The organism is Microbacterium terrisoli (genome assembly GCF_030866805.1).
Lineage (GTDB): Bacteria > Actinomycetota > Actinomycetes > Actinomycetales > Microbacteriaceae > Microbacterium > Microbacterium terrisoli.
Genome location: NZ_CP133019.1, coordinates 2,627,329 through 2,683,597, shown reverse-complemented (window position 1 = coordinate 2,683,597; position 56,269 = coordinate 2,627,329). Strand labels below are relative to the sequence as shown.

52 protein-coding genes, 1 tRNA gene and 1 other RNA gene (1 of these 54 cut by a window edge) are annotated in these 56,269 nt (G+C 69.1%); 29 read left to right on the top strand and 25 right to left on the bottom strand.

Annotation, left to right across the window (positions count from 1 at the left end):
- Positions 1-51 precede the first annotated feature (51 nt).
- The 6 genes from QU603_RS12100 to QU603_RS12075 are packed head-to-tail and all read right to left on the bottom strand — an operon-like array spanning position 52 to position 4,120.
- Positions 52-285: a MoaD/ThiS family protein gene (locus tag QU603_RS12100; RefSeq protein ID WP_308491635.1), complete on the bottom strand. Its 234-nt coding sequence runs from the start codon at positions 283-285 to the stop codon at positions 52-54.
- Positions 282-569 carry a DUF6457 domain-containing protein gene (locus tag QU603_RS12095; RefSeq protein ID WP_308491634.1) on the bottom strand — a complete coding sequence of 96 codons (288 nt, stop codon included), beginning with the start codon at positions 567-569 and terminating at the stop codon, positions 282-284. Before QU603_RS12095 ends, QU603_RS12100 begins: the two co-directional genes overlap by 4 nt.
- Positions 566-1,303 carry a molybdenum cofactor guanylyltransferase gene (mobA, locus tag QU603_RS12090; protein WP_308491633.1) on the bottom strand — a complete coding sequence of 246 codons (738 nt, stop codon included), beginning with the start codon at positions 1,301-1,303 and terminating at the stop codon, positions 566-568. Before mobA ends, QU603_RS12095 begins: the two co-directional genes overlap by 4 nt.
- Complete coding sequence (gene moaC, locus QU603_RS12085) at positions 1,300-1,785, bottom strand: cyclic pyranopterin monophosphate synthase MoaC (RefSeq protein ID WP_308491632.1); 486 nt, start codon at positions 1,783-1,785, stop codon at positions 1,300-1,302. The genes mobA and moaC overlap by 4 nt, the downstream gene beginning before the upstream one ends.
- Positions 1,782-2,978 carry a molybdopterin molybdotransferase MoeA gene (locus QU603_RS12080; RefSeq protein WP_308491631.1) on the bottom strand — a complete coding sequence of 399 codons (1,197 nt, stop codon included), beginning with the start codon at positions 2,976-2,978 and terminating at the stop codon, positions 1,782-1,784. The genes moaC and QU603_RS12080 overlap by 4 nt, the downstream gene beginning before the upstream one ends.
- The gene (locus QU603_RS12075; RefSeq protein WP_308491630.1) at positions 2,975-4,120 is read right to left on the bottom strand and encodes a ThiF family adenylyltransferase; all 1,146 of its coding nucleotides are present in this window, start codon (positions 4,118-4,120) and stop codon (positions 2,975-2,977) included. The genes QU603_RS12080 and QU603_RS12075 overlap by 4 nt, the downstream gene beginning before the upstream one ends.
- Before the next feature lie 133 nt (positions 4,121-4,253).
- Here QU603_RS12075 and QU603_RS12070 point away from each other — a divergent pair, with 133 nt between their 5' ends.
- From QU603_RS12070 to QU603_RS12040, 7 genes are all read left to right on the top strand, one after another.
- On the top strand, positions 4,254-4,649 hold the full coding sequence (locus tag QU603_RS12070; RefSeq protein ID WP_308491629.1) for a TOBE domain-containing protein: 396 nt from the start codon (positions 4,254-4,256) through the stop codon (positions 4,647-4,649).
- Positions 4,650-4,671: 22 nt separating this feature from the next.
- Positions 4,672-5,451: a molybdate ABC transporter substrate-binding protein gene (modA, locus tag QU603_RS12065; protein WP_308491628.1), complete on the top strand. Its 780-nt coding sequence runs from the start codon at positions 4,672-4,674 to the stop codon at positions 5,449-5,451.
- A 32-nt stretch (positions 5,452-5,483) separates the two neighbouring features.
- Entirely contained in the window at positions 5,484-6,257 is a 774-nt protein-coding gene (locus tag QU603_RS12060; RefSeq protein WP_308494011.1) for an ABC transporter permease, read from the top strand.
- Positions 6,254-7,150: an ABC transporter ATP-binding protein gene (locus tag QU603_RS12055; protein WP_308491627.1), complete on the top strand. Its 897-nt coding sequence runs from the start codon at positions 6,254-6,256 to the stop codon at positions 7,148-7,150. Before QU603_RS12060 ends, QU603_RS12055 begins: the two co-directional genes overlap by 4 nt.
- Before the next feature lie 64 nt (positions 7,151-7,214).
- Positions 7,215-8,147, top strand: coding sequence for a formate dehydrogenase accessory sulfurtransferase FdhD (gene fdhD / locus QU603_RS12050; RefSeq protein WP_308491626.1), 933 nt, complete (start codon positions 7,215-7,217; stop codon positions 8,145-8,147).
- A gap of 129 nt (positions 8,148-8,276) precedes the next feature.
- Entirely contained in the window at positions 8,277-10,631 is a 2,355-nt protein-coding gene (locus QU603_RS12045) for an FdhF/YdeP family oxidoreductase (protein WP_308491625.1), read from the top strand.
- 103 nt (positions 10,632-10,734) lie between these two features.
- The gene (locus tag QU603_RS12040) at positions 10,735-12,060 is read left to right on the top strand and encodes an L-lactate MFS transporter (RefSeq protein ID WP_308491624.1); all 1,326 of its coding nucleotides are present in this window, start codon (positions 10,735-10,737) and stop codon (positions 12,058-12,060) included.
- A gap of 73 nt (positions 12,061-12,133) precedes the next feature.
- On the opposite strand, the gene narI is transcribed toward QU603_RS12040, so the two are convergent.
- Genes narI through QU603_RS12020 form a run of 4 tightly spaced genes read right to left on the bottom strand, consistent with a single transcriptional unit; the run spans position 12,134 to position 18,997 of the window.
- Complete coding sequence (gene narI / locus QU603_RS12035; protein ID WP_308491623.1) at positions 12,134-12,895, bottom strand: respiratory nitrate reductase subunit gamma; 762 nt, start codon at positions 12,893-12,895, stop codon at positions 12,134-12,136.
- Positions 12,892-13,611 (bottom strand): nitrate reductase molybdenum cofactor assembly chaperone, encoded by a 720-nt coding sequence (gene narJ, locus QU603_RS12030; RefSeq protein ID WP_308491622.1) that lies wholly within the window; start codon positions 13,609-13,611, stop codon positions 12,892-12,894. Before narJ ends, narI begins: the two co-directional genes overlap by 4 nt.
- Complete coding sequence (gene narH, locus QU603_RS12025) at positions 13,611-15,251, bottom strand: nitrate reductase subunit beta (RefSeq protein WP_308491621.1); 1,641 nt, start codon at positions 15,249-15,251, stop codon at positions 13,611-13,613. The genes narJ and narH overlap by 1 nt, the downstream gene beginning before the upstream one ends.
- The gene (locus QU603_RS12020; RefSeq protein WP_308491620.1) at positions 15,248-18,997 is read right to left on the bottom strand and encodes a nitrate reductase subunit alpha; all 3,750 of its coding nucleotides are present in this window, start codon (positions 18,995-18,997) and stop codon (positions 15,248-15,250) included. The genes narH and QU603_RS12020 overlap by 4 nt, the downstream gene beginning before the upstream one ends.
- Positions 18,998-19,197: 200 nt before the next feature.
- Here QU603_RS12020 and QU603_RS12015 point away from each other — a divergent pair, with 200 nt between their 5' ends.
- Genes QU603_RS12015 through QU603_RS12005 form a run of 3 tightly spaced genes read left to right on the top strand, consistent with a single transcriptional unit; the run spans position 19,198 to position 22,167 of the window.
- Positions 19,198-20,427, top strand: coding sequence for an MFS transporter (locus tag QU603_RS12015; RefSeq protein ID WP_308491619.1), 1,230 nt, complete (start codon positions 19,198-19,200; stop codon positions 20,425-20,427).
- Positions 20,424-21,521, top strand: coding sequence for a GTP 3',8-cyclase MoaA (gene moaA / locus QU603_RS12010; protein WP_308491618.1), 1,098 nt, complete (start codon positions 20,424-20,426; stop codon positions 21,519-21,521). The genes QU603_RS12015 and moaA overlap by 4 nt, the downstream gene beginning before the upstream one ends.
- Before the next feature lie 37 nt (positions 21,522-21,558).
- Positions 21,559-22,167 (top strand): GNAT family N-acetyltransferase, encoded by a 609-nt coding sequence (locus QU603_RS12005; RefSeq protein WP_308491617.1) that lies wholly within the window; start codon positions 21,559-21,561, stop codon positions 22,165-22,167.
- On the opposite strand, the gene QU603_RS12000 is transcribed toward QU603_RS12005, so the two are convergent.
- From QU603_RS12000 to QU603_RS11985, 4 genes are all read right to left on the bottom strand, one after another.
- Entirely contained in the window at positions 22,157-22,708 is a 552-nt protein-coding gene (locus QU603_RS12000) for a GNAT family N-acetyltransferase (RefSeq protein WP_308491616.1), read from the bottom strand. The two genes, QU603_RS12005 and QU603_RS12000, sit on opposite strands and share 11 nt — an antisense overlap.
- A 25-nt stretch (positions 22,709-22,733) precedes the next feature.
- Positions 22,734-23,339, bottom strand: a complete 606-nt coding sequence (locus QU603_RS11995) for a helix-turn-helix transcriptional regulator (RefSeq protein ID WP_308491615.1) — start codon at positions 23,337-23,339, stop codon at positions 22,734-22,736.
- Between the two features lie 44 nt (positions 23,340-23,383).
- Positions 23,384-25,000, bottom strand: coding sequence for an HAD family acid phosphatase (locus QU603_RS11990; RefSeq protein ID WP_308491614.1), 1,617 nt, complete (start codon positions 24,998-25,000; stop codon positions 23,384-23,386).
- 123 nt (positions 25,001-25,123) lie between these two features.
- Positions 25,124-26,218 (bottom strand): 3-deoxy-7-phosphoheptulonate synthase, encoded by a 1,095-nt coding sequence (locus tag QU603_RS11985; protein ID WP_308491613.1) that lies wholly within the window; start codon positions 26,216-26,218, stop codon positions 25,124-25,126.
- 398 nt (positions 26,219-26,616) lie between these two features.
- Between QU603_RS11985 and QU603_RS11980 the strand changes: the two genes are divergently transcribed.
- Both QU603_RS11980 and QU603_RS11975 read left to right on the top strand, forming a co-directional pair.
- The gene (locus QU603_RS11980) at positions 26,617-27,396 is read left to right on the top strand and encodes an ABC transporter ATP-binding protein (RefSeq protein WP_308491612.1); all 780 of its coding nucleotides are present in this window, start codon (positions 26,617-26,619) and stop codon (positions 27,394-27,396) included.
- Positions 27,393-29,894, top strand: a complete 2,502-nt coding sequence (locus QU603_RS11975) for an FtsX-like permease family protein (RefSeq protein ID WP_308491611.1) — start codon at positions 27,393-27,395, stop codon at positions 29,892-29,894. Before QU603_RS11980 ends, QU603_RS11975 begins: the two co-directional genes overlap by 4 nt.
- Before the next feature lie 14 nt (positions 29,895-29,908).
- Here QU603_RS11975 and QU603_RS11970 read toward each other — a convergent pair whose 3' ends face one another.
- The gene (locus QU603_RS11970) at positions 29,909-30,940 is read right to left on the bottom strand and encodes an LLM class flavin-dependent oxidoreductase (protein WP_308491610.1); all 1,032 of its coding nucleotides are present in this window, start codon (positions 30,938-30,940) and stop codon (positions 29,909-29,911) included.
- Between the two features lie 78 nt (positions 30,941-31,018).
- Between QU603_RS11970 and QU603_RS11965 the strand changes: the two genes are divergently transcribed.
- Positions 31,019-31,738, top strand: a complete 720-nt coding sequence (locus QU603_RS11965; RefSeq protein WP_308491609.1) for a DUF1361 domain-containing protein — start codon at positions 31,019-31,021, stop codon at positions 31,736-31,738.
- On the opposite strand, the gene QU603_RS11960 is transcribed toward QU603_RS11965, so the two are convergent.
- Positions 31,714-32,097: a DUF3054 domain-containing protein gene (locus QU603_RS11960; protein ID WP_308491608.1), complete on the bottom strand. Its 384-nt coding sequence runs from the start codon at positions 32,095-32,097 to the stop codon at positions 31,714-31,716. The two genes, QU603_RS11965 and QU603_RS11960, sit on opposite strands and share 25 nt — an antisense overlap.
- 149 nt (positions 32,098-32,246) lie before the next feature.
- On the opposite strand from QU603_RS11960, the gene QU603_RS11955 reads away from it, so the two are divergent.
- From QU603_RS11955 to gnd, 5 genes are read left to right on the top strand one after another with little or no spacing between them, the layout of a single operon-like run.
- The gene (locus QU603_RS11955; RefSeq protein ID WP_308491607.1) at positions 32,247-33,722 is read left to right on the top strand and encodes a glyceraldehyde-3-phosphate dehydrogenase; all 1,476 of its coding nucleotides are present in this window, start codon (positions 32,247-32,249) and stop codon (positions 33,720-33,722) included.
- Positions 33,723-33,775: 53 nt separating this feature from the next.
- The gene (gene msrA, locus QU603_RS11950) at positions 33,776-34,330 is read left to right on the top strand and encodes a peptide-methionine (S)-S-oxide reductase MsrA (protein ID WP_308491606.1); all 555 of its coding nucleotides are present in this window, start codon (positions 33,776-33,778) and stop codon (positions 34,328-34,330) included.
- Positions 34,327-34,854, top strand: coding sequence for a GNAT family N-acetyltransferase (locus QU603_RS11945; RefSeq protein WP_308491605.1), 528 nt, complete (start codon positions 34,327-34,329; stop codon positions 34,852-34,854). Before msrA ends, QU603_RS11945 begins: the two co-directional genes overlap by 4 nt.
- A 56-nt stretch (positions 34,855-34,910) precedes the next feature.
- Positions 34,911-35,993 (top strand): DNA glycosylase AlkZ-like family protein, encoded by a 1,083-nt coding sequence (locus QU603_RS11940; protein WP_308491604.1) that lies wholly within the window; start codon positions 34,911-34,913, stop codon positions 35,991-35,993.
- Positions 35,994-36,043: 50 nt separating this feature from the next.
- Complete coding sequence (gene gnd / locus QU603_RS11935; protein ID WP_308491603.1) at positions 36,044-37,102, top strand: phosphogluconate dehydrogenase (NAD(+)-dependent, decarboxylating); 1,059 nt, start codon at positions 36,044-36,046, stop codon at positions 37,100-37,102.
- Between the two features lie 9 nt (positions 37,103-37,111).
- Here gnd and QU603_RS11930 read toward each other — a convergent pair whose 3' ends face one another.
- Positions 37,112-37,915: an isocitrate lyase/PEP mutase family protein gene (locus QU603_RS11930; RefSeq protein WP_308491602.1), complete on the bottom strand. Its 804-nt coding sequence runs from the start codon at positions 37,913-37,915 to the stop codon at positions 37,112-37,114.
- Positions 37,916-37,995: 80 nt separating this feature from the next.
- On the opposite strand from QU603_RS11930, the gene QU603_RS11925 reads away from it, so the two are divergent.
- Entirely contained in the window at positions 37,996-38,640 is a 645-nt protein-coding gene (locus QU603_RS11925) for an NAD(P)H-binding protein (RefSeq protein WP_308491601.1), read from the top strand.
- A 20-nt stretch (positions 38,641-38,660) separates the two neighbouring features.
- On the opposite strand, the gene QU603_RS11920 is transcribed toward QU603_RS11925, so the two are convergent.
- On the bottom strand, positions 38,661-38,795 hold the full coding sequence (locus QU603_RS11920) for a hypothetical protein (protein WP_308491600.1): 135 nt from the start codon (positions 38,793-38,795) through the stop codon (positions 38,661-38,663).
- Between QU603_RS11920 and QU603_RS11915 the strand changes: the two genes are divergently transcribed.
- Positions 38,794-39,144: a metallopeptidase family protein gene (locus tag QU603_RS11915; RefSeq protein WP_308491599.1), complete on the top strand. Its 351-nt coding sequence runs from the start codon at positions 38,794-38,796 to the stop codon at positions 39,142-39,144. The genes QU603_RS11920 and QU603_RS11915 overlap by 2 nt on opposite strands.
- Before the next feature lie 19 nt (positions 39,145-39,163).
- On the opposite strand, the gene arfB is transcribed toward QU603_RS11915, so the two are convergent.
- Entirely contained in the window at positions 39,164-39,601 is a 438-nt protein-coding gene (arfB, locus tag QU603_RS11910) for an alternative ribosome rescue aminoacyl-tRNA hydrolase ArfB (RefSeq protein ID WP_308491598.1), read from the bottom strand.
- Positions 39,602-39,773: 172 nt separating this feature from the next.
- On the opposite strand from arfB, the gene QU603_RS11905 reads away from it, so the two are divergent.
- Genes QU603_RS11905 through QU603_RS16440 form a run of 4 tightly spaced genes read left to right on the top strand, consistent with a single transcriptional unit; the run spans position 39,774 to position 43,038 of the window.
- Positions 39,774-40,793 (top strand): SDR family oxidoreductase, encoded by a 1,020-nt coding sequence (locus tag QU603_RS11905; RefSeq protein ID WP_308491597.1) that lies wholly within the window; start codon positions 39,774-39,776, stop codon positions 40,791-40,793.
- A complete protein-coding gene (locus tag QU603_RS11900; protein ID WP_308491596.1) occupies positions 40,793-41,116 on the top strand; it encodes a hypothetical protein in 324 nt (107 codons plus the stop codon). Before QU603_RS11905 ends, QU603_RS11900 begins: the two co-directional genes overlap by 1 nt.
- Positions 41,117-41,165: 49 nt before the next feature.
- Entirely contained in the window at positions 41,166-42,578 is a 1,413-nt protein-coding gene (locus tag QU603_RS11895; RefSeq protein ID WP_308491595.1) for an MFS transporter, read from the top strand.
- Between the two features lie 19 nt (positions 42,579-42,597).
- Positions 42,598-43,038, top strand: a complete 441-nt coding sequence (locus QU603_RS16440) for a universal stress protein (protein WP_369698780.1) — start codon at positions 42,598-42,600, stop codon at positions 43,036-43,038.
- Positions 43,039-43,291: 253 nt separating this feature from the next.
- Here the strand turns inward: QU603_RS16440 and QU603_RS11890 are convergent, their stop codons facing one another.
- The 5 genes from QU603_RS11890 to QU603_RS11870 all read right to left on the bottom strand — a co-directional run bounded on the left by QU603_RS11890 (position 43,292) and on the right by QU603_RS11870 (position 50,128).
- Positions 43,292-43,948 (bottom strand): hypothetical protein, encoded by a 657-nt coding sequence (locus QU603_RS11890; RefSeq protein ID WP_308491594.1) that lies wholly within the window; start codon positions 43,946-43,948, stop codon positions 43,292-43,294.
- 1,571 nt (positions 43,949-45,519) lie between these two features.
- Positions 45,520-45,607, bottom strand: a tRNA-Ser gene (locus QU603_RS11885).
- 28 nt (positions 45,608-45,635) lie between these two features.
- On the bottom strand, positions 45,636-47,918 hold the full coding sequence (locus QU603_RS11880) for a transglutaminase TgpA family protein (RefSeq protein WP_308491593.1): 2,283 nt from the start codon (positions 47,916-47,918) through the stop codon (positions 45,636-45,638).
- Positions 47,905-49,164 carry a DUF58 domain-containing protein gene (locus QU603_RS11875; RefSeq protein ID WP_308491592.1) on the bottom strand — a complete coding sequence of 420 codons (1,260 nt, stop codon included), beginning with the start codon at positions 49,162-49,164 and terminating at the stop codon, positions 47,905-47,907. The genes QU603_RS11880 and QU603_RS11875 overlap by 14 nt, the downstream gene beginning before the upstream one ends.
- Position 49,165: 1 nt before the next feature.
- Positions 49,166-50,128 (bottom strand): AAA family ATPase, encoded by a 963-nt coding sequence (locus QU603_RS11870; RefSeq protein WP_308494010.1) that lies wholly within the window; start codon positions 50,126-50,128, stop codon positions 49,166-49,168.
- Positions 50,129-50,260: 132 nt separating this feature from the next.
- On the opposite strand from QU603_RS11870, the gene ffs reads away from it, so the two are divergent.
- Positions 50,261-50,357: signal recognition particle sRNA small type (gene ffs / locus QU603_RS11865), an RNA gene on the top strand.
- 41 nt (positions 50,358-50,398) lie between these two features.
- Here the strand turns inward: ffs and QU603_RS11860 are convergent.
- Positions 50,399-50,884, bottom strand: a complete 486-nt coding sequence (locus tag QU603_RS11860; RefSeq protein WP_308491591.1) for an ATP-dependent zinc protease family protein — start codon at positions 50,882-50,884, stop codon at positions 50,399-50,401.
- A gap of 25 nt (positions 50,885-50,909) precedes the next feature.
- Here QU603_RS11860 and QU603_RS11855 point away from each other — a divergent pair, with 25 nt between their 5' ends.
- From QU603_RS11855 to QU603_RS11840, 4 genes are all read left to right on the top strand, one after another.
- Positions 50,910-52,100: a RimK family alpha-L-glutamate ligase gene (locus QU603_RS11855; protein ID WP_308491590.1), complete on the top strand. Its 1,191-nt coding sequence runs from the start codon at positions 50,910-50,912 to the stop codon at positions 52,098-52,100.
- Between the two features lie 17 nt (positions 52,101-52,117).
- Complete coding sequence (gene pta, locus QU603_RS11850) at positions 52,118-54,256, top strand: phosphate acetyltransferase (RefSeq protein WP_308491589.1); 2,139 nt, start codon at positions 52,118-52,120, stop codon at positions 54,254-54,256.
- The gene (locus tag QU603_RS11845; RefSeq protein WP_308491588.1) at positions 54,253-55,485 is read left to right on the top strand and encodes an acetate/propionate family kinase; all 1,233 of its coding nucleotides are present in this window, start codon (positions 54,253-54,255) and stop codon (positions 55,483-55,485) included. The genes pta and QU603_RS11845 overlap by 4 nt, the downstream gene beginning before the upstream one ends.
- 62 nt (positions 55,486-55,547) lie before the next feature.
- A protein-coding gene (locus QU603_RS11840; protein WP_308491587.1) for an HAD family hydrolase crosses the window boundary here: on the top strand, positions 55,548-56,269 show its 5' portion. 13 nt of this gene lie beyond the right edge of the window; only the first 722 of its 735 coding nucleotides appear in the window; the start codon lies at positions 55,548-55,550; the stop codon falls past the right edge of the window.

Genomic DNA, 56,269 nt, shown 5'->3' with positions numbered 1-56,269 from the left:
CGGTGATGTGGTTCAGCGCCGGTGATGTGACTCAGCCGCCTGTGCTGTGGTTCAGCCGCCTGCGAAGGGCGGCAGCACGTCGACGACAGCGTCGTCGGTCAGCGGCTGGTCGTCGTCGGTGCGGGCACCGTCCACCAGCACCGAGCAGCGGGGCAGGATTGCCGCCAGCGCCGGGTGATCGGTGGTCAGGGTCGCCCGCAGCGCCGCCAGATCGGCGGCGTCGACGCGCAGCTCGGGGGCGCCGGCGGCCTCCTCGGCCGCTGCGAACAGGCGTACGAGGGTCACTGCGACTCCCCGGAACCTGCCGCCGACGCGTCATAGGTCGAAGCGAGCTGGGATACCGCAGCCACGGCCTCGCGCACCTGTTCGGGAGATCCGCCGGCGCGACCGGCGACCAGGCCCGCCACGAAGGCGCTGAACGGCGCGGCCGGACGTGCCACGCCGTTCGCGACATCCTTGGCCAGATTCAGGATCAGTCCGATCGGGACATCCTGCTCGCTCAGACCGAAGTGCTCGCGCAGGGCGTCTGCCCAGCGGTCCAGGGCTTCGGGGGGCAGGTGCTCGCTCATGGGGTCTCCTTCGTGAATCTCTCGTAATCCTCCCACGTGTCGATGTCGTCGGCTCCGCCGGCGCGGTCGGGGAGGGCGGCGATGGCGAGGTCGGCCAGCAGCGCACGCATCGACCGGTCGCGGCCGGCGTCGGGAAGGGATGCCGCGGCCCGCCGCAGCGCGCGGGTGCGGTAGAGCCCGGTGAGCCATTGCGGGCGGCTGGACGCGTCTGCCAGGCATGCCCCGTCGGTGTCGGAGGGCAGGAGCAGGATGTCGGCCATGAGCTGCTGGACGGCGACGTCGACACGGGGGAGGTCGCATGCCAGGACGAGCGTCCACTCGGGGTCGGGGTCGGAGTCTGTGTCGCTGTCAGTGTCGGTGGCGCCGTGGCTCTGCGACGTCGCGAGGGCCGCCACGATTGCGGCGGCAGGGCCCGTGAACGGAGGATCCTCGCGCAGCCATCGCACGGCCTGAGCGGAGTCGGGCTGGGCAGGCGCGGCCTGGGCGGGGCCGGGCCGGGCGGAGCCGGGCTGGGCGGAGCCGGGCTGAGCCGGCGGGGGACCGACCACAGTGATCGGGTCGGCGCCGACGGCGCGCACCGCCGTGATCGCACGGTCGCGCAGGCTGACGCCGTCGATGCTCAGGCCGGGCTTGTCGACGCCGCCCATGCGCGAGGCCCGCCCGCCGGCGAGCAGGATCGCAGCGAGCGTGCCGCGGGTCATGTCTGCCGTCGAGCTGCCGCCGCCGCGACTCATCGCGCGTCGCGCTCGTTCGCGCGGTGCCACGAGCCCGACTTGCCGCCGGTCTTGGCGATGAGGCGGATGTGGCCGAAGAACGTGCTCTTGTCCATGCCCTTGACCATGTCGACCACGGCGAGGGCGGTGACCGAGACCGCGGTCAGCGCCTCCATCTCCACTCCGGTGCGGTCGGCGGTGCGCACGGTGGCTTCGATCTCGACGCCGTCGTCGACGATCTGCAGATCGACGGTCGCCCCGTGCACGCCGATCACGTGCGCGAGCGGCAGCAGCTCGGCGGTGCGCTTGGCACCGGCGATGCCGGCCACGCGCGCGACGGCCAGCACGTCACCCTTGGGGACGGTGCCGTCGCGCAGGGCGGCGACGACCTCGGGTGCGCAGTGCACGAATCCCCGCGCGGTGGCCGAGCGCACGGTCGGCTGCTTCTCGGTGACGTCGACCATGCGGGCGTGGCCCGCGGCATCCAAGTGGGTGAAACTCATGGCACCAGCATGACATCCACGACATCGCCGACTGCGACGCTGTCGACGTCGGTGGGGACGATGGCATAGGCCTGGGCGCGGCCGAGGCTCGCCGCCAGGTGCGATCCGCCCGAGGAGGCCGGACGCACTCCCTCGCGGTCGATGACGACGGGCCGGTACTGTCGGCGTCCCGCCGGCGTGCGCCACGCCTCGGTCACGCGCATCGGCAGCACGAGCCGGTCCTGCCCTCGCGCACCCTGCATCGCCAGCAGCGCGGGGCGCACGAACACCTCGAACGACACCGCGACGCTGACCGGGTTGCCCGGCAGGCCGAACAGCAGCGGCGTACCGTCGCCGAAGCCCTGCGGCTTGCCCGGCTGCATCGCCACCTGCTCGAACGACATCGGCATCACATTGCGGACCACTTCGTAGGCGCCGGCGCTGACCCCGCCCGAGGTGATCACGACGTCGGCACCCATTGCCGTGGCATCCTTCAGCACCTGACGCAGAGAATCGCCGGCGTCGTCGACCCGCGAGCGCAGCACCACCTGGGCGCCGTTCTCGCGGCACAGCCCCTCCAGCAGCGTGCTGTTGGACTCGGGGATCTGGCCACGGCGCAGCGGTTCGCCGGGGGCTGCCAGCTCGTCACCGGTCGAGACGACGGCCACCCGCGGCATCCGCGACACCGTGACCTCGTAGACGCCGGCCGCAGCCGCCGCGGCCAGCTGCCGTGCGCCGAGCATCTCGCCCGCCTCGAGGATCACATCGCCCACGCGGTGCTCCTCGGCCTGCGGGCGGATGTGGGCACCGCGCGCGTGCGGCGCCACGCGCACCTCGGCGACCGTCAGCGAATCGGAAAGGCCGCCGGCGGTGTCTTCGAAGGGGACGATCGTGTCGGCATCGGCGGGCACCGGCGCCCCGGTCATGATGCGCGCCGCCTCGCCGGGCTTCAGCGCCGGGTCGTCGGCGGTGCCGGCGGGAAGATCGGCCACGACCCGCAGCGCGACCGGCGCGTCGGCGCCGGCCGTCTGGACATCGGCGAAGCGGACGGCGAATCCGTCCATGGCGGAGTTGTCGAACAGTGGCAGGTCCACCGCCGAGCGCACGCTCTCGCTCAGCACGCGTCCGAGCGCGTCGGCCAGCGGCACCCTCGCCGTCTCGAGGGGACGTACTGCCGCGAGGATCTGCGCGAGGTGCTCTTCGACGGTGATCATGCGTGCTGCTCCTGTCTCTGGCGCTGCGTGTCTGCGCTGCGCCCGTCTGCCGCGTGCGCGTCGGCCCCGGGATCGGCAGAGTGGCGCCGGGCCCATCCGTCCATCCCGCCGCGCAGCACGGTGACCTCGGCGCCGGCCTCGCGCAGGGCGGCCGCTGCCACCCGGGCACGTGCGCCCACCTGGCACACCACCACGACCGGGCGGCCGTCGAACGTGTCCACCAGCTCGTCGGCTTCGGTCACCGCGATCTTCAGCGGTACGTGCACGATCCCCGGCAGTGCGTCGCGGGCCACCTCGTCTGCCTCGCGCACGTCGAGCACGATCGCATCGCCGGGTTCGTCGACCTCGGCGATCGCGTCGCGGTCAGGCGCGGCATCCGTCGCCTGCGAGGCCCGCAGCGGCACTTCACGCTGGGTGCCGGCCAGCGCGTCCAGCAGCGCGACGCGGCCGAGCAGCGGGCGCCCGATGCCCGTGATCAGCTTGATCGCCTCGGAGGCCATGAGCGCTCCGACCTGCATGCACAGTGGGCCGAGCACTCCGACCGCCGAGCAGGCGGGGGCTTCGCTGCCGGCCGGATAGAGATCGTGCAGACGCACCGCCGCGTGGCCCGCGGGCGGCTCGGACCAGAAGACGGTGACCTGGCCTGCGAACTCCTGCACGGTGCCCCACACCAGCGGCACGCCGAGCTTCTCGCACGCCGCCGCCACGATCTCACGACTGTCGAACGCGTCGGTGCCGTCGAGCACGAGGTCGGCGCCGGTGAGCAGGTCGGCCGCGTTCTGCGGGGTCAGGCGCACGCGCTTGGGGTGCACGCGGGTCATCGACAGCTCGGATGCCACGCGCACGGCGCTGTCGACCTTCGGCGCGCCCACGTCCTGCCGGCGGTGCATGATCTGGCGCTGCAGGTTCGACAGGTCGACGTCGTCGTCGTCGAAGATCACCAGGTCGCCGATGCCGGCGGCGGCGAGGGCGAGCACAGCGGGGGAGCCCAGCCCGCCGGCACCGATCACGGCCACGCGCGCCGCGGCGATGCGGCGCTGGCCTTCGGTGCCCAGGCCGGCCAATCGTTGGTGCCGGGCGGTGCGCAGATTCTCGGCGTCGCCGAGCGCGGCGACCGGTTCGACCAGCGGAGGTAGGGACATGGTTTCAGCGTAGCCATGCCCGATGCGATCGGGTCGGGCTGCGGCCGCTCGGTCTGCCGCGGTGCGCGGGCATGACGTGGATGCGGAGGGAATGACCGAAGTGCATCCGCAGATGCGGTGATAGTCTGACCACATGACCGCAAGCTACAAGATCGCACAGGCTGCGCGGTTGCTCGGGGTCAGCGATGACACCGTCCGACGCTGGATCGATCACGGCACGCTGCCGGTCACCGAGGCCAGTCCGGCCGAGATCCCGGGCGATGCCCTGGCGCGGCGTGCGGTCGAACTCGCCGGTGCCGACCACGATCCGACCGACGTGCTCTCCAGCGCCCGCAATCGGTTCACAGGCCTGGTCACCAACGTCATCGCCGACGGCGTGATGGCCCAGGTCGACATCCAGGCCGGGCCGCACCGCGTGGTCTCGCTCATGTCGGCCGAAGCAGTGCGCGACCTGGGCCTGGAAGTCGGGTCGCTGGCGGTCGCCGTGGTCAAGTCCACCACCGTCATCGTCGAGACTCCGCGCGGCTGAGGCCACCGGCGAAAGGACCCACATGCGCCGACTGTGCCTGCTGACGGCGGCCGCGGCATCCCTCGCCCTCGTGCTGACCGGATGCTCCGGGGCGGCTTCGGCAGGGTCGCCGGCGGGTGCCGTGACGAGCATCAGCGGTGATGTGTCCGTGTCGGCCGCCGCCTCGCTGCAGGATTCCTTCGACAAGGCCATCGGCGAGTTCGAGAGCGTGCACCCCGGCGTGCACGTCACGGCGAGCTACGACGGGTCGAGCACTCTGGCCACGCAGATCCTGGGCGGCGCGAGAGTCGACGTCTTCGCCTCGGCCGACCAGAAGAACATGGCGCAGGTGACCGATGCCGGCCTGGCCGCAGACCCGGTGGTCTTCGCCCGCAACACTCTGGTGATCGCCGTCCCGCGAGGCAACCCGGCCGGAGTCACCACGCTGGCCGGCCTCGCGAACCCGAAGCTGAAGGTCGTGCTGTGCGCGCCCGCCGTGCCGTGCGGCGCCGCCTCGCAGACGCTGCTGCACAACGCCGGGGTGACGGTGACCGCCGCAAGCGAAGAGCAGAACGTGACAGCCGTGCTCACCAAGGTGCGCACCGGCGAGGCAGACGCCGGCCTGGTCTACAAGACCGATGCCGAGACGACCGACCAGGTGGAGGCGATAGTGCCCGAGGGGGCGGGCAAGGTCGTCAACTCCTATCCGATCGTCGTGCTCAAGGATGCACCGCACACCGCCGCGGCCCGCGCGTTCGTCGAGTTCATCACCGGCGCGCAGGGCCAGGCGATCCTCGCCTCGTTCGGCTTCGAGAAGCCGTGAGCCGTCGCGCGGGGTACGCACCGCCGGTGCTGATGGTGCCGGCGTTGATCGGGGTGGCCTTCCTCGTGCTGCCGCTGGCGGCCCTGGTCGGCCGCGTCGAGTGGTCGTCGCTGTGGGACGAGATCACCTCCCCTGCGGCGGTGGATGCTCTGCGCCTCTCGCTGATCACGGGCCTTGTGGCAACGGCCCTGTGCCTGGTGTTCGGCGTCCCCCTCGCGCTGTTCATCGCCCGGGCCTCGGCGCGCACCGCGGCGGTGCTGCGGGCGATCGTGACGGTGCCGCTCGTGCTCCCGCCCATGGTGGGCGGGCTGGCACTGCTGTTCCTGTTCGGACGCAATGGGTGGTTGGGCGGCACGGGTCTGCAGGTGCCGTTCACGACGGCTGCGGTGGTGCTGGCGCAGACCTTCGTCGCATTGCCGTTCCTGGTTCTGGCCCTCGAGGGTGCCCTGCGCACATCGGGCGTCGGCTATGAGCAGGCGGCGGCGGGCCTGGGCGCCGGTCGCTGGACGACGCTGTGGCGGGTCACCCTGCCCCTGGCGGGGCCCGGCCTGCTCTCGGGGGTCATCCTGTGCTTCGCCCGTGCGATCGGAGAGTTCGGCGCGACGGCGCTGTTCGCCGGCAACGCGCCGGGGGTCACCCAGACGATGCCGCTGGCAATCTACACGGCCTTCAACGGCGCGGGCGTGACCCAGGGCGCCGCAGTGGCCCTGTCGCTGCTGCTGCTGGTGACGGCCGTGGCGGTGCTGCTGCTGGTGCGCGCGTGGCGGCCGGCCGGTGCGCCGCCGACGGCGGAGGGCGTGCGATGACCTCGACAGGGCTCGATGTCGCCGTCCGCGTGGCGCGTGGCGGCTACCTGCTCGACGTGCAGCTGCAGGTGGCCCGCGGCGACGTCGTGGCCGTGATGGGACCGTCGGGGGCGGGCAAGTCCACGCTGTTCGCCGCGATCGCCGGCTTCGCGCCGCTGACGGAGGGCCACGTGGGTCTGAACGGCAGAACGCTGGATGCCGCGGCCGGCCACGCGGTGCCGCCCCATCGGCGGGGAGTCGTGCTGCTGGGGCAGGAGCCGCGTCTGTTCCCGCATCTGTCGGCCCGTGAGAACGTGGCTTTCGGCCCCCGCGCGCGCAGAGTGCACCGGCGTCAGGCGCGGATGGACGCCGACGCCTGGCTGGAGCGCGTCGGACTGGCAGGAGCCGGGGACAGGCGCCCGGCGCAGCTGTCGGGCGGACAGCAGCAGCGGGTGGCGCTGGCGCGGGCCCTGGCCACCTCCCCGCTGCTGTTGCTGCTGGATGAGCCGCTGACCTCGCTGGATCCGGAGACGGCGGCCGGAATCCGCGCCGTGCTGAACGACCAGCTGGCGCAGACCGGGACGACGACGCTGGTGGCGACGCACGATGCGGGGGATGCGGCATCCCTCGCCGACCGCCTCGTGGTGATCGAAGACGGTCGCATCACCCAACAGGGGCGGCCGCGCGAGGTGTGGGATGCCCCGGCCACGGCCTTCGTGCGCGTGCTGGCCGGAGCCCGGCCCGAACCGGTGCGCAGCGGGTGGGAGGCGCGCATCGTGGACGCCCGCACCGACGGCGACGGGGTCATCGCCCGCGTGCTGACCGCCGACGGCGACGAACTCGTGCTGCGTCTGCCCGCGGAGGCGGATCCGATCGTCGGGGCCGTGATCGCGGTGCGCTCGCCGGGCGTGTGACCGGCCCCTCCACCCCGCAACGCGAGTAGCGTAGAGAGGCAACGTTGCGAATCGGGAGGTCGAAGTGGGCAGGATCACCACCCGCCAGAAAGTCGTGCGCATCACTGCGGCCGACGGTCAGGACGTCGAGTTCGTCCGACGCTTCGACACACTCGCGGCTGAAGAGCCGCTGGAGATCCGGGTCGGCGGTGCGCCGCTCACGGTCACGATGCGCACCCCCGGACACGACGTGGAGCTCGCCGCTGGATTCCTGGTCTCTGAGGGCGTCATCACCGGCAGCGATCAGTTCGCCTCGGCGATCCACTGCGGCGGTCCCGGCACCGGCGGAACGATCCGCGAGACCGGGACCGGCGGCGTTCCGCTGGGCATCTACGCGCTCGGCGCGTCGGCTGCCGACGGCGGCAACACCTACAACGTGCTTGATGTCACGCTGGCGCCGGGAACACCGCTGCCCGACCCCGCGCGGGCGCGGCACTCGTACACGACCAGCGCCTGCGGCGTGTGCGGTGCGGCATCCATCGAGCAGGTGGCCACGACATCGGCGTTCGACGTGTCGGGTGATCCGCTGCAGGTCGAGCCGTCGTTGCTGGCCGCGCTGCCGGGCGCACTGCGCGACCGGCAGGAGGTGTTCGAGAAGACCGGCGGCCTGCATGCTGCGGCGCTGTGCGACGCGGCAACGGGTGAACTGCTGGTCGTGCGTGAAGACGTGGGCCGGCACAATGCGGTCGACAAGGTCGTGGGCTGGGCGGTGCTCAACGGCCGTCTGCCCCTGACCGGCATCGTGCTGCAGGTGTCGGGGCGGGCGAGCTTCGAGCTGGTGCAGAAGGCGGTGATGGCCGGGATTCCGATGCTGTCGGCCGTGTCGGCGCCGTCGTCGCTGGCCGTGGAGATGGCGGAGAAGACGGGGCTCACGCTGGTGGGATTTGTGCGGGGTGCGTCGATGAACGTCTACTCCCGACCGGATCGGATTCGGACGGATGTCCTCGAACCCGTGTGAATGCGCACGCGTTTCTGCGCGTCGACCTTGCAAGCCTGTGCGTTCGCTGATAAGCCTAGGGATGAGGGCAACGTCGGCTGCTCGACGGCGTCGTCCTCCGAGTGAGCGAGCAAAGGAGCGTGCTTCACGATGACGGGTAAGGCGCCGGTTCAAGACATCGACGAGGATGCCACGGCCATGGAGGTCGGCGAGCCCAAGCATTGGGCTGCAGGTGTCCCGGGCGTGTTGCATTCGATGGTCCCGGCCATCAAGGACATGGGTCTGAGCCGCGCGCTCACGCTCGTGACCGACATGAATCAAAAAGACGGCTTCGACTGCATGAGCTGTGCGTGGGCCGATCCCGAGGAGCGCAAGACCTTCGAGTTCTGCGAGAACGGTGCGAAGGCCGTCACCTGGGAGGCGACGCCCGTCACGATCCCGACCTCGTTCTGGGCCGAGAACTCGATCACGAGTCTTGAAGGCAAGTCGGAGTACTGGCTGGGCATGCAGGGCCGGCTCATCGAGCCCGTCTACAAGCCGAAGGGCAGCGACAACTACGAGCCCATCACGTGGGATGCCGCGTTCGCGCTGATCGCCGAGCGGTTGAAGGCCATGGACTCGCCGAACGAGGCGACCTTCTACACCAGCGGACGCACGGCCAACGAGACCGCCTTCGCCTACCAGCTGCTGGCGCGGACGTTCGGCACCAACAACCTGCCCGACTGCTCGAACATGTGCCACGAGTCCACAGGCAAGGCCTTGGGCGAGGTGATCGGCATCGGCAAGAACACGATCGCGTACAAGGACTTCGAGAAGGCCGATCTGATCATCATCATGGGTCAGAACCCCGGCACGAACCATCCGCGCATGCTGACCGCCCTCGAAGAGGCCAAGCAGGCCGGCGCGGAGATCGTCGCGGTCAACCCGCTGATGGAGGCGGGCCTGGTCCGGTACAAGAACCCGCAGACCGTGCGCGGCATCCTCGGCAAGGGCACGGGCCTGGCCGACCAGTATCTGCAGATCCGCGCCGGTGGCGACGGATGGCTGATGAAGGCCATCTCGCAGAAGGTGTTCCAGGCCGAGGACGCGCGGCCCGGCACCGTGCTGGACCATGCCTTCCTCGACGAGCACTGCTCGGGCCTGGACGAGTTCCGCGAGCACGTCAAGGATCTCGACCACGAGATGGTGCTGCGCGCCACCGGGCTGACGCAGGCTCAGATCGACGAGCTGGCCGAACGGTATCTGCGCGCCGACAAGGTCATCATCACGTGGGCGATGGGGCTGACCCAGCATCGGGATGCCGTGCGCATCCTGAAGGAGGTCATCAACCTGCTGCTGCTGCGCGGCAACATCGGCAAGCCCGGTGCCGGAGCCTCGCCGATCCGCGGGCACAGCAACGTGCAGGGCGACCGCACGATGGGCATCTGGGAGCAGATGCCGGAGAAGTTCCTCGCCGCGCTCGACAAGGAGTTCGGCACCACCGTTCCCCGCGCGCACGGCTACGACGTCGTCCAGTCGGTCGAGGCGATGCTGGCCGGCAAGACCAAGGTGTGGATCTCGATGGGCGGCAACCTCGTGTCGGCCGTCTCCGACACGCACGCCGCCGAGGAGGGGTTCCGCAAGGTCGGCCTGAATGTGCAGATCTCGACCAAGCTCAACCGCAATCACCTGACCGTCGGAGACGAGGCGCTCATCCTGCCCGTGCTCGGGCGCACGGAGATCGACATGCAGGCCGCCGGCCCGCAGATGCTGTCGGTCGAGGACTCGGTCTGCGCGATCCACTCGACGCGCGGCAAGGTCAAGCCGATCTCGCCGCTGCTGCGCAGCGAGATGTCGGTCGTGGTCGGCATCGCGCGTGCGCTGCTGGGCGATGACGGTCCGGTCGACTGGGCATCGTTCGAGCGGGACTACGACGTCGTGCGCGACCACATCGAGCACGTCATCCCCGGATTCGACGACTTCAACAAGCGACTGCACGCCGACAACGGGTTCATCCTGCCGCACGGGCCGCGCGACTCGCGCACGTTCCCGACGGCGACGGGCAAGGCGATGATCACGGTCAACGACCTCGAGTACCTCGACTGCCCTCCGGGACGTTTGCTGCTGCAGTCGATGCGCGCGCACGACCAGTTCAACACGACGATCTACAGTCTCGACGACCGCTACCGCGGCATCAAGAAGAGTCGTCGTGTGATCTTCGTGCACCCTGACGACCTCGCGGACCTCGGTTTCGCCGACGGCGCGATCGTCGACGTGCACAGCGAATACACCGACGGGGTGGATCGCGCGGTGCACGGCTTCAAGGTCGTGGCCTTCCCGACCTCGCGAGGTTGTGCGGCGACGTACTTCCCCGAAGGCAACCCGCTCGTACCGCTGGGTCTGACGGCGCTGGGCAGCAACACCCCGGCATCGAAGGGGGTCGTCATCAGGCTGGAGCCGGCGGCGACCGCCGGCGGCGCGGATGCGGCGGGAGCACCCGGGACACTGGCGACAGCGGGCCGCTGACGATGCGGCCCTGAGACGGCCGCGGACAGCGCACGGGACCACCTCGTGCGCCTTGTCCGCGCGCCCGCACGACGATCGTGCGACACAGAGAGGATGGACAATGATGTCTTCAGCCACAACAGCAGGTGGTACGACCCGAAAACCGACCGCAGGCCGATGGTGGATCGTCATCGCCGCCCTGCTGCTGCAGTTCGCGATCGGCGCCGTGTACGCGTGGAGCGTCTTCGGCAAGGCGCTGGCGGATCCGGGCGCGATGAACCTCACCACCTCGGAGGCGTCGCTGACGTTCACCGTGACGATCGGCATGATCTTCATCGGCAGCTACATCGGCGGCAAGGTGCAGGACCGCACCGGACCCCGCCCCGTGGCCCTGACCGGCGGCATCATCTACGGCCTCGGCTGCATACTCGCATCGTTCGCGGTCTCGCATGACTCCAGCCAGCTGTGGCTGCTCGTGCTCGGATATGGCGTGATCAGCGGCTTCGGCCTGGGATATGCCTACATCGTGCCGATCGCGATGCTGCAGAAGTGGTTCCCCGACAAGCGTGGCCTGATCACCGGTCTCGCCGTGGCAGGCTTCGGCTTCGGCGCGGTGGTCACCGCTCCCGTGGCGCAGTGGCTGATCGCGATGACGCCGACCGAGCCGAACCGGGCATTCCTGCCGTTGGGCATCGGATACCTGGTGCTGGCCATCGTCGGCGCGGCGTTCTTCCGCAACCCTCCGGCCGGCTACACGGTGCCGGGCTGGACGCCGGCGGTGGGCGGTCGCACGCATGACGCGTACAAGCAGTTCACCGAGAAGGAGGCGCTGCGCACACCGCAGTGGTACCTGCTGACGGCGATCCTGACGCTGAACGTGACGGTGGGCATCGCCCTGATCGCGCAGGCGGCGGCCAGCGCGAAGGACATCGCCGGCTACACGGTGGCCGGGGCTGCGGCCCTGGTCGGTGTGCTGGCGCTGTTCAACGGCGGCGGCCGGATCTTCTGGGCGTGGATTTCGGGGTTCACCGGCCGCATGTGGGCGTTCGCGCTCATGCTCGGCCTGCAGGGCATCTGCCTGCTGCTGATCCCGCACGCCACGAACGCCGTGCTGTTCTTCGTGCTGGCGGCGGTGGTCTACCTCTGCTACGGCGGCGGCTTCGGCACCATGCCTGCCACGGCCGGTGACTTCTTCGGAGTCAAGCACGCCGGCGCCATCTACGGCCTGATGATCATCGGCTGGAGCCTGGGTGGCATCATCGGCCCGCCGATCATCGCTGCCCTCATCGGCGACGGCGAGGTGAAGAACTACACGCTCGGCTACACCGTGATCGGCATCATCGCACTGGTGTCGCTGATCATTCCGGCGATCACCCGGATGCCCAGGCCCGAGAAAGCGGCTTCGCCGGTCGTCGAGGCTCTGCCGGACGTCGTGGGCGAAACCGAATAGCCCACAGCAACACAGCAACACGGAGAGGCGGCACCCGGACTGGCCGGATGCCGCCTCTCTTGTGCGCTGCCGGCTACGGGCGGCGCAGCCGCTGTGGGTCGGGGGCCGAGACCGGGTCCCAACCACGGCGGGTGGCGCGGGCGCCGCTGCGGTGCTCGTCGCGCGAGCGGTACACGATGTACGGGCGGAAAAGGTACTGCACCGGCGCCGAGAACACGTGCACGAGCCGCGTGAAGGGCCACAGGATGAACAGCAGCGTGGCCGTCAGCGCGTGCAGCTGGAACATCAGCGGAGCCCCGGTCATGAGGTCGGGCCGCGGCTGCAGGAGCAGGATGCTGCGCACCCAGGGTCCGATCGTCGCACGGTACTCGTATCCGGGGCCGAACAGCTGGTAGATGAAGGTGGCCAGCGTGCCGAACACGAGCGTGAGCCCGAGGAAGACGTACATGACCTTGTCCATCGGCGTGGTCGCCAGGAACACCGGGCCCACGGTGCGGCGTCGATAGATCAGGATCGCAAGGCCGGCCAGCGTCAGGATGGCCGCGGCGGTGCCCAGCACCGTCGCACCGATGTGGTACATGTGCTCGTCGATGCCGATCGCATAGAGCCACTCGCGGGGGACGAGCAGACCCACGGCGTGCCCGACCAGGACGCACAGGATGCCGAAGTGGAACATCGGCGATCCCCAGCGCAGCAGGCGGTTCTCGTACGTCTGACTGGACCTGGTCGTCCAGCCGAACTTGTCGTAGCGGTACCGCCAGATGTGCCCGACGACGAACACCGCGATGCCCGCGTACGGCAAGGCGACCCACAGGAGCATGGACAGGGTGTTCATCGGTCCTCCCTCGCATTCGGTGCGTGTGGCGAGTACGGGGGCAGATTGCCGAGGAAGCTCAGCCCCACCGTCTCGGTGGGCGGCCCTTCACTGATCAGGTCGAGGTAGCGCTCACGCGTGGCCTCGTCGATCGGGGGCAGCGACAGCGTGACCGCACGGGTCACGTCCGCCCACGGGCTGTCCATGCCCTCCAGCGCCGCCCGCAGCACCTCGATGCCTTCGCGGTGGCTCGACAGCAGGGCCCCGGCGATCTCGGATTCGCTCATGGCCGAGAACTCCAGCACCGCCGGCAGATAGTCGGGCAGCTCGGCGGCGTCGAACTCCCACCCGGCCGCACGGTATGCCTCCAGGATCGTCACCAGCGCCGTGCCGCGCTTGCGCGTGTCGCCGGTCGCGAAATACGTCAGATACAGGCTGCACTTGCGCTTCAGATCGAACGTCGTGACATACAGCCGCTCCCAGTCGCCCGCACCGGCCCGGATCGCGGCATCCATGAACTGCTCCAACGGCGCGCGCAGCTTCTCCGGCAGCGGCGCGATCAGAGTTCGCACCGTCGCAAGCTTGGCGAACCACGCATCGTCGGGATAGTCCAGCAGCACCGCCGCGGCCATGTGCACGCGCTGTCGCTGCTGGCGGCTCAGGGTCAGCGCGTCCAGCTGCGGCGGCAGCTTGCGCCGCGGTGTGGCGCGCGCGCGTGATCGGGTGGCGAAGGCCATCAGGAGTCCTTGTCCTTGGGGGGGAACAGACCCTCGGGCTGGCCGTTGCCGTCCCAGTTGAGCAGGTTCACCCGTCCGGGGGTCGTCGGCCGGTCGGCGGTCTGCCGGGCCGACAGCGAGTGGAAGTTCTCCACCGCGACCGGCACGGAGTGTCCGCTGGACGAGCCGAACGGGCCGGCACCGCCCATACCCGGGCCGCCATCGTAATCCAGCGAGCAGGCGAGCTCTTCGAGCTCACGGGCCTGCTCGGCGTGGGCGGCGGGGATGACGTAGCGGTCGTTGTACTTCGCGATCGCCAGCAGGCGGTACATCTGTTCGATCTCGGTTCCGGTCATCCCCACCGAGGCGGCGATCGACTCGTCGCGCTCGCCGTCGATGTTGATGCCGCGCATGTACGAGCGCATCGCGGCCAGCTTGCGCAGCGACGAGTCGACGGGCGCCACGTCGCCGGCGGTGAACAGCTCGGCCAGATACGAGATCGGGATTCTCAGCTTGTCGATCGCGGCGAACAGGGTGCGTGCGTCCTCGCCGTCGCTGCCCGACGAGGTGATGACATCCACCACCGGCGACAGCGGGGGGATGTACCAGACCATCGGCATCGTGCGGTACTCGGGGTGCAGCGGCAGGGCCACCTTGTACTGCGAGATGAGCTTGTGGATCGGGCTGTTCTGCGCCGCTTCGATCCAGTCTTCGGGGATGCCGTCGCGGCGGGCGGCCTCGATCACCTCGGGATCGAACGGGTCGAGGATGACGCTGCGCTGCGCGTCCAGCAGTTCGTGCTCGTCCTCGACGCTCGCGGCCTCGGCCACCCGGTCCACGTCGTAGAGCACCAGGCCCAGGTAGCGCAGGCGCCCCACGCAGGTCTCCGAGCACACGGTGGGCAGGCCCACCTCGATGCGCGGGTAGCACAGCGTGCACTTCTCGGCCTTGCCCGTCTTGTGGTTGAAGTACACCTTCTTATAAGGGCAGCCCGAGACGCACATGCGCCAGCCGCGGCACTTGTCCTGGTCGACCAGCACGATGCCGTCTTCGGCGCGCTTGTACATCGCACCGGAGGGGCAGGATGCCACGCACGACGGGTTGAGGCAGTGCTCGCAGATGCGCGGCAGATAGAACATGAACGCCTGCTCGAAGTCGGCGTGCACCTGCTCGCTCATCTTGCGCAGGATCGGATCGTCCTGCATCGTCTCGGCCGAGCCGCCGAGATCGTCGTCCCAGTTGGCTGACCATGAGATCTTCATGTCTTTGCCGGTCAGCAGGCTCTTGGGCCGGGCGACCGGCGTATGCGAGCCCGCCGGCGAGTTCAGCAGCATGTCGTAGTCGTACGTCCACGGTTCGTAGTAGTCGTGGATCTCGGGCAGGTTCGGGTTCGAGAAGATGTGCGCGAGCTTGTTCAGCCGGCCGCCGCTGCGCAGCTTGAGGCGTCCGCGCTTGGTGCGCACCCAGCCGCCGCCCCACTTCTCCTGATCCTCGTACATGCGCGGGTAGCCGACGCCCGGGCGGGTCTCGACGTTGTTGAACCACACGTACTCCACGCCGGTGCGGTTCGTCCACGCCTGCTTGCACGTGACCGAACAGGTGTGACATCCGATGCACTTGTCGAGGTTCATCACCATCGACATCTGCGCCATGACCTTCATCGGTACTGCACCTCCTGGCTGCGCCGGCGGATCGTGGTGACCTCATCGCGCTGGTTGCCGGTGGGGCCGAGATAATTGAACGCCCACGCCAGCTGCGCGTAGCCGCCGATGAGGTGGCTGGGCTTGAGCAGGATGCGGGTCAGTGAGTTGTGGATGCCGCCGCGTTTGCCGCTGGTCTCGGTCAGCGGCACATCGACCGTGCGATCCTTCGCGTGGTACATGTACACGGTTCCCTCCGGCATGCGGTGCGACACGATCGCTCGGGCCACCACGACGCCGTTGCGGTTGTACGCCTCGATCCACTCGTTGTCGCGCACGCCGATCTTGCCGGCGTCTTCGATGCTCATCCAGATCGTGGGGCCGCCGCGGCTCAGCGACAGCATGAACAGGTTGTCTTGGTATTCGGAGTGGATCGACCACTTCGAGTGCGGGGTCAGGTAGCGCACCGACACCTCGGTCTGACCGTCGGCGCCCGGGCCGGCGATGCGGTCCACGGTGCCGATCTTTGCGTCGCCGAACAGCCGATGCATGTCCAGCGGCGGTCGGTAGACGGGCATGTTCTCGCCGAGCTCTTCCATCCAGTCGTGGTCGAGGAAGAAGTGCTGCCGCCCGGTGAGGGTGTGCCACGGCTTGAGCTGCTCGACGTTGACGGCGAAGGCGGTGTAGCGCCGCCCGCCGTGCTCGGACCCCGACCACTCCGGAGAGGTGATGACGCTGCGCGGCTGGATCTGCACGTCGCTGAACGTGATGTGCGAGCCCGCGTGCTCCTCGGCCAGGAACGCCATCTTCTGCCCGGTCTTGACCTCGAGCTGCTGGAAGCCCTGCACGGCCAGGCGCCCGTTCGTGGTTCCCGAGAACGCCAGCACCATCTCGCATGCGCGCTTGTCGGAGTCCAGACGCACGCGTCCGGCCGTCGGCCCGGCCTCCACGACCCCGTTGAGCTGTTTGAGGGTCTCGATCTCGCGGTCGGGTCGGTAGGTGATGCCCTTCGTGGTCATGCCGAGCTTCTCGGTCAGCGGGCCGAGCGACTTCCACTGCTCGGCCAGAGCCGGATAGTCGCGCTCGACGACGATGAGCTTGGGCATCGTCACTCCGGGCTTGAGCGGCAGGTCCTTCACCGCGCCGTGAGGGGTGGCCAGGGCGTCGGGCGTGTCGTGCTGCAGCGGGGCGGCCACGATGTCGCGCCGCACACCCAGGTGCGTGCGGGCCATCTCGCTGAAGCGCTCGGCGAGCACCTTGAACGTCTCGAAGTCCGTGCGTGTCTGCCACGGCGGGTCGATCGCCGGGGTGAAGGAATGCACGAAGGGATGCATGTCGGTCGAAGACAGATCGTACTTCTCGTACCACGTGGCCGTGGGCAGCACGATGTCGCTGAACAGCGTCGTCGAGGTCATGCGGAAATCGCTCGTGACCAGCAGATCGAGCTTGCCGATCGGGGCATCCTCGCGCCAGCGGATGTCGCGGGGCCGCGACCCCTCGCCGGCCTCGCCCACGCGGATCGAGGAATCAGTGCCCAGTAGATGCTTGAGGAAGTACTCGTTGCCCTTGCCCGATGAGCCGAGCACGTTCGCGCGCCACATCGTGATCACGCGCGGGAAGTTCTCGGGAGCGTCGGGGTCTTCGCACGCGTAGTGCAGCGAGCCGTCGTTGAGACTGTCGACGATGTGCTGCGCGGGCTCCTTGCCCAGTGCCTCTGCTTCGTCGCACAGGTCCAGCGGGTTGCGCGAGAAGGTCGGGTAGCTCGGCATCCATCCGCGCTTGACGGATTCGACCAGGCAGTCAGCGGTGGTGCGCCCGTCGAACGTGCCGCGTGACAGCGCCGAGGACAGCTGGTTGGCCGGCAGCCCGTCGTAGCGCCACTGGTCGGTGGCCAGGTACCAGAACGCCGTGCCGATGGCCTGCCGGGGCGGGCGCACCCAGTCGGCGGCGCCGGCGTACTGGTTGTATCCGGTCAGCGGGCGCACCTTCTCCTGCCCGACGTAGTGCGCCCAGCCACCGCCGTTCACCCCCTGGCAGCCGGTCATCATCGTCAGCGCCAGGAAGGTGCGGTAGATCGTGTCGGAGTGGAACCAGTGGTTCGTGCCGGCACCCATCAGGATCATCGATCGTCCGCCGCTGCGGTCGGCGTTGTCGGCGAACTCGCGGCCGAGGCGCGTGGCCTGCTCGGCCGGGACCGAGGTGATCTCCTCCTGCCATGCGGGTGTGCCCGGCGTCGAGGCATCCTCGTAGCCGGTGGGCCATTCACCGGGCAGACCTGCGCGGCCGACGCCGTAGCGAGCGAGCATCAGGTCGAACACGGTGGTCACGGTGCGGCCGGCGACTTCCCGCACGGGCACCCCGCGGGCGACTGCTCCCGCACCGCCGGCGTGCTCGTGGCCCGCTTCGGGGGCGACGTCGAAGCGCGGGAGCATGATCTCGGCGCTCGCGCCGTCCCAGTCGGCGAGGTCGGCGATCGACAGCGGAGGAACGACGTCTCCGAGGTCGAGGTTCCACCTGCCTTCGTCTTCGGGTGAGAAGCGGTGCCCGAGCGACCCGTTGGGCACCACGACACTCCCGTCGGCGTCCAGGACGACCGGTTTGAACTCCCCGTGCACTGTGGGAGTCTGCGCGGGGAGGTCGAGGTCGGAGGCGGTGACGAACTTGCCCGGCACGAGCCGGTCGCCGTTGCGTTCGAGGGTGACCAGGTAGGGCGAATCGGTGTAGCGGCGCATGTAATCCTCGAAGCGCGCGGTGCGCTTGTGCACGAAGTGCTCGGTGAGGATGACGTGGCCCATCGCGATCGCCAGGGCAGCGTCGGTGCCCGGGTGCGGCGAGGCCCACTCGTCGGCGAACTTGGTGTTGTCGGTGTAGTCGGGCGAGACCACGATGACCTTCTGGCCGCGGTAGCGGGCTTCGGTCATGAAATGCGCGTCGGGTGTGCGGGTGACCGGCACGTTCGAACCCCACATGATGAGGTAGCCGGCGTTCCACCAGTCGGCAGACTCGGGCACGTCGGTCTGATCGCCGAAGACCTGGGGGCTGGCCACCGGCAGGTCGGCGTACCAGTCGTAGAACGAGAGCATCGTCCCGCCCAGCAGGTTCATGAACCGCGACCCCGACCCGTGCGAGATCATCGACATCGCCGGGATGGGCGAGAAGCCGGCCACGCGGTCGGGCCCGTACTTCTTCACCGTGTACACGTGCGCGGCGGCGGTGATCTCCATCGCCTCGTCCCAGGTGGCGCGCACGAGCCCGCCCTTGCCGCGCGAGCTCTTGTAGGCCTCGGATGCCTCGGGGTTCTCGGCGATGGCCGTCCATGCCTCGACCGGGTCGGGGAACTGCTGCTTGGCCTGGCGGTAGAGCTGCAGGAGCGTGTCGCGGATATACGGATAGCGCACACGCGTGGGCGAGTAGGTGTACCAGCTGAACGCGGCGCCGCGGGGACAGCCTCGCGGCTCGTACTCGGGGGAGTCGGGGCCTACCGACGGGTAGTCGGTCTGCTGGGTCTCCCACGTGATGATGCCGTCTTTGACGTACACCTTCCACGAGCACGATCCCGTGCAGTTCACGCCGTGCGTGGAGCGCACCACCTTGTCGTGCGACCAGCGATCGCGGTAGAACACGTCGCCGTCGCGCCCGCCCTCGAGGAACAGGGTGCGCAGGTCGGACGAGACCTCGCCCGGCCGGATGAACTTGCTCAGCTCCAGCAGTGTGTCGGCGAGCGGCCCGTCGGTGGCGGGTGTCGCCGTGCGGATGTCGGGGGTCATACCTTCTCCTCCACCTCACGGATACCCCTCAGTATGGGACGCCTGCGCGGGGGATGCCAGCACTGCGGCCGTGTTTATTCCCGTGGTAATTCCCCCCGGCGTCGAAAGCGACAGGCAGCGGCATCCGAATAAAAACGGTGCGGGTCGATGACAAGGCACGGGCGCGTGGCTACTGTGGGCGCAATACGACAGGAGTCGCCATGGCCCCCACGCAGGTATCCACGCAGACCACCGCGAACACAGCCCAGCTCAACGGCGGTTTCGGACAGGTGGTCCTGGCCACACTCGCCTCGACAGTGGGCTTCTGGGCGTGGATGATCATCGCACCGCTGCAGAATCTGTACAGCCAGCAGATGGGGCTGAACCAGGGTGAGGTCTCGCTTCTGCTGGCCATGCCCGTGCTGGTCGGGGCGCTCGGCCGCATCGTCGTCGGGGCGCTGACCGACCGCCTGGGTGGGCGCAAGGTGTTCGCCTTCGTGCTGCTGGCGGGGGTGCCGCCGCTGCTGCTGGTCGCGCTGGCCGGGTCCATCCACAGCTACCCGCTGCTGCTGGTGGCGGCGTTCCTGCTCGGCATCCCGGGCACCATCTTCGCCGCCGGCATCCCGTTCGCCAGCGCCTGGTTCGCCCCCGCCCGCCGCGGCTTCGCCAACGGCGTGTTCGGTATGGGCATGATCGGCACCGCCGTGGCCGCATTCTTCACCCCCCGCCTGCTGCGCTGGATCGGCTACTGGCCGACACACCTGCTGGTGGCGGTCCTGATGGTGGCCATGGCGGTGCTGGTCTGGGTGGTCATGCGCGATTCGCCGGTGTGGACGCCCAGCCGTCAGCCGCTCATCCCGAAGGTGCTCGGAGCGCTCAAGCTCCCGGTCACGTGGCAGATGGCGTTCTTGTATGCGATCGTGTTCGGCGGGTTCGTGGCGTTCTCGACCTATCTTCCGAAGTATCTGATGACGATCTATCCGAGCGAGGTCGACCCGGTGGGTGCGGGCACACGCACTGCCATGTTCGCCGTGGCCGCGGTCATCGCCCGCCCCATCGGTGGTGTGCTCGCCGACAAGCTCGGACCGAAGCTGGTCTCGCTGGTCTCGCTCGCAGGCATCGTCGCGACGGCCTACATCGTCGGGCAGCAGCCGCCCGAGGGGATCGTCACCGGTGCCGTGTTCCTGTTCATGGCCGCCGCGATGGGTCTGGGAATGGGCGGGGTGTTCGCGTGGGTCGGCCCGTCCACGCCCCCCGACAAGGTCGGGGCGGTCACCGGCGTGGTGGCGGCGGCGGGAGGCCTCGGCGGCTATTTCCCGCCGCTGGTGATGGGTCTCACGTACCACACCGAGACCAACTCGTATTGGCTCGGACTGTGGCTGCTGGTGATCGTGGGGGCCGTCGCCCTGGTGGTGGCGGGCATGTTGCGCGATGCTCGCGCCCGGAAATGACCCCACGACCCCGCACGTTGGCTACCGTGGGGGGTATGGCGGCGGAACTTCTTCCCACGATTCGTGATACGCGCGGACGCGCACTGCACGATCTGCGAATCTCGGTGACCGATCGATGCAACTTCCGATGCGTGTACTGCATGCCGAAAGAGATCTTCGGCCGCGACTATGCGTTCCTGCCCAAAAACCTGCTGCTCTCATTCGAAGAGATCGCGCGGGTGGCGCGGGCCGGCATCTCCCTGGGGGTGCGCAAGCTGCGCCTCACCGGCGGTGAACCGCTGCTGCGCCGGGACCTCGAAGACCTCGTGCGCATGCTGGCTGCCCTGCCCACCCCCGACGGCTCACCGTTGGACATCGCGGTGACCACCAACGGCTCGGCGCTCGCGCACAAGGCGGCGGCGCTGCGCGAGGCGGGCCTGAACCGGGTCACCGTCTCGCTGGATTCCTTCGATGACGCCACGTTCCGCGCGATGAACGACGTGGACTTCCCCGTCGACCGGGTGCTGGAGGGCATCCGTGTCGCGCGCGAGGTCGGCTTCCCCGTCAAGGTCAACACCGTGCTCAAGCGCGGCCTGAACGACCACGACATCATTCCGATCGCCGAGCACTTCCGCGGGACGGGTGTGACGGTGCGCTTCATCGAGTTCATGGATGTCGGTACCACGAACGGATGGAATCTCGCCGAGGTCGTCCCCTCTGCCGAAGTGGTTGAGCAGATCTCGGCGGTCTATCCGCTCGAGCCGGTGCCCCCGGCCTACCCGGGTGAGACCGCGACGCGGTGGAGGTATCTCGACGGGGCCGGCGAGATCGGCGCCATCTCGAGCGTGACCTCGCCGTTCTGCGGCTCGTGCACGCGCGCGCGCATCTCCGCCGACGGCAAGCTGTTCACGTGCCTGTTCGCCTCGCGCGGGCACGATCTGCGCACCCTCCTGCGCTCCCACGCCGATGACGGCGGCCAGGATGCCGTCGTGCGCGATGCACTGGCGGGGCTGTGGGCCGTGCGCGACGATCACTATTCCGAGCTGCGCTCGCAGGCCACCGCGTCGCAGGCAGGTCCGCGCGAGCGCATCGAGATGTCGTACATCGGCGGCTGAGCCGGCGCATCCGGCGCCGCCTCGATAGGCTCGCACGATGAGCTTCGTCCGCCCATTCCGTCCCGGAGACGAGCCTGCCCTCGGTGAGATCTGCGTGCGCACCGCCGACGCCGGCGATGATGCGAGCGGCCTGCTCGCCGACGATGCGATCTGGCCGGCGATCTTCGTGTGGCCCTACGTCGCGCACGACCCCGACACCGCGTTCGTGGTCGAGGCCGACGACGGTCGTGTCGTCGGGTACATCGTCGCAACCGTGGACACCGATGCGTTCGGCCAATGGTTCCGCACCCGGTGGTGGCCGCCGTATGCGAGCCGCTGGCCGTTGTCGGCGACCACCCCCGCGCGCGACGCCGACCTGCTCGGCTACGCCGCCGCCCGCGGCAGCGCGCCCGATCGGCTGCAGGCTCAGGGGTACTCCGCGCACCTGCACATCGATCTGCTGCCCGAACTGCAAGGACAGGGCTGGGGCCGGCGACTGATCGGAACGCTCGTCGAACACCTGCGCGGGCGCGGGGTCACCGGCATCCAGCTCACCGCGTCCGCCGACAACCACGGCGCCGCCGCGTTCTACCCGCGTGTGGGATTCGACCCTCTGGCCTCCGACGACGGCGGGCGCTCGTTCGGCCTGCGCCTGGTCAGCGGCTGACGATCTCGGCCAGATCGCGCACTCGCCGCCGCTCGCGCAGGGGAGCAGCGCCCGTCGAGCCGACGATCCGCCGGTCGTCTTTCACGAAGCCGTCTTCACGCCAGCCGTGCCGCTCGTAGAACTCCGCCGCGCGGGCGTTGCCATCGAGCACCCACAGCGATGCCTGCGCGAAGCGGGCCCGTCGCAGCGCCTGCTCGGCGGCGGCCATCAGCGCGTGTCCGACGCCCGCCGACCAGTGGGTGGGCAGCGCGTACAGCGCGTACAGCTCCCCGCGGTGCGGTCCGTCGTCGTCGCGGCACGGGCCGACCGCCGCCCAGCCGACCGCGTCGCCGTCCACGTGGGCGACGAAATCCGACACGCGTGGATCTGCGTGACGCTGGTCCCAATGCGTCGTGCGCAGCTGCGCTTCGCGGTCGACGTCCAGCCGCTCCAGCAGCACGGGCGGAATCAAGCCGTCGTATGCCGCGCGCCACGATGCCACACGGATCTCGGCGATCACGCGACCGTCGTCCGCGGTCGCACGCCGCACCGTCACCGTCATGCCTCGACGGTACCCGAGAGGACGATCACGCCGACAGCGTCAGCTGCACGTGGCACTGCGCCGGATCGCACGTGGGCAGCAGTCCCTCGACGGCAAGCGGGCCGCCGGCCTCTGCCAGCACTCCCTGCATGAGACCCACGTGCACCGCGCACAGCACGTCACGGTGCGCGGCCTGCGCCTGCGCGTGGCTGCACGGCGTGAGGTCGACCGTCAGCTCCGCTTCGTCGACGGCCGGATCGAATCCGGCATCCTGCAGATCTTCCACCAGCGCGTCGAGCTGGTGCTGGGCGGCGTCGGACAGCTGCGACCCGGTCCAGGGCATGACCTTGCGCATCAGGTCTCCGCGGGCCGCAGCATCCCGCACCTTCTGCTGCGCGACCGGGCTTGAGGACGCACCCTCTCCGGATGCCGCGCTGTAGAGCATGCGCGGGCGACCCCGCGTGGCACGGTGCTCGGTCTCGGGCACCACGTACCCCGATTCGATCAGTCGCTGCAGATGCTCGCGGACCGTGTTCGCGTGCAGTCCGGTCGCCTCGCTCAGCTCGCTGATCGTGCGACCTGGTCTGGTCAGCAGCAGATGGAGGATCTGCACCCGCGAGTAGCTCGAAATCGCGCTATAGCCCGTGGCCATGTGTCCATTATGTCGGGCCGGGGGGCGTGCTCGGTCCATGAGCCCTACGGCAGGTAGTACGTCGGGTTGGGCAGCTTCACCGTGTGGTCGGCGCGGGTGCCGATCAGGTCGCTGAACTGGTCGCCGACGTTCGCCACGATCGTGTAGCCGCCGCCGGCGGGGGTCTCGATGTACGCGCGGGTCTGCGACTTGTACTCGATCGTCGTGCACTTCACCGTCGCGCACGTGATGTACGACGGTTGCTGGCCCGCGGCCCACTTCGTGTAGTAGTTCTCGGACGTGAAGCCGGTGTAGTACTTCGCGAGGTTGCCCAGCGTCGCCTGCTTCTGGTCGGCGCCGCGTCCGGTGAGCCCGATCATCGTGCACCCGGCATCCCGAATCGTGTTCGTGGCCGCGACCATGCCCGGGGTCGCCGGGAACCGCTCGGGCTGCACCCAGTCGTCGTTCTGCGTGGTCGGGTTGAACACGAAGTGCATGTCGGCGACCTCCATGTCGTACGTCCACAGCGTGGTGTCGTCGGCGTCGAGCACGATCGCCGGCTTCTCGCCCTTGGCGGCCAGAGTGCGGCACTCGGCCGCGATGGCGGGCACCCGCCGGTTCAGCAGCGCGGTCATCTCGCTCATGTAGGGCGAGCCGTCGGTGCTGGCAAGGCCGGTGCCGGGGTCGCCGTAGTACGTGGCGATGGTCTTCTTGACCACGTCGATGTTCGGGATGCCTTCGCCGCCCTGCGTCAGTCCGCTCGAGCCGTCCGCCTTCAGCTGGAACTGCGTGTGCGGGGCCAGGCGCGGTTCGCTCACGCCGGGCAGGTCGGGCGAGGGCAGGTAGTAGGTGGGGTTGGGGAGCTTGACGTCGTGGTCGGCGAAGCCGCCCTGCAGGTCTGACCACTGGTCGCCGATGTTGACGGCGATGTCATACCCGAGGTCGTTCTCGAGGTGCTTGCGGGTGAGCGCCTTGAACTCGACCGTCGTGCACTTCGCCGTCGCGCACGTGATGTACGACGGCTGCTGACCATCCGCCCACTTCGTGTAGTAGTTGGCGGCGGTGAAGCCGTGGTAGCCGACGTCGGTGACGTTCTCGATCGAGGCGGGCTTCTGGTCGGCGCTGCGGCCGGTGATGCCGATCACGTCGAAGCCGATCCGGCGGGCGGTGTCGACCAGGTCGACCATGCCGGGAGTCGCGGGGAACTTCTTGCCCTTCACCCACACGTCCTGCTCCTGTGGGGTGAACACGAAGTGCATGTCGCCGACTTCCATGTCGTAGGTCATGAGCATCGTGTCGTCGGTGTCGACCACGATCGCCGGTGTCTTTCCGGTGCGCGCCGACGCCTTGTAGTACGAGGCCAGCTTCGCCTTGACCCGCGAGGTGATCTTCGTCATCTCGGAGATGTAGGGCGAGGAGGTCATGTCGGCCAGACCCGTGCCGGGGTCGCCGTAGTACGTCGCGATGGTCTTCTTCACGATGTCGATGTTCGGGATGCCTTCGCCGCCCTGGGTCAGTCCGCTCGAGCCGTCAGCGGCCATCGTGAAGTGCGTGCGCGGGCTGAGGTCGCCCGGACTGCCGCCCACGGAATGGGCCTGAGCCGCGGTCGCGCCGGCGACCGACAGAGCCACTGCCAGAACTGCGGTGAGGGATGCTGCGGCCACGCGCCGTGCACGGATCATCTTCGACTCGCTTTCGTTCGGGACGACTGGGTCACAGCCGTCCGCCACGATAGACCCGTGCGGTGTCCAGCGAAAGAGCCCTCTGGGTCCGCTCGATGAGTTTTCTCTCCTCTTGCCGTGTGTTCAGCTGCGCGCCGCACCGCCACTCGAGCGCACGGCGGCAGCGAGCGTTGCGAGCACGTCGGCCGTGGCCTCCCATCCCATGCAGGCATCGGTGACGCTCTGCCCGTACCTCAGACCCGCAGGACCGTGGGCGACGTCGAGCTTCTGGGCGCCTGCGACGAGATTGCTCTCGAGCATGATGCCGGCGATCTGCCCCGCGCCGCCGACGAGTTGGGCGGCCACCTCGCGTGCGACCTCGGCCTGGCGCACGTGGTTCTTGCCGCTGTTGGCGTGGCTGGCGTCGACGACGAGCCGGGGTGTGCGGCCGGATGCCGCCAGCCGCTGCGCCGCGTGCGACACGTGGGCGGCGTCGAAGTTGGGGCCGTCTGCACCCCCGCGCAGGATCACCGTCGTATCGGGGTTGCCGGTCGTGGCGACCAGGCTCGCGCGTCCGTCTGCGTCGATGCCGAGGAAGGACTGCGGGACGGATGCCGCGGCCGCCGCATCCAGCGCGACCTGCAGGCCGCCGTCGGTGCCGTTCTTGAAGCCGATCGGCATGGACAGCCCACTGGCCAGCTGCCGGTGGATCTGGCTCTCGGTCGTGCGGGCGCCGATCGCGCCGAAGCTGATGAGGTCGGCGATGTACTGCGGACTGATCGGCTCGAGGAACTCGGTTGCACACGGCAGGCCGAGCGCGGTCACGTCGCGCAGGAAGGCGCGCGCCAGGCGCAGGCCCGCGGCGATGTCGTGGCTGCCGTCCAGGCGCGGATCGTTGATGAGGCCCTTCCAGCCCACCGTGGTGCGCGGCTTCTCGAAGTAGGTGCGCATCACGATGAGCAATTCGTCGCGGTGCGCGTGGGCGGCGCGCGCGAGGTGAGCGGCGTAGTCGAGGCCGGCGTCCGGGTCGTGGATCGAGCACGGTCCGACGACCACGAGCAGTCGGGGGTCGTCGCCGGCGAGCACCGCGCGCACCTCGTCGCGCGTGCGGTGCACGAGGCGGCGCCGTTCGGCTCCGGTGGGCAGTTCGTCGCGGATGCGGGCGGGCGAGGGCATCTCGGTGAAGTGGGCGACGTGCAGATCGCTTGTGGTCGCTGTCGCGGTGAGGGTGGTGTGCATGGGTCCTGCCTCGGTCGGGGCGGACCCTGTGCAGAGCCCGCCGAAACGGCGAAAGCCAGAGCGAATGCTCTGGCTTGTCGGCTCTGAAGGTGTCGGTGGGCGCTAGATCGGCGCCGGCCCCTCCAGAGCCGACTCGAAATACGCATACCAACGGGATGTCATGGTCACGACACTAGCGCACGCCGACGGACCTTCCGTCCTTTCAGCAGTCACGAACTGCGGTGGCCGCGGGTGTGGACCGCACAGAGCGCCTGCTGAACTGAACGTCGGCGGCCGGCGCGGAATGGATGAGGCACTCCTCCTGTTCTCCTACAACCGGAGGGATGCCTCATCTTGGAATTCCTCCGACATCGGCCAGCTCGACGGGTGGCCGGCGGCGCGACCACGAGGAGCGAGACATGCGCGGCATCAGCACGAGATCCCGAACGCCGGGCGCGGCGACGCTGGGCACGGCTCCGGCGGTTCGACTCGAGTCGGTCGTGAAGACCTACGGCACCGGCCCCTCGGCGGTCGTCGCCTTGCGCAGCATCGATCTGACGCTGGAGCGAGGGTCGTTCACCGCGATCATGGGGCCATCAGGTTCGGGCAAGAGCACCTTCCTGAACACCGCTGCAGGACTGGACACCCCCACCAGCGGCTCGGTCTGGATCGGCGATACCGCCATCTCCCGGATGCGGGCCACCACGCTCGCGAAGTTCCGGCGCACACATGTCGGGTTCGTCTTCCAGGCCTACAACCTGCTGCCGGCTCTGACGGTCGAGCAGAACGTGACGCTGCCGCTGCTTCTTTCGCACAAGCGGGTGGATCGCACCTGGTTCGACCGCATCATCCGCGCGGTCGGGCTCGACGAGCTTCGGCGGCGACGCCCTGCGGAACTCTCCGGCGGCCAGCAGCAGCGGGTGGCGATCGCGCGTGCACTGGTCACGCGACCGGATGCCGTCTTCGCCGACGAACCGACCGGGGCACTGGACTCGCGCACCGGCCAGCAGGTGCTGGAGCTGCTCGCGCAGATGACGCGGGAGCTGAACCAGACCGTTGTCATGGTCACGCACGACCCCGCCGTCGCCGCGCGGGCCGACAGCGTCGTCTTCCTTGCCGACGGCGCGTTCGTCGGGTCGCAGGTCGGCGCGACGACCCAGCAGATCGTCGATCGCATGAGCGCGTTGGGCACCTGGTGAACGGGTTCATCTGGGCGGGGATCCGCCAGCAGAGGGGAACGCTCCTCGGCGTCTTCGTGGCGGTGCTGACGGCCACCATGCTTGCCACCGGCCTCGGCGTCCTGATCGAGTCCGGCACGCGTGGCGGCGTCGAGCCGCAGCGCTACACCGCAGCCGACGTGATCGTGGGCGGCGAGCAGTCGTTCGTGACCCCGGAGCAGGCGACGTACGCGCTTGCTGAGCGCGTACCCCTTCCCGCCGACGCGCTGGGCGCGATCCGCGCCCTTCCGGAGGTGGCGAAGGTCGTCGCCGACACGACGGTTCCGATGGTGTGGGGAGGATCTCCCATCCAGGCACACGGGTGGAGCTCGGCGGCGCTCACGCCCTACCGGCTCAGCAGCGGCCATGCGCCGAGCTCGGCCGACGACGTCGTCGTCGACGCGGCTCTGGCCGCGCGCACGAAGGTGGGTGCCGCAGTGACCCTCGCCCACGGCGGCATCGACGGCACGTACCGCGTCGTGGGGACCGTCGAATCCACGTCGGGCCGGCAGCCCACGCGGACCGCCCACGTCTTCGTGACGGATGCCGCGGCAGCGGCACTGGCCCCGCGCGGTGAGGTCGCCGACGTCGTCGGAGTGTTCGCGCGGCCCGGCGTGTCCCTCGGAGACCTCGCCCGGCAGATTCGCGACCGGGTGCCGAACGTGGTGACGTACACGGGCGATGACCGCGGTGCCGCGGAGTTCCTCGATGCCGGGGCCGCCCGGGCCACGCTCGTCTCGATCGGTTCGTCGTTCGCCGGCACGGCCATCCTGATCGCCCTGTTCGTCGTTGCCAGCACGCTGTCGCTGTCGATCCAGCGGCGCAGGCGGGACTTCGCCCTGCTGCGCGCCGTCGGCTCGACACCGCTGCAGATCCATCGGATCGTCGCGCAGGAGGTGCTGCTGGTCTCAGGCGCCGGCGCGCTGGCCGGAGTGATCCCCGGATTCGTTCTGGCCGCCGTGATGCGGTTCGGCTTCGCGCAGGCGGGGGTGATCCCGCACGACTTCGCACTCACCTACGGTGCGATTCCACCGCTGGTCGCTGTCGCGGCGATGGTGGCGGCATCCCAGCTGGCTGCTGCCGTCGCCGCCCGGCGATCTGCCCGCATCAGTCCGGTCGAGGCCCTGCAGGAGGCCTCGACCACACCGGGCGCCATCGGCCTCGGGCGCACGATCACCGGAGTGATCCTGGGGATCTTCGGCCTGTTCGCCAGCGCGATTCCACTGGTGGTCCCCGGCACGATCGCGGTGGCCGGTCCCGCCGTCGCGGCGCTGTTGCTCATCATCGCGGTGGGACTGCTCGGTCCGCGCCTGGTGCGCGTCGCCATCGCGATCTTCGGCGGGCTGCTGTGGCCGCTGCGGTCGGCGCCGTCGTTCCTGGCGGCAGCAAACGCGCGCAGCAACTCGCGCAGGCTCGCCGCCGCGATCATCCCGCTGGCCCTGGGCATCGGACTCGGCCTCGTGCAGGTGGGCACCCACTCGATCATCGCGGCCGAGGCCACCTCGCAGTCCCACGCCGGAGTGACCGCCGATGTGCTGGTGACCGGCGGGGTGTCGGGTCTGTCCGACCCTGCGGTCGCCTCCATCGCCGGTACGCCCGGCGTGGCCGCCGCCAATCCCGTGGCCGTCAGCGAGATGATCTTCAGCTTCGTGCAGCTGGGCGACCCGACATCCGCCCAGTACGCCGTGCAGGGACTGGATCCCGACGCGACCGCTTCCACGATGGATCTGGGTGTGGTCGGCGGGACGCTGAAGGCGCTGGACGGCGAGAACACACTCGCCCTCAGCTCCGACGCCGCCTCGGCGGCCGGCGTGCGGGTCGGCGACACGGTCACCGGGCACTTCGGTGACGGATCCGAGGTCACCTCCACGGTGGTCGCGCTGTACACCCGAGGTTTGGGGTTCGGCGACGTCACGATGGCAGAAGATGCGCTGCTCGCCCACACGACGACGGGCCTGAGCGACGACGTGCTGGTCAGCGCGCAGCCGGGGCAAGCGGCACACGTGCAGCATGCGCTTGAAGCCGCTGGATTCACGGTCGCCAACCGCAGCGAGCTGCGTGCTGCCGGCGACGGCGCCCGCGACGCGAACTCGCTCGTCAACCTGATCGCGCTCGCCGTCATCCTCGGCTACATCGCCATCGCCGTGGTGAACACGCTGGTCCTGGCGACCGGGGAGCGGCGACGCGAGTTCGCCCTCCTGCAGCTGGTCGGCTCCACGCGCCGGCAGGTGCGGGCCATGATGCGCACCGAGTCGGTGATGATCGTGCTGCTGGCCTCGGTGCTCGGAGTGCTGGTGGCAGCCCCGCCGCTGGTGGGCATCAGCTTCGGCATCTCCGGGCAGCTGCTGCCGAGCATCTCACTGACCGAGAGCGCAGCGATCATCGTCGCGCTGGCCGTGGTCGGACTGGTCTCACTGGCCCTGGCGACGCGGGCGGTGATGCGCCGTGCACCGATCGCCGAGATCGGATCGCGTCAGTAGCCGGCGGCGTGGCGTCAGTGCGCGGTGGTGGGCACCCACCCGAGCGCGGGAGCCACGTGCGTCGCGAACGACTCGACGATGTGCAGGTTGAACTCGACGCCCATCTGCGAGGGGATCGTCAGCATCAGGGTGTCGGCTGCCTGGACCGCGGCATCCGCCTTCAACTGCTCGATGAGCACGTCGGGCTCGGCCGCATACGTCTTGCCGAACGTCGAGCGCAGACCGTCGATGTAGCCGACGCCTCCGCCCTCTTGGCTGTGACCGAAGTACATGCGATCCTGGCTGGTCGTGATCGGAAAGACCGAGCGACTGACCGACGTGCGCGGGGTGCCGGGGTGCCCGGCCTCGCGCCACGCGTCATGGAACGCCTGCAGCTGCGAGGCCTGGAGCTCGTCGAACGGCATCCCGAGGTCTTCGGTCAGCAGCGTCGACGACATCAGGTTGACCCCGATCTGACCGGCCCACACCGCGGTGTCGTGGCTGCCCGCGCCCCACCAGATGCGGGAGCGAAGCCCCTCGGAGTACGGCTCGATGCGCTGCCGGCCGGTGCCGCCGCCGAACGGGCTCGAGGAGTCGGCGTCGGCCATGCCCTCACCCGAGATCGCTCGCAGGAACAGGTCGAAGTGCTTGCGGGCGATGTCGGCGCCGCGTGGGTCTTCCGATCCGGTGTAGCCGAACGCCTCGTAGCCGCGCACGACCGATTCGGGTGACCCGCGGCTCACGCCCAGGGCGAGTCTGCCGTCGCTGATGAGGTCGAGTGCCGCGGCTTCTTCGGCCATGTACAGCGGGTTCTCGTAGCGCATGTCGATCACGCCGGTGCCGACCTCGATGCGCTCGGTCGTCGCCGCGATCGCGGCCATCAGCGGCATCGGAGATGAGTGCTGCTTGGCATAGTGGTGCACGCGGAAGTACGTGCCGTTGACGCCGAGCTCGTCCATCGCTCCCGCCAGTTCGATGGCCTGGTGGAGGTTGTCGCGGGCGGTCAGCTCGCGTCCCGCGCCGAGCGGGCCGTAGTGACCGAACGAGAGAGTTCCGAAACGCTGCATGGTGGATGCAACGGTACTCGCGATCTGTGCATTCCAGTGAATGGATGCCGCGTCCCGCGTCGTCGCTACGCTGGAGCGATGCCGCTGCTTGTCGCGTTCTGTGCCGTCCTGCTGCTGAACGTGTACGCGGCGATACTGATCTGGCTGCGCGCTGTGGTGTACCGGGTGCCGCTGTACCGACCGATGCTGGCGAACATCGTGCTGTCGTTCGTACCGGTGCTGGTCGCGCTGGCCGGCATCCTCGGCCTGCTGCTGATCGGCGAGGCCGGCACTGTCGTGAACGCCCCGTCGCTGGTGCGCGTGGTGCTGTGGGCGTACGTGGTGATCGGGACCATCGCGTGGGTGCTGTTCTTTCCCAATGCGATCTACCTGATCACCGAGCTCAACTTCAGCCACCGACGCGAAGACGACCCGGTGCCACTGTGGTTCGACATCATCCAGACGCTCACTCTGACACTGTCGGGCATCGGCAATGCAGTGGTGAGCATGGGGGTGGTCGAGTTCGCCTTCACAGCCGTCTTCCTCGACCCGACCGGGGGCATCCCGGTCTCCAGCTGGGTGTTCGCGGGCGTGGTCATCGTGCTGGGCGCCATCGGCGTCTACTTCGGCCGCTATCTGCGGTTCAACAGCTGGGACGTGCGCCACCCGTTCGGCATGATGCGCAAGCTGCGGGTGCACTTCGCATTGAGGGGCAAGGCGCTGGAGGCGTTCGGCTTCGTGCTCACCCACGCCGTACTGATCGCGCTGGTGTACGTGCCGGCCTACCTGCTCGCCTACGAGGCGCTGCGCGTCGTCTGACGCCGTGAGACGAGGGCGGCGATCACGCGCCAGCCCACGAGGGTGACCAGCAGGAACGCCGCCGCGACGATGATGAACGGCACCGCGGTGCCCTGATCGCCGGCCACGCGCAGCAGCATGCCGCCCACCAGTGTCACCGCCCACACCGGCAGGCCGGTGCGCACGGGGCGGGTGGGGGCGCGCCAGGCCAGTGCGACCGCCCAACCGATGACCAGGGCCGCCAGGAACGGCCATGCCGTGGTGGCGATGCCGGCCAGGCTCAGCGCTTCGCCGTGGCTCGCGCGCCCGACGACGGCGAAGACGATGACGATGACGACGTCTGACACGATCGACCACACGAGGCGACGGGGGGAGTGCATGGAGGTCCTTTCGGCTGGTTCCATCTTGGCAGTCGTACAGAAAGCGCCGTCCGCGGATCGGTAGAATCGCCGGTGACCCCCGAATTCGTGCGCTGTCCGTGCGCACAGCCGTCACCCGCGGGCCACGAGCCCGCACGCGAAGGAGCGCAGTGAACAGTCCGGTCGAGAACGAACGACGTGCCTGGATCGCCCGTGAAGAGCAGGCCGAGAGGCTCATTCCGCTCGTAGGCGGCCTGTACCGCAACCGGGGTGTCGTGACATCCATCCACGGGCGCCGCCTGATCGGGCTGAGCTCCATCGACCTGATCAAGGCGCACAAGTTCGCCCGGCAAGCGGGTGCTGAAGCGCTGAGCCTGGATGCCTCGACCGCCGTGCTCGAAGCGCTGACGGTGCTGCAGCCCGGCCCCGCCTCGCTGGACATCGCCCGTCTGCACGACGGGTACGTCCAACGCGGCGACGGGATGACGCTGGTCGACCACCTGCGCGGTGAGCTCGCCGAGATCCTGGTCATCGACGACGCGGCTCCCGGAACGCCGAAAGACGTCGTGCTCTACGGCTTCGGGCGGATCGGGCGACTGCTGGCGCGTCTGCTCATCTCGCACGCCGGCAGCGAGGCGGGACTGCGGCTGCGCGCGATCGTCGTACGGCAGGGCAGCGACGACGACCTCGAGAAGCGTGCGAGCCTGCTGCGCCGCGACTCGGTGCACGGTCCGTTCGCCGGCACCCTCACGGTCGACCACGAGAGCAACACGATCCTGGCCAACGGCACGCTCATCCAGGTCATCTACTCGAACGACCCGGCCACCGTCGATTACGAGGCATACGGCATCCACGATGCGATCGTCGTCGACAACACCGGCCGTTGGCGCGACCGCGAGGGTCTCGAGCAGCACCTGTCGGCGAAGGGCGTCGCGCGCGTGCTGCTGACCGCGCCGGGCAAGGGCGACGTGAAGAACATCGTGCACGGCATCAACCACGGCGACATCCTGCCGTCCGATCGCGTGCTGTCGGCGGCATCGTGCACCACCAACGCGATCACCCCGGTGCTCGCCGCGCTCGACGAGGCGTACGGCATCGTGCGCGGGCACGTCGAGACCGTGCACTCGTACACCAACGACCAGAACCTGATCGACAACTTCCACAAGGGCAGCCGCCGCGGCCGCTCGGCGGCGCTGAACATGGTGATCACCGAGACGGGAGCCGCCAAGGCCGTGGCCAAGGCGCTGCCGCAGCTGTCGGGCAAGCTCACCGGCAGCGCGATCCGTGTGCCCACCCCGGACGTGTCGCTGGCGATCCTGAACCTGAGGCTGGATCGCCCCGCGCAGCGCGACGAGCTCAACGGCTATCTGCGCGCGGTGTCGCTGCACTCCAAGCTGCGTCAGCAGATCGACTACATCGAGTCGCCCGAGGTCGTCTCGACCGACTTCGTCGGGTCGCACCGCGCCGGCATCGTCGACGGCCTGGCCACGATCGCCGACGGCGAGGACGTCGTCGTCTACGTCTGGTACGACAACGAGTTCGGCTACAGCTGCCAGGTCGTGCGGGTCATCGAGCAGATGGCCGGCACCCACCCGACCGTGCTGCCGCAGCGTCTGGATGTGACCCTGGAGACCGTGCGGGTCTGAAGCCGCACGGCCGGGGAGACAATGGATGTGGCGTCAACAGATCGAGGAGCATCATGAGCGACGACGGCAGCATCACCCGCATTCCGGGTACGGAGACGGCGGTTCTGGCCGGGGGGTGTTTCTGGGGGATGGAGGATCTGGTGCGCCGTCAGCCCGGGGTGCTGCACACGCGGGTCGGGTACACCGGCGGGGTGAATGACCATGCGACGTACCGCAACCATCCCGGTCACGCCGAGTCGTTGGAGATCGTGTTCGACCCGGCGAAGACCACCTACCGGGATCTGCTGGCGTTCTTCTTCCAGATCCATGACCCGTCGACCCTGAACCGGCAGGGCAACGACATCGGCTCCAGCTACCGGTCGGCGATCTTCCCGCTGAGCCCACAGCAGGAGCAGGTCGCCCGGGACACGATCGCCGATGTGGACGCGTCGGGTCTGTGGCCGGGCAAGGCGGTCACCACGATCGAGCCGGCCGGTCCGTTCTGGGAGGCCGAGCCCGAGCACCAGGACTACCTGGAGCGCTACCCGAACGGGTACACCTGCCACTTCCCCCGCGCAGGATGGGTCCTGCCCCGCCGCGAGACCACATCCGCGTCAACCACGGCATGAGCGCCGCGCCGGAGCCGGTGGCGGTGCGCACGCTTGCCGCCGGGGCGGTGGTGCGTGGGGCGCGCCCGGGTGACGAGCAGGGGATTCTGGCGTGCATCCAGGCCCTCGCCGTCTATGAGCGCGAGCCCGATGCCGTGCAGAACACCGCCGAGATGATCGCCGAGACGCTGTTCGGCGATGACCCGCACGCCTTCGCGCACGTCGTGGAGCGCGATGGGCGCATCGTCGGGCTGGCGCTGTGGTTCCTGACGTATTCGACGTGGACCGGGCGACACGGCATCTGGCTGGAGGACCTGTTCGTGTTCGAGTCCGAGCGCGGCAGCGGGTATGGCACGGCGCTGATCTCCGAGCTCGCCGCACTGTGTGTGCAGCGCGGCTACACCCGGCTGGAGTGGACGGTGCTGGATTGGAACGCGCCGTCGATCGCGTTCTACCGGTCGATCGGCGCTGCGCCGATGGACGAGTGGACGACGCAGCGCCTGGACGGTGCGACGCTGGGCGCCCTGGCCGCGCGCGTGCGCTAGCGCCGTCGGCCCGCGGCGTCTTCTGGATGTCGGGGCCAGCCGCTAGCGTCGTGCAGGTGGTGTATGAGCTGACCCGTGACCAGGCGAGACGCATCGTCGTGCGCGCGCAGCTGCTGGACGCCGACCGTCCGGGCGACGTCGTCGAGGTCGCCGAGCAGCTGGCCGTGATCAAGATCGATCCGACCGCGGTGATCGCCCCGTGCGAGCACACCACGCTGTGGGCGCGCATCGGGTGGTCGTATGAGACCGGGCAGCTGCGCAAGGTCGTCGAGCAGGACCGGCTGCTGTTCGAGTTCGACGGCACCTACCGCCCGATGAGCATGCTGCCGCTGATGCGCCCGGCGATGCGCCGATACCCGCGATATCAGCGCGAGAAGGACTGGCTCGAGGCCAATGGGGCCTTCCGCAAGGACGTGATCGCGCGGCTGCGGGCCGAGGGCCCGATGGCTGCCGACGCCATCCCCGACACCGCGCGGGTCGTGCGTGAGTCGGCGGACGGCTGGTACGGCCCGAACCAGGTGCCGCGCATGCTCGAAGCACTCTCGCGCCAGGGAGTGGTGGCCGTGTCGGGCCGGCAGGGCCGGCGTCGGGTGTGGGACGTCGCGGAGCGCGTGTTCCCGCAGGACCTGCCCGAGTACGCCGACGCCGACGCTGAGCGGATGCTGGCCGAGCGGCGCCTGCAGGCAGCTGGCATCACAAAGCAGAACTCGCCCTGGTCGCGGGTGGGCGAGGCGGGCGAACCGGCGCGCATCGAGGGCTCGAAGTGGAAGTGGCGGGTCGATCCCGAGGCGCTGTCACGCGTGGATGACGAGATCGACGGTCGTGTGGCGATCCTGAACCCTTACGACGGCATGCTGTTCGACCGCCCGCGCCTGCGCGAGCTGTTCGAGTTCGACTACGTGCTCGAGCAGTTCAAGCCCAAGGCGCAGCGCGTCTACGGCCACTTCGCCCACCCGATCCTGATGGGCGACCGCTTCGTCGGACTGCTCGACGCTCAGGTCGACAAGAAAGAAGAAGTGCTGCAGGTCAATGCGATCCATGAACTGCTGCCGTTCGAGCCGGAGGAGCACGACATGGTGCGCGCCGAACTGGATGATCTGGCCGAGTGGCTGGGCGTTCCCGTGGCCGGGCAGCGCTGACCGGCCTAGACTTCCGAGTGCCTGTGACCACGGGCCGGAGAGGAACGGCAATGCAACTGGGAATGATCGGCCTCGGCCGGATGGGTGCGAACATCGTGCGGCGACTGCAGCGCGACGGCCACGAATGCGTCGTGTTCGACACGAACAAGGATGCCGTGGCAGCACTGGTCGCCGAGGGCGCCACGGGTGCCGACAGCCTGTCCGATCTCGCCGCGAAGCTGCAGGCTCCGCGTGCGGTCTGGGTCATGGTTCCGGCATCCATCACCGGAAAGGTGGTCGACCAGCTGGCCGACGTCTTCGAGACCGGCGACGCGATCATCGACGGCGGCAACTCCAACTACCGCGACGACGTGCGCCGGGCTGAGGCACTCGACAAGCGCGGAATCGACTACATCGACGCCGGCACGAGCGGCGGGGTGTTCGGTCTGGAGCGCGGGTACTGCCTGATGATCGGGGGGCCGGATGCCGCGGTGCAGCGCCTGGAGCCGATCTTCCGCACGATCGCCCCGGGCGCGGGCGATATCGACCGCACCCCCGGGCGCAGCGGCGACTACGCGCCTGAGGAGCTCGGATACCTCCACTGCGGGCCCAGCGGCGCCGGCCACTTCGTGAAGATGGTGCACAACGGCATCGAATACGGCATCATGGCCGCCCTCGCCGAGGGGCTGAACATCCTCGACAACGCGGATGCCGGAACCCGCGAGGCCGAGCACTCTGCCGAGATCGCGCCGCTCGAAGAGCCCGAGTTCTACAAGTTCACGGTCGACACGCCCAAGGTCGCCGAGCTCTGGCGGCGCGGATCGGTCATCTCGTCGTGGCTGCTGGACCTGACCGCCGCGGCCCTCGAGGAGAACCACGATCTGCACGGGCTGGCCGGGCGCGTGTCGGACTCGGGTGAGGGCCGCTGGACGGTGAAGGCCGCCGTCGACGTGGGTGTTCCCGTCCCGGTGCTGGCTTCGGCGCTGTTCGAGCGCTTCGCCTCACGCGACGAGGACCATTACGCCAACCAGCTGCTCTCGGCGATGCGTCTGCAGTTCGGCGGACACAAAGAGCTTCCCGCCGGCGACGTGCTCGAAGCGGGTGGCCGCAAGGCCGACGCTCACGAGTAGCAGTCCGGCTCAGAGCCCGGTGGCCGCGTGGCCCGCGCGGGAGAGCGCAGCATACGTGTTCGTGCCGTTCTCGAGGAACTCGCGCGCCACCTCGGCCGCCGCGCCGTAGGCGGCGAAGGCGAACGAACCGCCGATCGAGATGCGGGCGACGCCGAGTTCGGCGAGTTCGGCCACGGTGAGGTGTGCGGGCCCGAACAGCACGTTGATCGGTCGGTCCACGCTTTCGATGACGGAGCGGATGTCGGCGGCTCCCGACAGTCCCGGGGCGTACAGCACGTCGGCGCCTGCCTCTTGATATGCCTGCAGCCGGGCGATCACGTCACCGAGATCGCGCAGTCCGTGCAGGTAGTTCTCGGCGCGGCCCGTGAGCACGAATGCGGGGTTCACCTCGTGGGCGGCCTCGGCGGCGATGCGCACGCGGTCGGCGGCTTCGGCGATCTCGAACAGCGGCTTCTCGTCGGCGCCGGTCGCATCCTCGATGGATCCTCCGGCAAGGCCCGCAGCGACCGCCTGACGATATACGTCGGCGAGGGCGGCGGCATCCTCCTCGAAACCGTGCTCGAGATCGGCGGTGACCGGCAGACTCGTCGCCTGCACGATCATCTCGATGCCCTCGAAGACGCCGTCACGGGTGATGGCCCCGTCGGGCAGGCCGTGCGAGAGGGCGAAGCCGTTGCTCGTGGTGGCCAGCGCCTGAAATCCCAGGCGCTCGAACACGAGGGCAGAGCCGGCGTCCCACGGGTTGGGCAGCAGCAGCGGGCCCGGTCCGTCGTGCAGGGCACGGAATCGTGCGGCGGTCTCGAGGTCAGGCATCTGTTGCTCCTTCGATCGGAGTTCTCACGCTAGTCGCGTCGAGGGTGCGTAGGCTCGAGGGGATGCCGGAAGGAGAACCCATGGCGCGCATCCTCATCCTCGGCGGTCACGGCAAGGTCGCTCGGCTCCTGGAGCCCCTGCTGGTCGCCCGCGAAGACACGGTGACCGCCGTGATCCGCAATCCCGAGCACGAAGCCGACGTCGCCGCCACCGGCGCACAGGTGCTCGTCGCCGACATCGAGCTGCTCGAGGTCGATCAGCTGGAGAACATCATCGCCGGCAACGACGCGGTCGTCTTCTCGGCCGGCGCCGGCGGGGGCGATCCTGCGCGCACGCGCGCTGTCGATCGCGACGCCGCGATCCGGTCGATGGATGCTGCGGCCGCAGCCGGGGTGACGCGCTACGTGATGGTGTCGTACTTTGGTGCGCGCCTCGACCACGGCGTCAGTGAAGACAACCCGTTCTTCGCCTACGCCGAAGCCAAAGCGGCTGCCGACGCCCACCTGCGGGCGAGCGGGCTGGCGTACACGATCGTCGCGCCCAGCAGCCTGACCCTCGATGAGCCCACCGGACGCATCGACGCGCAGGCCGCGGCATCCGGATCCATCGCGCGCGCCGACGTGGCCGCAGTGATCGCCGCCGTGCTCTCCGATGACACGACGATCGGCCGCACGATCGCCTTCAACAGCGGCCACACCCCGATCGCCGAGGCCGTGCGGGGCTGAGCGCCGCCGACGGGTAGGGCTTATTCGGCTGAGCGCGCGCGTCGTCTCTGGACACCCACCGCGGCGCCGATCAGTGCGCTCGCCGTCGCCAGCAGCACGACCGCGCCGACGATCAGCGCGATCGACCGGAGCGCCACGGGGGAGGATGGGACCATGGTCGAGATCTCGGACGACGACTTCGAGCGCATGGTGTCGGAGGTGTTCGACGCTCTCCCCGACGACATGGTCCGCGGACTCGAGAACGTCGGGATCGTCATCGAGAACCAGCCCGCGGGGCAGCGGCCGCGGCTCTACGGGCTGTATCGAGGGCATCCGCTGACGAACCGCGGGGTCTATGGATTCGGGGAGCTGCCCGACCGCATCACGTTGTACAAGAACAACATGCAGGAGCGCAGCGCCGACCTCGATGCGCTGCGCACGCGGGTGCGCATCACGCTCGTGCACGAGATCGGCCATTTCTTCGGCCTTGACGATGCCCGACTGCATGAGCTCGGCTGGGCTTAGGGCTCGCGTCCGGCGCACGCTACTCGAAGGGGCGTTTGCGAAGCTCTTTGATCCCCGTGCGACGTTTCTTCGCTTTCAGGCGACGTTCTTCGGCACCTCGAGTCGTCGTCGTCGAGCGACGCGTCGGGGGAGGCGGTCGCAACGCATCGGCGACCATCGACGCGAGGCGGACACGAGCGGCGTCTCGATTGTGCAGCTGTGCGCGGTGCTCGGATGCTGTGATCGTCAGAACCCCGTCCACGAGGCGACCGCTCAGTCGATCGAGGATTCGGTCACGCTGCAGCTGCGAGAGGACGTTCGAACCTGCCGCATCCCACGCGAGTTCCACGCGAGAGTCAGCAGTGTTCACACCTTGGCCCCCGGGGCCGGAAGACCGGGAGAACCGCCACGACAACTCGGACTCAGGGATGGTCAGTCCGGGCATGACTCGTACCCCGGGACGATGGGCGGCAGGCATACACCCATCATGCCCGGGGTATCTGACGCGCGCTTGCTCAACGTCTGGGACGCGAAGTAACCCCTCGACGCTCCCGATCGACTCGGGCATCGGTCGACAAGGGGGTGGCCAATTCGCAGATCCGGGTGTACACCGGCATCCATCTTCTGCACCCATCAGCCTGGAGGTCATCATGGACACATCGCACGCAGGCCAGGTCGTCGTCGTCACGGGCGCGAGCGGCGGCATCGGACGCGCCACCGCGCAGGCGTTCGGTGCCCGGGGAGCGCAGGTAGCGCTGCTGGCTCGAGGCGACGCGGGACTTTCGGCGGCTGTGCGTGACGTCGAAGCCGCCGGCGGGACGGGGCTGGCCATCCCGACCGACATGTCGTCGCCCGAGCAGGTCGAGGCGGCCGCCGCGGCGGCCGAGCAGACGTTCGGACCGATCGACGTGTGGGTGAACGTGGCGTTCACCTCGGTGTTCGCGGAGTTCACCGACATCACGCCCGCTGAATACCGGCGCGTGACCGAGGTGAACTATCTCGGGTACGTGTATGCCACGATGGCCGCGCTGAAGCGGATGCTGCCGCGTGATCGGGGCACCATCGTGCAGGTCGGCTCCGCTCTCGCATACCGGGGCATCCCGCTGCAGACCGCATACTGTGGGTCAAAGCATGCCATCCAGGGGTTCCATGAATCGCTGCGCTGCGAGCTGCGGCACAACAAGAGTCATGTCCATGTCACGATGCCGCAGATGCCTGCGGTGAACACGCCGCAGTTCGACTGGGTGATCAATCGGCTGCCGAAGCCGGCTCAGCCGGTGCCGCCGATCTACCAGACCGATCTGGCCGCGCGGGCGGTGCTGTACGCCGCCGATCATCCACGTCGGCGCGAGTACTGGGTCGGCGGGAGCACCGCGATGACGCTGGCGGTCAACGCGTTCGCGCCGGGGCTGATGGATCGCTATCTTGCCCGGACCGGATACTCGTCTCAGCAGGTCGACCGGCCGGTGCCGGAGGACCGGCCCACGAACCTGTGGGAGCCTGCCGACGGTGCGGGCGGGCGCGACTACGGCGCGCACGGCAGCTTCGACGATCGGGCGGTCACCCGCAGCGGCCAAGTGTGGGCGTCGCAGCATCACGGTCTGCTCGGCAGCGTCGGCGCCGCTGTGGTCGTCGGCGCTCTGACCCTGTGGCGGACGGGGCGGCGCTGATGCTGCGAGGCGAGGTCGTCCGCGTGGTGTGGGGCGTGTGGCAGTTGTGTGCCGCCGCACCGATTGCGCGCGCCGAGCTGGGCGGAGAGCCCGACGCCCTCACCACCTGGGCCCTGCGAATCCTGGGTGCTCGTCAGATCGTGCAGGGCATCGTGCTCAGCCGCACAGGCTCTCGCCTCGCGCATCGTCTCGGCGGCGCGGTCGACCTCGTCCACGCGACGAGCATGGTCGTCGTCGCCGTCGCCAGTCGTCGGCGCCGGGCAGCGGCCGTCATCGACGGCGGCACCGCACTGTGCTTCGCCGGTGTCGAACTGCGCGGGTGAATTGAAGGGATGCCGCACCCGGGTGCGGCCGGCAGAGAGGGGCAGGGGCATGGGCACCAGCTCGAGCACACAGTCGAAGGGACCGGTGCGCAGCCTCGTCGCGGCCCGCCTGGACAGATTGCCATGGTCTGCGTTCCACTGGTCGGTCATCTTCGGTCTGGGGACGGCCTGGATCCTGGACGGCCTCGAGATCCAGATCGTCGCGACCGCCGGGTATGCGCACGACCTGAACATGAACTCGGTGCAGGTCGGCTTCACCGGAACCGTCTACCTCATCGGCGAAGTCGTCGGCGCGCTGTACTTCGGTCGACTCTCCGACAAGCTCGGGCGCAGAAGGCTCTTCATCCTGACGCTCGCGATCTACCTGGTCGGCAGCGGCATTGCCGGGTTGTCGTTCTCGATGTGGTTCCTGTGGATCTTCCGCTTCATCGCGGGGCTGGGTATCGGCGGCGAATACACCGCCATCAATTCCGCGATCGACGAGCTGATCCCGTCCAAGTACCGGGGGCGGGTGGATCTCGCCGTGAACGGTACGTATTGGTTCGGCGGCGGGCTCGGCGCATTCGCGAACCTCTTCCTGCTCGCCGACGAGGGTTTCGCCAACGCGTGGGGCTGGCGGATCGCATTCTTCATCGGACCGGTGCTGGGGCTGATCATCATCTATCTGCGCCGACACATCCCCGAGAGTCCGCGCTGGCTGATGACCCATGGACGTGAGGATGAAGCGGAGGCGACGGTGTCCGAGATCGAGGACGACATCGTCTCCGACGGCTTCGAACTCCCAGAGGTCGACGAGGAACTCGCGCTGGAGGTGGTCGCGCACGAGAACACTCCATTCCGAGAGGTCGCGCACACCTTCCTGCGCAAGTATCCGCGGCGGACGTTCCTCGGCCTGAGCATGATGATCACCCAGTCGTTCCTCTACAACGCGATCTTCTTCACGTACGCGATCGTGCTGCAGCAGTTCTACGGCATCTCTGCGGCCAACATCGCGTTCTATTTCTTCCCGTTCGCGCTGGGAAACCTCGCCGGCCCGCTCGTGCTGGGACCGCTGTTCGACACGGTCGGGCGCCGGAAGATGATCTTCGGCACGTATGCTCTGGCCGGGATCGTCCTCGGTGTCTCGGGTGCGCTGTTCCAGGCCGGTCTGCTCAACGCCATCACGCAGACGGCGTTCTGGTGCGTGGCGTTCTTCTTCGCCGTTGGACAGATCACCGGCGCGCTCGCGCCCACCCTGTACGGTGCGCTGATCGGCCGGGTCGCAGCGCGGACCGCTGGCATTCGGCTACTACCTCGGGGCGGGTGTGATGATCGTCGGCGGAGTGATCGCGCTGATCTTCGGCGTCGACGCCGAAAGGCGATCGTTGGAGTCGATCACCGATCCGTTGTCGAAGGTCGAAGCGCGCGCAGACGGGACGAGCGGCACGGGTCGCGGCAAAGCCGATGGGTGATCATGCGGTGAGCAGAATGGAGGGGTCAACATGGCATACGTGATCGCCGCGGTGAGCGCGTCGAGCGGGTCTCCACAGGCACTGATCGCCGCCGCAGCCGAGGCACAGGCGCGAGGCGCGGAACTGATCGCTCTGCAGGCGTGGCGGCCCCCGCGGCCACCGGCAGCGCCACGCGGTCGCCCGCCCAGCGTGTCGCGGGACCCAGATGCGGAGTTCGCCGCGGCCGAACGCGCATTGCGGGCACACGTTTCCGCCATTCTCGGCACGGGCGCAGCTGTGACATGCCGGGTGGTGCGCGGTGCGCCGAGCTCGGTGCTGCTTGCCGAGTCGGCGGGTGCCGAGCTGCTGGTGCTGGACGCACCGCGTACGCGCGAGAGCATGAGGTCGCCGGTGCTTGCGCATCGGCTGATCTACGCCGCGTCGTGCCCCATCCTGATCTTGCCTCCGACGGCCCCACCAGCGGGCGCATAGCGTTGCGGCCTCGTGCGGGGCCACCTGCGATCAGGCACTGGTAGTGTCCGAGCACAGCGATGCGACGAACGCCGGGCGGGTGCGCGCGCACAGCCGCGCGGGAGGTGCGTCGGCGGAGCTCTGTTCGGCCTCGACGACCCGCAGAAGGTCCTCTTCAGAAAGGAGACCAGGAACCGGCGGGCTCAGGAACGCGTTTGGTTGGCTGCCTGCGGACTCCGCCCGCCGATCGCCGCCATCTTCGCGCACAGAGCGCTCATCTCGCCTCGGCATCTCGCTCCCTCAGCTCGTCGATCATCTTCTCGACGGCGGCCCCCCGTTTGGTGTGCCGTCCAGCGATCCCCTCGAACTCGGCGATCCGGACCCGTGGGACGAGGTTGCGGACCGCTCCAGCGATTTCGTCGGCCAGGCCATCGTGGTCGGGTCGCACAAGCAGGTCGAACAGCGTCTGGGCCGGGGTGGTGACCATCCCGTCGCCCAGTGCTGTGCGCTCCACGACGAGGTCCAGCCGGCCGAGGTCTCGTGGGATGAACCGAACGATCCCGCCCCGATCGAGCGTCGCCGGCGCGTATCCGCCTCGCGGCACGGCGACCTGAGCGACGCCGATGGCGCGGGGAATCGCGGCCCAGTGGCGTGCAGCGCTCACCCCCATCAGGGCGGCTTGGCGTGCTCCGAATCGTGCGGTGGCGATGGCAAGCGCTGCGGCTTCGAGGGGAGGCTTCCAGGTACGCCCGTCCCTACCGTCAGGAGGCGCGGCGTATACCCCGTGAACGATCTTCGTGAGCGCACCTTGCTCCGTCAGCCGACCGACTGCTCGCCAGGTATTGGTCCCAAGGTTCTTGAGGTCGCGCAGGCGCACGGTGTGCAGGGGGGCACGTGCGATCGCGCGGACGATATCGATGTCGTCAGCCATCGCTGCCCCTTTCGTTTATTGCAAATATACCTCAGACGTATATCTGCGATAAGTGTTTCGAGTCTGTGGCCGATAGTACCGCCCGGCCGTCCGCACGAGGAGGCTGAAAGACAGAGTCGCGGATCCGGGTCTCGGCGGGCGCCCACACTGTGAGCGTGACCGGCGTTCACACGTCGCGTACGTCGCTCTTACGGGTGGTCTCCGCGTAGCACCTGTCTCTTGCTCAGTGCCTGTCGACTGAGGCCTGACCACGTCGACAGCATGTTCCACGAGACGTCGCTTGATCGAGCGCTGTGATCAGGCAATCGCGCTCGCCGAGCAAGGTATGTTCGGCGGTGTAGCTTCTCGAGTTGGCGGGAGATGTCCCGCAGTCGATGCAGTCCCTCAGCCGAGGACGCACCTGTGTTCCTCGAGCGGTCGGAGTCCAGCGGCGACTACCTCTGGCTCGCGTGGCTGACGCTGCTCGGCACCGCAGTTTCCGGGTGTTCGCACCACTGTGTCCTGATGCGGAGCCGAGCGCAAGTCCACGCTGCAGAGCTCGCCCCTGGCGTGTGCGCCTGTGAGCTCACAGGCTGGCGAGGGTGGCTCGCGCGTCGGCGGTGAGCAGGTACAGCGTGTGGCTCTGGCCCGGGAACCGGGTGAACCCGAACCGCCCAGTAGGTTCTGTCGCCGCCGTAAACATCAGCCCGCCAGTCTGCTGCCCCCATCTTGCGCTGTTCTAGTGGGCTTCCATCACTCGCGTCTCAACATGTCTCTGATGACGAGCACCCCAACCATCGCTACGACAGTTCCCGGGACGAGTTGCATCCCATCGCGCAGCTGCCTAATCCAGCGAGACTGCGTTGACGGCCTGAAGTCGGGTGACCAGGGATCGGCAGCGAGCTGCTCAGCGAACCACGAGGTATCAATCTCGTGATGACCCCACCGAACGACATGAACGGCAATGTCTGCGCCAATCTCAACCTGGGCTTTCCGACTGGTGGCGTCCCGAAGGTGTTGTAGGCGGCGGGCAACCCACACGCCGACCGCTTGGTCCGCGAAAGGGAGCTCGGCGGTCAGCCTCGGGAGTAGGAGTGCATATTCCAGTTCATTAGGAGCCCACCATCCAACGATCGGTGCCCGCGCCGCTGCACGAGTCGCGTTCTCGAGCGCGTCAAGCACTCGTCCAACAATCTGGGCGCGGCGAGCTTCACCCGTCTCCCGACGTCGGCGTCGGAACTCGAGCAACGCCAAGACGAGTGTGACCGTCAGCGTCGCGGCGGTAGTGGCAAATGCGATGAGCGCTGGTTCCATCGGCCGCAGGCTACCGGTGCGTCGCGCGATCGCACGGCGGCATGCCGCTATCGGGCTCGACATGTGTGCCCGAGGCTAAGGCTGGCCACCACTTGTCTGAAACCCGCTAAGGTCAGTCGCCTCGACTGGTCACCGGCCAGTTGACGATCGGAATTGAGCGACGCCGGGTCTCTCGAAGAGTCTGGCCTCATAGCGCCGTTTCGACGCCAACTGTGCCAGTACGTGTGCCACCGGCTCTTCGCAAGGCCCGCGATCCCGGTGTTTTCGATGGAGAACAATGGCGGAGGATGGGGGATTCGAACCCCCGAGGGCTTGCACCCAACACGCTTTCCAAGCGTGCGCCATAGGCCACTAGGCGAATCCTCCGGGTGGCCCCGGAGGGCCGCAGACAATCCTACCGGGTCACGGCTGATGCTCCGTCCCGCGCATAGACGCTGCCCGGTCGCACGACCAGCGAGCGCGGGAACAGCAGGGCGCGTCCCCGGCGCCCGCCGGGCACCGACAGGTAAAGTCCGTTGCGCACCGCGCGGACCGCGCGTTCCAGCGACTCGTCACCGGGCGGTGCGCCGCCCGGTGCGTAGGCGGCCGCCTCGACGGCGTGGACGAGCACAGAGGTCTCGGCCGACGGCGCATCGTGCTCGTGCACCAGCCGGGCAGCGAACGCACGCGGCGACTCGGTCACCGGAACGGCGATGCCCACGTCGATCGCGGCGTCGCGCACGCTGGACCACGCCGCAAGTGCATCGCCGCCGCGGGCCGCGGCATCCTGCCGGCGACGGCGCACGATGCCCAGCAGCATCGGAACCAGCAGCAGCACGACGACCACGCCGGTGCCCACGCCCCACGGCAGCAGGTTCACGCCCGCGTTCGCGTCAGAGCGACCGTCGTCGGCACCCACGGCACCCGCGTCGGGGCGCTGAGACGCCTGCTGTGTCGCGCTGGGCTCGCTGGACGGCTTCGTGGTCGGCGTCACGTCGTTCCCGCTGCCGGCCGCCTCGGGAAGGAAGGATGTCGGGTCTCCGAGGCTCTTGGTCGGTTCGAAGGGCACCCATCCGATCCCCGCGAAGTACACCTCGGGCCAGGAGTGCAGCTGCGAGCTGGACACGGTGTACACGGGCGAGGATGCCTCGGGGATCGACGTCGTCTCGGCGGTGCCGGGCAGGTAGCCGACCACGACGCGCGACGACATTCCCAGCACCCGGGCCATGATCGCGAAAGCCGAGGCGAAGTGGACGCAATACCCTTCGCGAACGCGCAGGAAGTCCGCGACGCTGGACACGCCCGACGCGTCGAATCCCTGCTTGGCGGGAGCCGACAGCGAGTACTCGAACGAGGGCCCGCGGAACCACGCCTGCAAGGCGGTCAACGCGTCGTAATCGTTGGTCGTGCCCTTGGTCACCTCGTGCGCGTCTTCTGAGATGATCTGCGGCACGACCACCGGCAGCCCGATCGTGTCGACGTCGCCCACATGCGCGGTCGATGCGCGGATCTGCTCAAGCGTGGGGTCGGGGACCTCTGTGGTGACGGTGTACTCCTCGCCCGAGGCGGTCGACAGCGTGCCGTCGCTGATGACCGTGCGGTTCGCGCCCATCACGTTCCAGCCTTCGGGTGCGCCGGTGACCGATACGGCGGGGAACGGAACGGGCAGGTACTGCGCACGGAGCTTGTCGATGCGAATGGTCGTGGTCACCTTCTCCACGGCGATGCCGCGCTCGGCCGTCTCGGGCCCGAAGCCGGCGGGGTCGGAGATCGGCGTGGTCGGCCGGATGTCGGGCTGCCACACCGCGTCGTCGAACGACGAGAGCGATGCCACCCGCAGATACGGCGCCGACGACGCCGACGTGCGCAGCGTCAGCACCGTGACCGGGTCGGGGCGGCGCAGGTCTCTGCCCAGGTCGAGTGACGCGTTGATCGTGCTGCCGCCGGGGCCGAACGCGGCCCGTGCGACGGGTTCGGGCAGCAGCGGCGTGGCGGCCACGGCGACCAGGACGGCGACCAGACCGATCGAGACGGCGATCGCCGACGTGCTGCTGGGTGCGACGGGTGCGGCATGGGGAGGTTGGTAGCGCGTGCGCGTCTCGACCCGCAGCAGGAACAGGATCGCCACCGCCAGCAGCACGAAGGCGAGCACATCGAACGGTGCCGGCACGGCGAGAGAGGGGATCAGTGAGACCGCGACCAGCGCGACCGCCGCAGCCAGCGGCATCCGGGCGGTGACCGCGACGTGGTCGACCACGATCGCCACGAGCCCCGCAGCCGTCACCAGGCAGAATGCGACCTCGGGGCTCGCCGCCAGCGGAGCGAATCCGACCTGGATCTGATGCAGCGCCGCGGTGATCTTGTCGGGGACGGCGGCAAAGGCGTGCAATGTCGGAATCACGAACACGATCGCCAGGTCGCGCAGGAAGATGGCCGTGGTCATCGCGATCCACAGGGCGAGCTCGATGACGGCAACCAGCACCGCCGGCAGCCGATACCAGCGGGCGATGAAACCGGCGGCGAACACGGCGCCGGTGATCACTGCCACCCCGGCCATCCACGCACCGGGCACGATCACCCCCACCAGCGGAACCATCGCGGCGAGCACCCCCACCCAGGCAGCCAGCGACAGCGACAGCTGCGCCGTCGCGTGCTGCCGTTCTCGCCGGGCAGGGGAAGTGCGTTCAGAAGAGGCCACGGGCTGCTCCCGGGGAGAGGTCGGCGCGCGAGACCTGCATCCACGCGTCACGCAGGTCGGCACCGGGGGCGATGGATGCCGCGAACCACCCGGTTGCCGTCGCCCGCTCGATCGCGTCGCCCTGCGGGTGCGTGGCCAGCAGCACCGGATGCACGCTGTGGGAGGGCAGAGCGGCCATCGTGTCGACATCGGCGGGCGTGAGGCCACCGGTGATCAGCACCAGGGGACCGGTCGTGGACCCCGACCACAGCCGCGCGATCGTGCCCAGGTCGGCGGCGCCGTGCGCGGTGAGGGTCGCGAAGCGGGCGACCATCGTGGTCACCGCCGCCTGCTCGCCGCCGGGCAGCGGCTCGCTCAGGGGCGTGCCGTCCACGTCGGTCACCTGGACGGTGTAGCCGTCGCGCACCAACGCGTTCGCCGCTGACACACACGCGTCGACGGCCGCTTCGAACTGAGCGTCACGGCCCGGCTCGGCCACGGCATCCTGACTCCACCGCGCCGTCGCGCGGTCCAGGACGACCGTCGCCTCGGGCGTGGACTCCTGCTCCTCCTGGCGCACCATGAGGGTGTCGCGGTGGGCAGTGGCGCGCCAGTGGATGCGGCGCATCGCATCGCCGGGCTCATAGGGGCGTGCGACGAGGTTGTCGGTGCCCTGCCCGAGCCGCGTGGTCGTGGCCTGCAGCACGCCGCCGGTCGCGCCGGCGAACGCCGTCAGCGGCGGCAGATCGACGCATTCGGGGGTGACGATCACCCGCGTGGTCTCGCCGATCTCGGCAGGGTGGCGTGCGATGCCGAACGGGTCGCGGATCGTGAGCTCGAGCGGGCCCAGCCAGTGCACGCCGCGACGGTTCGCCTGCAGGTCGTAGACCAGGTCGACGGCGCGATCGCCGCCGCGAAGACCCGACCCGACCGCGGGGAAGCGGCCGTCGGAGCGGCCCTCCAGGCCCTCCGGCACGCTGTCCTGCCAGGTGCCCGGTGTGGTCGGCAGAGCCGTGCGCACACTGACGTGCACTGTCACGCGCATCGTCGAGCCGGTGGCCGCGACCCCGGGCGAGGTCGTGCGCGACACGCGCACGTCGCGTCGCGTGATGTGCAGCGCGATCAGACTGACCGCGACCAGGGCGAGGAGGAACACGCCGAACCCGAGCAGCTGCACCGAGCCCAGCTGCGCGGACGCGATGAACAGGGCCAGGGCGAGGATCGCCGCGGCGGTGCCTCGGGCGGTGAGCGGCCATGCGCGTCGCATGTCAGGTCCTGGGCAGGGGCACCGGAACGGTCCCGATCAGCCGCTCGAGGATCGATACGACGGTGTCGGTGCCGCTGCGGCCGCGTGCGTTGGTGACGCGGGTGGGGATGAGGCGATGGGTGAACACGGGCAGCAGCAACGCAGAGATGTCGTCGGGAATCACGAAGGCGCGCCCGTCCAGGGCTGCCCATACCTTCGCGGCGCGCACCAGCTGCAGGGTCGCACGGGGGCTGGCGCCCAGCCGCAGGTCCGGGTGGGCCCGGGTCGCCTGGGCGAGCGAGACCGCGTACTGCTCGATCGGCGGCGAGACGTGCACGCGACGCGACCAGGCGATCAGCTCACGCACCTGGCCTTCGTCGACGACCGGGCTGATCGCGGCCAGCGGGTTGGCGATGTCGCGCTCGCGCAGCATCTGCGCCTCGGCCGCGGCATCCGGATACCCCATCGAGATGCGCATCATGAAACGATCGCGCTGCGCTTCGGGCAGAGCGTAGGTGCCCTCCATCTCGAGCGGGTTCTGGGTGGCCACCACCAGGAACGGGTCGGGCAGCGCATAGGTGTGACCGTCGGCGGTGACCTGGCCCTCTTCCATCGCCTCCAGCAGCGCCGACTGCGTCTTGGGGGAGGAGCGGTTGATCTCGTCGGCGATCACGATGTTGGCGAACACCGCCCCCGGCTTGAACTCGAACTCGCGCTCGGCGGGGTTGAACACGCTCACTCCGGTCACATCTCCGGGCAGCAGGTCGGGAGTGAACTGGATGCGGTGCACCGTCGCGTCGATCGTGGCCGCCAGCGCCCGCGCGAGCATGGTCTTGCCGACGCCGGGCACGTCCTCGATCAAGAGGTGGCCCTCGGCCAGCAGCGTGACCAGCGCGCTGCGCACCGCATCGGGTTTGCCGTCGATCACGCGCGAGATCTCTGCGAGGATCGCCTCGGTCTTCTCGGCGAACAGCGATGGGCTCATGGTCATGCTCTCGCCTGATCCGTCGCGCAGTGAAGGGGATGTCGTCGTCTGCTCCATCGGCAGTCCTTCGGGATCCGGGGGTGGGCTTCGTCGCCCCTGTCCTTCGATCGTAACCCGGTCCGCTAGACTGGTGTCAGCTCTCCGCGAGGCGGCATCCAGGCCAACTCCCCCAGGACGGAAACGTAGCAAGGGTAACCGGGCTCTGCCGGGTTCGCGGAGAGTCTTTCTTTTCCCCGGGCGCCTTCGGTTCTGTTCGGGCGGACGCCGGCGTCAGCGGCCGCGGTTGCGGTGGCGCACCTGCTTGGTGGCCCGTCCGCCGGCGAACGAACGGGCCGAATCGACGATGAACCCCTGCCGCAGCACCTGGCGCCCGATCAGCATGCGAAAGCCCATCTCGTCGCGGTTCGACAGCGTCACCTCGGCGGTGATCGTCCGCCCCAGCAGCACGATCGGCAGCAGCACGACGTAGCGCTGGTCGGCATGCCCCGAAGAGCTGCGCACTCGCCGTCGATCGTGCACATCGCACTCGTGCGCGACGGCGTCCTGGTCCGAGTTCTGCCACGGACGCACCGTGAAACGCACCCGGTCGGGCCCCGCGTCGGCGGATGCGGGCACCAGCCGGATGTCGTACGCGTGCAGCGACGAGGTTCGCGCTCCGGTGTCGAGCTTGGCCTTGATCCAGTCCACGCCCAGATCGGGCAGGCTCACCCATTCGCGCCACCCGGCGATGGTGCTTGGATGGGAACTCTGAGCCACGCCCCCATCTTGGCAGGACACTCGAATGAAACTCGCGATTCTCTCCCGTGCGCCGCAGGCGTACTCGACCCAGCGGCTGCGTGCGGCCGCCTCCCAGCGCGGTCACCAGGTCAAGGTGCTGAACACCCTGCGCTTCGGCATCGATCTGTCCGGCGATGAACCCGACCTGCAGTTCCGCGGGCGGCGGCTCAGCGACTACGACGCGATCCTGCCACGCATCGGCAACTCGATCACGTACTTCGGCACGGCCGTGGTGCGCCAGTTCGAGCAGATGGACGTCTACACCCCGAACACCGCCAACGGAATCTCGACCGCACGAGACAAACTGCGCGCCAACCAGATCCTGTCTCGGCACAACATCGCCCTGCCGCCGACGGCGTTCGTGCGCAACCGCGCCGACGTGCGCCCGGCCATCGAACGGGTCGGCGGTGCACCGGTGGTCATCAAGCTGCTGGAGGGCACCCAGGGGATCGGAGTGATCCTCGCCCCGCAGGTCAAGGTCGCCGAAGCGATCATCGAGACTCTGCACTCGACCAAGCAGAACGTGCTGATCCAGAAGTTCATCGCCGAGAGCCGGGGCCGCGACATCCGCGCCCTCGTGGTCGGCGACCGCGTCGTTGCCGCGATGCGACGCGTGGCCAGTGGAGACGAGTTCCGCTCGAACGTGCACCGCGGCGGCACCGTCGAACCCGTCGAGCTGGACGCGGCGTTCGAACAGACGGCCGTGCGCAGCGCACAGATCATGGGCCTGCGCGTGGCCGGGGTCGACATGCTCGAAGGCGAGGACGGTCCGCTGGTGATGGAGGTCAACTCCTCACCGGGCCTGCAGGGGATCGAGACGGCCACCAAGCTCGACGTGGCCGGCGCCATCATCGACTACATCGCCCACCAGGTGGGCTTCCCCGAGATCGATGTGCGCCAGCGGCTGGCCGTCTCGACCGGCTACGGCGTGGCCGAGCTGCTCGTGCACGCAGACGCGGGCCTGGTCGGCACGAGTCTGGGCGATTCCGGACTCTGGGAGCGTGACATCACGGTGCTGACGCTGCACCGGGCGTCCACGGTCATCCCCAACCCGCGCAAGGGCGTCGTCCTGGAGGCGGGGGACCGGCTGCTGTGCTTCGGCAAGCTCGACGAGATGCGCTCCATGATCCCCGAACGCCGCCGCCGTCGGCAGCGCGTGCGCAAGCTGCCGAAAGAGCCCATCCCCGAGATGTGACACCTAGGCTTGAGTCCGTGGCGCAGAGCATCTTCATCACCTCGGCCGAAGGCCATTCCGGCAAGTCGACGATCGCTCTGGGGGTGCTGGACGCGCTCAGCCACGCCACCCCCCGGGTGGGGGTGTTCCGCTCGATCGCCCGGTCGACGGTGGAGCGCGACTATGTGCTCGAGATGCTGCTCGAACACGACGGCGTCGACCTCGACTACGACGACTGCATCGGGGTCACCTACGACGACGTGCACGATGACCCCGAAGGCGCGCTCGGGGTCATCGTCGAGCGCTACAAGGCCGTCGAGGCCCAGTGCGACGCGGTCGTCATCCTCGGCAGCGATTTCACCGACGTCGGCGGGCCCGCCGAGCTCGGGTACAACGCCCGCATCGCCGCGAACCTCGGAGCCCCGGTGCTGCTGGTGCTGGGCGGCCGGTCGCAGCAGGGCCTGGGCGAGCAGCTGGGCAAGACGCAGGCACGCACGCCGGCGCAGATGGGGCAGCTGGCCTTGCTCGCGCTCGCCGAGCTCGGCCACGCACGTGCCGAACTGTTCGCGATCGTCGCGAACCGCACCGATCCGGACGCCCTGGGCGAGACTGTCATCGCCGTCGAGAAGGCGATGGATGCCGCATCCGCCCCCGCCTCGCCGGCCCGCCGCATTCCGGTCTGGGCGCTGCCCGAGGACCGCTTTCTGGTCGCCCCGTCGGTGCGCGGCGTGATGCGCTCGCTGGATGCCACCCTGCTGCGCGGCGACCCCGATCTGCTCACCCGCGAGGTGCTGGATGTCGTGGTGGCCGGCATGTCGATGGACAACGTGCTGCCGCGGCTGGAGCCCAGTGCGATCGTGGTGGTCGCCGCCGACCGCACCGACGTGCTGCTGGCGACCCTGCTGGCCAACGCGTCGGGCACTTTCCCGTCCCTGGCGGGCATCGTGCTGAACGGGCCGTTCGCACTGCCCGACGCGATCGAACGGCTCATCGACGGACTGGGCTCGTCGCTGCCGATCATCACCACCGACTACGGCACATACGAGACCGCGCTGCGCATCATGCGCACCCGGGGGCGCCTGGCGGCCGACTCGCGGCGGCGCTACGACACCGCCCTGGCCCTGTTCGAGACGCACGTCGATGTGGACGCGCTGGTGCACGCGCTGGGACTGGTGCGTGCGAGCATCGTCACGCCGCTCATGTTCGGGTACGAGCTGATCTCGCGCGCACGCAGCGACCGCAAGCGCATCGTGCTGCCCGAGGGCGGCGATGACCGGGTGCTGAAGGCGGCCGCGACGGTTCTGGCCCGCGGCATCGCCGATGTGACGATCCTCGGTGAACCGCTCGAGGTGAGGCACCGCGCCATCGAGCTGGGTGTGGACATCGCGGCCGCGCAGATCGTCAGCTCGTTCGACGCTGTGCTGGTCGACCGGTTCGCGCGCGAATACGAGCGGCTGCGCGCGCACAAGGGCATGACCTACGAGCGGGCCGCCGACACGGTGACCGACGTGTCGTACTTCGGCACGCTCATGGTGCACCTGGGACTGGCCGACGGCATGGTCTCGGGGGCGGCGCACACGACCGCGCACACGATCCGACCGGCGTTCGAGGTGATCAAGACCGCGCCGGGTGTCTCGGTCGTCTCCAGCGTCTTCCTGATGGCGCTCGCCGACCGCGTGCTGGTGTACGGCGACTGCGCGGTGATCCCCGATCCGACCGCGACGCAGCTGGCCGACATCGCGATCTCGTCGGCGGCCACCGCCGCGCAGTTCGGCATCGAGCCGCGGGTGGCGATGCTCTCGTACTCGACCGGCGAGTCGGGATCCGGCGAAGACGTCGAGAAGGTGCGCGCGGCCACCGCCTTCGTGCGCGAGCGCGCGCCGCAGCTGCCGGTCGAAGGCCCGATCCAATACGACGCAGCGGCGGATGCTGCGGTCGCGGCGGCCAAAATGCCGGAGTCGGATGTCGCGGGCCGGGCGACCGTGTTCATCTTCCCCGACCTGAACACGGGCAACAACACCTACAAGGCCGTGCAGCGCTCGGCGGGCGCGGTCGCGATCGGCCCGGTGCTGCAGGGCCTGAACAAGCCGATCAACGACCTGTCGCGCGGTGCGCTGGTCGAAGACATCGTGAACACGATCGCCATCACCGCGATCCAGGCACAGGGAGTCGTATGAGCATTGTCCTGGTCGTCAACAGCGGCTCGAGCTCGTTCAAGTATCAGCTGCTGGACATGACCCGCCAGGCCGTGCTCGCATCGGGTCTGATCGAACGGATCGGACAGCCCCTGGGCGCAGGCACCCACACCGTGGTCTTTCCGCCGGCCGCGCCGGGGGAGGCAGCGCCGACGGTGCTTGACGCCACCTATGACCGCGAGTTGGAGATCCCTGACCACTTCGCCGGGTTCAGGGTCATGCTGCAGGCCTTCGCCGAACACGGTCCGAGCCTGGACGAGTGCGCGCCCGTCGCGATCGGTCACCGCGTCGTGCACGGGGGAGCACGATTCTTCGAGCCCACCCTCATCACGCCGCTGGTGGAGATCAACATCGAAGAGCTGGCCGTGCTCGCGCCGCTGCACAACCCGGCGAACCTCGCCGCGATCGCGGCCGCGCGCCATGCCTTTCCCGACGTTCCCCACGTCGCCGTGTTCGACACGGCGTTCCACCAGACCCTGGCCGCTCCTGCCTACACGTACGCGATCGAGAAGGACCTGGCCGCGCGTCACCGGATCCGCCGTTACGGCTTCCACGGCACGTCGCACAAGTTCGTCAGCGAGGCCGCCGCGCAGTTCTTGGGGCGGCCGCTGGAAGAGCTCAAGCAGATTGTGTTCCACCTCGGCAACGGGGCGTCGGTGACCGCGATCGACGGCGGTCGGTCGGTGGACACCTCGATGGGCTTCACCCCGCTGGAGGGGCTGGTCATGGGCACCCGATCGGGTGATGTGGACCCGGCGGCCCTGTTCCAGCTCGGAAGGCGCGCCGGCCTGAGCATCGACGAGCTCGACGAGCTGCTGAACAAGCGGAGCGGGCTGAAGGGCCTGAGCGGGTTCTCGGACATGCGCGATGTGCTCGCGGGCCGTGAACGGGGCGAACACGACAGCACGCTGGCGTTCGATGTCTACGTGCACCGCCTGCGTGCCTACGCCGGTGCCTACTTGGCACAGCTCGGCGGTGTCGACGTGATCTCGTTCACCGCCGGAGTCGGAGAGAACGCCGCACCGGTGCGCGCCGAGGCGATGGCCACGCTCGGCTTCGCCGGGGTGCGCATCGATCCGCAGCGCAACGCCGTGCGCAGCCACGGCATCCGGGTGATCTCGACCGACGACTCACCGGTCACGGTGCTCGTCGTGCCGACGAACGAAGAGCTCGAGATCGCCCGCCAGACCCTGCAGGTCGCCGCCGGTTGACGGCCGGCCCGCGGCGGCGCCCGGGCTGGATACGCTGGAACAACGGCGACGAAGGGAAGACCGTGACCGATCTGCGCCAGTACGACGCCGTCCTGTTCGACCTCGACGGCGTGCTCACGCCCACCGCGCGCGTGCACATGCATGCCTGGCAGCATCTGTTCGACGAGCTGTTCGCCGCGTGGGGTGTCACTCCGCCCTACACCGATCAGGACTATTACGAGTACGTCGACGGCAAGAAGCGCTACGACGGGGTGGCCGCCGTGCTGCGCAGTCGCTCGGTCGAGGTGCGGTGGGGCGACCCTGCCGACCCGCCCACGGCCGACACCGTGTGCGGCATCGGCAACCGAAAGAATGCGGTGTTCGCCCAGACGCTGCGTGCCGACGGCATCGCTGCGTACCCCGGTTCGCTGGCCCTGCTGAACCAGCTGCGGGATGCCGCAACCCCGGTGGCGGTGGTCTCCAGCTCGAAGAACGCCGAAGAGGTTCTGACCAGCGCGGGCATCCGTGACAGGTTCGAGGTGGTCGTCGACGGCGTCGTGGCCGAACGCGACGACCTGGCCTCCAAGCCGGCACCCGACATGTTCTTGGCCGCCGCCCGCTCGCTGGGTGTCGAGCCGGCACGCGCGGCCGCGGTCGAAGACGCCCTCAGCGGGGTGCGATCGGCCGCCGCCGGCGGGTTCGCGCTCGTGGTCGGGGTCGATCGCGGCGTGGGTGCCGAGGCCCTGCGCGATGCCGGTGCGCACGTGGTGGTCGCCGACTTGGCCGATGTGGTCGCGAGCACCGG

Bases quoted from the DNA above. Each gene is read 5' to 3' on its own strand.
- QU603_RS16440 (WP_369698780.1), top strand. From the start codon at position 42,598: ATGGCATACGTGATCGCCGCGGTGAGCGCGTCGAGCGGGTCTCCACAG.
- QU603_RS11900 (WP_308491596.1), top strand. From the start codon at position 40,793: ATGCTGCGAGGCGAGGTCGTCCGCGTGGTGTGGGGCGTGTGGCAGTTG.
- modA (WP_308491628.1), top strand. From the start codon at position 4,672: ATGCGCCGACTGTGCCTGCTGACGGCGGCCGCGGCATCCCTCGCCCTC.
- QU603_RS11875 (WP_308491592.1), bottom strand. From the start codon at position 49,164: ATGCGACGCGCATGGCCGCTCACCGCCCGAGGCACCGCCGCGGCGATC.
- QU603_RS12000 (WP_308491616.1), bottom strand. From the start codon at position 22,708: ATGACGGTGACGGTGCGGCGTGCGACCGCGGACGACGGTCGCGTGATC.
- narJ (WP_308491622.1), bottom strand. From the start codon at position 13,611: ATGGCCTTCGCCACCCGATCACGCGCGCGCGCCACACCGCGGCGCAAG.
- gnd (WP_308491603.1), top strand. From the start codon at position 36,044: ATGCAACTGGGAATGATCGGCCTCGGCCGGATGGGTGCGAACATCGTG.
- QU603_RS12040 (WP_308491624.1), top strand. From the start codon at position 10,735: ATGTCTTCAGCCACAACAGCAGGTGGTACGACCCGAAAACCGACCGCA.
- QU603_RS11995 (WP_308491615.1), bottom strand. From the start codon at position 23,339: ATGGCCACGGGCTATAGCGCGATTTCGAGCTACTCGCGGGTGCAGATC.
- QU603_RS12055 (WP_308491627.1), top strand. From the start codon at position 6,254: ATGACCTCGACAGGGCTCGATGTCGCCGTCCGCGTGGCGCGTGGCGGC.
- QU603_RS12080 (WP_308491631.1), bottom strand. From the start codon at position 2,978: ATGATCACCGTCGAAGAGCACCTCGCGCAGATCCTCGCGGCAGTACGT.
- QU603_RS11970 (WP_308491610.1), bottom strand. From the start codon at position 30,940: ATGCAGCGTTTCGGAACTCTCTCGTTCGGTCACTACGGCCCGCTCGGC.
- moaA (WP_308491618.1), top strand. From the start codon at position 20,424: ATGACCCCACGACCCCGCACGTTGGCTACCGTGGGGGGTATGGCGGCG.
- QU603_RS11990 (WP_308491614.1), bottom strand. From the start codon at position 25,000: ATGATCCGTGCACGGCGCGTGGCCGCAGCATCCCTCACCGCAGTTCTG.
- QU603_RS11965 (WP_308491609.1), top strand. From the start codon at position 31,019: ATGCCGCTGCTTGTCGCGTTCTGTGCCGTCCTGCTGCTGAACGTGTAC.
- QU603_RS11960 (WP_308491608.1), bottom strand. From the start codon at position 32,097: ATGCACTCCCCCCGTCGCCTCGTGTGGTCGATCGTGTCAGACGTCGTC.
- msrA (WP_308491606.1), top strand. From the start codon at position 33,776: ATGAGCGACGACGGCAGCATCACCCGCATTCCGGGTACGGAGACGGCG.
- QU603_RS11945 (WP_308491605.1), top strand. From the start codon at position 34,327: ATGAGCGCCGCGCCGGAGCCGGTGGCGGTGCGCACGCTTGCCGCCGGG.
- QU603_RS12015 (WP_308491619.1), top strand. From the start codon at position 19,198: ATGGCCCCCACGCAGGTATCCACGCAGACCACCGCGAACACAGCCCAG.
- QU603_RS12045 (WP_308491625.1), top strand. From the start codon at position 8,277: ATGACGGGTAAGGCGCCGGTTCAAGACATCGACGAGGATGCCACGGCC.
- QU603_RS11855 (WP_308491590.1), top strand. From the start codon at position 50,910: ATGAAACTCGCGATTCTCTCCCGTGCGCCGCAGGCGTACTCGACCCAG.
- narI (WP_308491623.1), bottom strand. From the start codon at position 12,895: ATGAACACCCTGTCCATGCTCCTGTGGGTCGCCTTGCCGTACGCGGGC.
- QU603_RS12020 (WP_308491620.1), bottom strand. From the start codon at position 18,997: ATGACCCCCGACATCCGCACGGCGACACCCGCCACCGACGGGCCGCTC.
- QU603_RS12095 (WP_308491634.1), bottom strand. From the start codon at position 569: ATGAGCGAGCACCTGCCCCCCGAAGCCCTGGACCGCTGGGCAGACGCC.
- QU603_RS11925 (WP_308491601.1), top strand. From the start codon at position 37,996: ATGGCGCGCATCCTCATCCTCGGCGGTCACGGCAAGGTCGCTCGGCTC.
- QU603_RS12060 (WP_308494011.1), top strand. From the start codon at position 5,484: ATGGTGCCGGCGTTGATCGGGGTGGCCTTCCTCGTGCTGCCGCTGGCG.
- QU603_RS11980 (WP_308491612.1), top strand. From the start codon at position 26,617: ATGCGCGGCATCAGCACGAGATCCCGAACGCCGGGCGCGGCGACGCTG.
- QU603_RS11920 (WP_308491600.1), bottom strand. From the start codon at position 38,795: ATGGTCCCATCCTCCCCCGTGGCGCTCCGGTCGATCGCGCTGATCGTC.
- moaC (WP_308491632.1), bottom strand. From the start codon at position 1,785: ATGAGTTTCACCCACTTGGATGCCGCGGGCCACGCCCGCATGGTCGAC.
- QU603_RS11930 (WP_308491602.1), bottom strand. From the start codon at position 37,915: ATGCCTGACCTCGAGACCGCCGCACGATTCCGTGCCCTGCACGACGGA.
- QU603_RS11890 (WP_308491594.1), bottom strand. From the start codon at position 43,948: ATGGCTGACGACATCGATATCGTCCGCGCGATCGCACGTGCCCCCCTG.
- QU603_RS11905 (WP_308491597.1), top strand. From the start codon at position 39,774: ATGGACACATCGCACGCAGGCCAGGTCGTCGTCGTCACGGGCGCGAGC.
- arfB (WP_308491598.1), bottom strand. From the start codon at position 39,601: ATGCCTGCCGCCCATCGTCCCGGGGTACGAGTCATGCCCGGACTGACC.
- mobA (WP_308491633.1), bottom strand. From the start codon at position 1,303: ATGAGTCGCGGCGGCGGCAGCTCGACGGCAGACATGACCCGCGGCACG.
- QU603_RS12075 (WP_308491630.1), bottom strand. From the start codon at position 4,120: ATGTCCCTACCTCCGCTGGTCGAACCGGTCGCCGCGCTCGGCGACGCC.
- narH (WP_308491621.1), bottom strand. From the start codon at position 15,251: ATGAAGGTCATGGCGCAGATGTCGATGGTGATGAACCTCGACAAGTGC.
- QU603_RS11895 (WP_308491595.1), top strand. From the start codon at position 41,166: ATGGGCACCAGCTCGAGCACACAGTCGAAGGGACCGGTGCGCAGCCTC.
- QU603_RS11915 (WP_308491599.1), top strand. From the start codon at position 38,794: ATGGTCGAGATCTCGGACGACGACTTCGAGCGCATGGTGTCGGAGGTG.
- QU603_RS12070 (WP_308491629.1), top strand. From the start codon at position 4,254: ATGACCGCAAGCTACAAGATCGCACAGGCTGCGCGGTTGCTCGGGGTC.
- QU603_RS11985 (WP_308491613.1), bottom strand. From the start codon at position 26,218: ATGCACACCACCCTCACCGCGACAGCGACCACAAGCGATCTGCACGTC.
- QU603_RS11870 (WP_308494010.1), bottom strand. From the start codon at position 50,128: ATGAGCCCATCGCTGTTCGCCGAGAAGACCGAGGCGATCCTCGCAGAG.
- QU603_RS12005 (WP_308491617.1), top strand. From the start codon at position 21,559: ATGAGCTTCGTCCGCCCATTCCGTCCCGGAGACGAGCCTGCCCTCGGT.
- QU603_RS11845 (WP_308491588.1), top strand. From the start codon at position 54,253: ATGAGCATTGTCCTGGTCGTCAACAGCGGCTCGAGCTCGTTCAAGTAT.